Here is a 56,564-nt window from a genome sequence, read left to right on the forward strand (position 1 = left end):
CGGGGATGGTACGTCAGCGGCTCCCGGCCGACGGCCTCCCAGAGCCGTTGCCGGAACCGGTTCGGTGGGGGCTCCAACGCGATCAGCAGCAGCTCGCAGTCCCGCCCGGCGCGGATCGACCGGCACCGTTGCTCGACGGCGACGATGTCGGTCTCGTCGAGCAGCGGCTCGGAGAGCAGGATCGCCAGGCCGACGTCGTGCTGACCGATCGGCACCCAGTAGTCGACCCGGCTGTCCGGGCCGGCGTCCAGGAAGTGGTCGGGTACGAAGCTGTCGTACCCGGCGCCGACCAGCACCTGACGGATCTCGGTACGGACCTGGGACGCGCTGCCGGCGTCGTAGACCTCCCGCGCGACCTGACGCACCATCGCCGACGTCACCGGGGTGTGCTGGTCGTTGGCCCGTCGCCAGAGCCGGTGGCACAGCGAGATCACCCCGCGCGGCACCCCGCTGGTCAGGTCGACCACGTGCGCCAGGGTCTCCTCGGTGAACGGGTACAGCCGGCCGCCCTGCCGGGTCAGCACGTACTCCTGGACCTCGGTGGTGGTCAGCGGGGACATCGTGATCCGCTCGGTGATCCGGTCCCGGACGTCCCGGCGCAGCGAGGTGAGCAGATCCGGCAGGCCGGCGAGGATCAGGAAGGTGTTGGAGGCGGCGAAGACCCGCAACATCTCCTTGAACGCGTCGATCGCCTCGTCGGCACGCCGGCCGGCGGCGGTGAGGAGTTGGTCCAGCTCGTCGATCACCACCACGAACGGATGGGTGCCGTGCCCGATGAGCAGCGCGAACACCCCCATCGCCTGGAGCGCGGTGGCCTCGCTGCTGGTGATCGCCTTGGTGATGCCCCGCTCGCGCAGCACCTCGGCCGGGGGACGGCCACTGAACCACTCCCAGACCGCGTCCTCGAAGCCACCCCGCAGCAGCAGGGTGAGCGCCTGGCTGAACTCGGCGTTGTCGGTGACCTCCCGGAGCCGGTCGCGTAGTTGCCGCAGGAACTCGCTCTCCATCAGCCCGAACTGTTCCACCAGCCGGACCGGGTCGATCCGGCCGGACAGCAACCGGTCGGCGACCGGGGCGGTGGCCTCCGAGGTACGCAGCTCGTCGGCGAGGATGCTGGCGTAGAGGCTGCGGACCCGTTCGAGGACGATCTCCCGGCGTTCGACGAGCTTGTCGGCGAAGGCCCGGTAGAGCGAGACGAACGTGTCCGGCGGGGCGTTGAGGTGCACCGACTGCACCGCGCCGGCCAGGCTGGTGCCGGCGTGCCGGATCAGGTACGAGGCCAGGTGGGTCTTGCCGGTGCCGTAGTCCCCGACGATCGCGAGCACCTGACCGGACGGTGTTTCCGAGCGGGCCCGGACGGCGGCGAGGTAGGCGTCCATCGCGTTGACCGCCCGCCGGACGGCGACCGTGGGGATGGTGACCGAGGTGGACCCGGCGTCCGCGATCTGGGCGACCGCGCTCGACGGGTACGGATTCACCGCACCGATCGGGTCCAGGTGGTCGAAGGCGTCCATCAGGGCTGCTCCAGCAGGATCGCGATACGGATAAAGTATTCAAGGATGTGCTGGTAGGTCACCTCGTCCGGTCGGTCACTTTTAACCCGGAGTTCCTCGTACATTCCGTAGAGTAACCGCTGAACCTCACCGATAGACACACGTTGACGGGTGGCGGTGAACTGGTCCAGCGCGGCCGGCGCCACCCGGGGCAGCACCCCCTCGGGCACCGTGCGCAGGCGTTCCTCGGCGAACCTGGAGGCGTCGTGCGTCCCGAGCCGGCTCACCGCCAGGTGCACCGCCCCGGCCTCGCCGGCCTGGTCGACGCGTTGGCGACGTTCTTCCGACAGACCGTCCGAGGTCTCGCCGACGAAGACGATCCGGCGGCGGGCGTAGTTGGCGTAGTCGACCAGTTCCTCGGTCAGGTCCGCCGACGGGGGGAGCAGCACGATCGGCACCAGCCCCGCCACCAGGCAGCCGGCCAGGTTGCGGTACACGTCATCGGGTTCCGACCGCATCTCCCGGACCAGCTCCGAGACGAGCAACCGCCGCTCGTACAGCTGGTCGACCAGCGCCGCGCAGACCCGGGCCCGGCGCTCGGCCATCGTCTGGTTGTCCCGGGCCTCCCGGGTCAGGTCGATGACCTCGCCGTGCAGCCCGACCGGGACCAGCCGCTCGCGCAGCCAGTGCGCGCACCGGTTGATCAGCGCCGTCTTGCCGCAGCTCTTGTCCCCGGTGACCACCACCAGCCGCCCGGTGTCGGCCAGGTACGACGGTTCCCCGAACTCGGCCTTGAACTGCTGGAAGGCCGTCTCGGTGTTGTCCACCGGCACGTAGAACGCGACGTGCCGGTCGTTGCGGACCGGGTTGAGCGGGGCCACTGGCCGCATCAGGCCCGGCACCGCGAACGGATTGGTGGGGATCCGCTCGGCCGGTTCGTGGGTGGAGTTCAGTACCCCGGTCACCGCGTGCCCCCCGGCGTCCGTCTCCGGAACAGCCCCGGATCCTGTACCGCCCCTGCCACCTGCTCCACCTCCGCATCCAGCCGACCCAGGGCCACCCGGGTCGTCATCGTCCAGGCGGGCCGCTGCGCCGCGGGCTCGACCGTCCACCGGGCCGCCATCGGCGACCCGAAAGGTTCCTGGTCCAGGCGCTCGCTCAGCTCGCGCGGCAGCAGCCAGCGTGGCTGCTCGGCCGCCACCGCGTTCAGCCGGGCCGCCAGCTCCAACCTCCGGTCCTGTGCCTCGTCGTCGCGGGGAACGATCCCCGGTCGGGGCTGCTCCAGGTCACGCAACAGCCGGTCCACCGCGAGCCGGTAGGCGCGGGCCGCGGTCCGCAGCTCGTCCGCCGTGGTCCGGCGGATGCCCGCGGTGGCCGACCGGCGGCCGAACCAGGCGGCCAGCGCCGCGCCGGCCACCGCCAGGACCAGCGAGGGCAGGAAGGAGGCCCAGGGGGACGAGCTGCCGCCGCCGGCCGGCAACTGCCCGGCCCGGACCAGCACCCGGCAGGTCCGGGCGAAGTCGGCCTGGCGGCTGGTGCGCCACTGCTCGGCACCGCCCCCGCCACCCGGCCAGGTCAACCGGTCGGTGGTCGACTCCGGCCCGACGACCCGCAGCACCCGGGCGGCCTGCACCAACTCGGCCCGACGGGTATCGGCCAGACACCAGACGGCGGTGGCGTCGTCGTCCACCGACCCGGACCGGTTCTGGCGGTACGCCAACCCGCCGGCCACCAGGAGAATCAGCACCAGGCCCACGGCCCCGGCGAGGGCCCGTCGCCCGATGACGGATGGCAGCCGCATAGCAGCTGACTGTAGTGAAAGTTGTCCACGCCCGGGTACCGCCGGCCGGGGCGGACCTGAGGCCGAACCGGGGGTGCCGGGTCGGCCTCAGGTCCATCGGGGACGGTGGTCCGGGGCGGGTCAGGCCGGGGTGTCGTCCCGCTGGGCCGCGCGCGGCGGCTGCGACCAGGGTGACTCGCCCGCGGTCCGCCGGGGCAGCGGCTCGGTCGGGGTGTCGTCCGGGTAGCCGAGGCTCAGCGGGGCCGTGTCCCGGTCACCCGGGCCGCCCGACGGGAAGTCGGTCAACGCGTAGGTGGGCTCCTCCGGAGCCGGTTCCGGGGCCGGGGGCACCGGCCTCGGCCAGCGCCGCCACCGCTGCCCGCTGAACACCGCCATCAGCAGCGCGACGCCGATCAGGAACAGCGTGCCGTTGCGCACCGGCAGCATCAGGGGCAGCGGGTCGCCGAACACCTTCCAGCCCTCCGGCACCCGGTCGCGCACCTCGAACGGCACGACGAACATGGCGACGTACGGGGTGACCAGCAGCAGACCGGCCACCAGTGGGCCGAGGGGCGAGACGCGCAGCATGCCGACCAGCCCGAGCAGCAGGCCGGCGACACCGAGGTAGACCGCAGGCTCGATCAGGTTGGCCGTGTTGAACGTACCCAGCTCCACCCAGCGGTCGATGGTGCGGCCCGATCCGTCCTGACCGAGGGTGACCAGCACCCACGTGACCGGCGCCACCACCAGCCCGGCGAGGAAGCTCCAGAGATGTCGCATCCGCGCACCGTACCGTTTCCGCCATGACCGAGCACCCCTCCACCGCGCCGGCCGGCAAGCCGACCTCCTACTCCCGGGTCACCCTGAGCCGGATCATGACCGCCGTCGACGTCAACCTGTACGGGACCGTGCACGGAGGGGTACTGATGAAGTTCGTCGACGACGTCGCCGGGGCGGCGGCGGCCCGGCACAGCGGCGGCACCGCCGTCACCGCTGCCATCGACGAGATCGTCTTCTCCGAGCCGGTCCGGGTGGGTGATCTCGTACACGCCCACGCCCAGGTCAACTGGACCGGCCACAGCTCGATGGAGGTGGGCGTACGGGTGGTCGCCGAACGCTGGGACCAGGCGGGGGCCGAACCGGTGCCGGTCGCCACCGCGTACCTGGTCTTCGTCGCGGTCGACGCCGACGGCGGGCCGCGTGCGGTGCGCCCGGTGCTGCCGGCCACCCCGGAGGACCAGCGCCGGTTCCGGGAGGCCGAGATCCGCCGCGCCCACCGGCTGGCCCGCCGCCGCGCCATCCAGGCCCACCGGGAGAGCTGACGCGCCCTTGCCGGCCCGCCGCAGGAGCCCACGCGCCACCCGGGCCCGCCGCGGGAGCCGACCGGCACACCCTGGCCGCCGGTTTGTGTGGGCCGGGCACACGTCGGTGCGGGCGACGGGTGGTCAGAATGACGGATCGGGGTACGGCAAGATGGCGTCACGGCCCATGCACAGCGTCGTGGCGGGCCGCAGGGGAGGGATGGAACCGTGGGTGACGTGCTCTGGACGCCGCCGGTGGACGTGCTCCAGCGGTCCCGGATCGGGGAGTACCTGCGCTGGTTGCGGGTCCGCCGGGGGTTGGAGTTCCGTAACTACGACGAGCTGTGGCGCTGGTCGGTGACCGACCTGCCCGCCTTCTGGGGCTCGGTCTGGGACTTCTTCGAGGTGGTCGCGCACACCCCGCCCACCGGGGTGCTGGCCGACGCCACCATGCCGGGGGCGCGCTGGTTCCCCGGGGCCACCCTCAACTACGCCGAGAACGTGCTGCGGATGCCCGGCCTCGCCGACGACGACCCGGTGGTGCTCGCGTACGGGCAGACCCGTGCGCCGCAGACGCTGACCGCCGCCCAGTTGCGCGAGCAGGTCCGTCGGGTGGCGGCCGGGCTGCGCCGGCTCGGCGTCGGCAGCGGCGACCGGGTGGCCGCGTACGCGCCGAACATCCCCGAGACGTTCGTGCTGCTGCTCGCCACCACCAGCCTCGGCGCGATCTTCTCCTCCTGCGCCCCGGAGTTCGGCACCCGCAGCGTCACCGACCGCTGGCAGCAGATCGAGCCGACCGTGCTGGTCGCCGTGGACGGCTACCGGTACGGCGACAAGGCGGTGGACCGGCGCGCCGAGGTGGCCGCGATCCGGGCCGCCCTGCCGTCGCTGCGGCACACCGTGACGATCCCGTACCTCGACCCGGCCGGCGGCCTTCCGGACGGGGCGCCGGCCGCGTCCGAGGGGACGATCGGCTGGGCCGACCTGGCCGCCGACACCGACGAGCCGCTGACCTTCACCCCGGTGCCGTTCGACCACCCGCTGTACGTGCTCTACTCCTCCGGCACCACCGGCCTGCCCAAGCCGATCGTGCACGGGCACGGCGGCATCCTGCTCGAACACCTGAAGATGCTCGCCCTGCACCACGACCTCGGCCCCGGCGACCGGTTCTTCTGGTTCACCACCACCGGCTGGATGATGTGGAACTTCCTGGTCTCCGGGCCGGCGGTCGGTGCGGCGATCGTGCTGTTCGACGGCAACCCGGGCCATCCCGACCTGGGCGCGCTGTGGCGGCTGGCGCAGGACAGCGGCACCACCTACTTCGGCACGTCCGCGCCGTTCCTGCTGGCCTGCCGCAAGGCCGGCCTGGTGCCGAAGGACGTCGCCGACCTGTCCGCGCTGCGCGGGCTCGGCTCGACCGGTGCGCCGCTGCCCGCCGAGGGCTTCACCTGGGTGTACGGGAACGTCAGCGACACCCTCCAGCTCCAGTCGCTGTCCGGCGGTACGGACGTGTGCACCGGTTTCGTCGGCGGCGTGCCCACCCTGCCGGTGTACGCCGGGGAGATCGCCTGCCGGGCGCTGGGCGCGAAGGTGGAGGCCCGCTCGGCCGACGGCAGCCCGGTCGTCGGTGAACTGGGCGAACTGGTGATCACCGCGCCGATGCCGAGCATGCCGGTGGGCTTCTGGAACGACCCGGACGGCAGCCGCTACCGGGAGGCGTACTTCGACCTGTACCCGGGCGTGTGGCGGCACGGCGACTGGATCACGATCAACGAGCGCGGTGGTTGCGTGATCACCGGCCGTTCCGACGCCACCCTCAACCGGGGCGGGGTCCGGCTCGGCACCGCCGAGTTCTACTCGGTGGTCGAGGGCATGGACGAGGTCGTCGACTCGGTGGTGGTGCACCTGGAGGACGACGAGGGCGGCGCGGGTGAGCTGCTGCTGTTCGTGGTGCTCGCCGAGGGCCTGGAGCTGGACGACGACCTGCGGAAGAAGATCGCCCGGGAGTTGCGGACCGCGCTGTCGCCCCGGCACGTGCCCGACGAGATCCACCAGGTGCGCGCGGTGCCGCGTACCCTCTCGGCGAAGAAGCTGGAGGTGCCGGTGAAGAAGATCCTCACCGGGGTGCCGGTGGAGTCGGCGGCGGCGACCGGCGCGCTGGCCAACCCGGAGTCGTTGACCGCCTTCACCACCTACGCCCAACGCCGCGCCACGGCCGGGGACAGCACCGTCGACTGACCCGGTGCCCCGCCCACCGGGCCGCCGGCTGTCGGCGCGGTGGGCGGTTCCGCCGGTACCGTGCTGTCCCGGTCGGCGCGATCCCGCGATCTCGCCGAACCGGCGGCACGGGCCGGGGCCCGACCCGGCCGCGCCGTGACGTCAGGTCAGGGCGCGGGTGGCCTTCTCGGCCGCCAGGCGGGACTCGACCCGGGCCGGGTCCAGGTTGCCGCAGAGCACGATGCTCGCGCCCACGCTCAGCGGGGCGAGCAGCCAGTCCACCGGGTCCGGGTGGCGGGCCGCGTCGACCAGCACGCGGTCGCCGCCGGCCAGGCCGAGTTCCCGGGCGCGCCCGGCCGCGTGCGGCACCAGCTCGGCACCCCCACCGGCGTACGGGCTGAAGTGGTCGCCGTGCCCGCGTACCTCGATCACGTAGTCGGCCCAGCCGGCGGGCAGCTCGCGCAGCGGGGCGGCGAACGGGGCGAGTGCCAGCGCGTAGCGTTCCCCGGCGGCCCAGGCGTCCGCCTCGCCCACCCGGTCGGCGGCGGCGAACAGCGCGTCCACCGGCCCCGGCGTGCCGGCCAGCGCCTCCACCGGCCCCGGCGCGCCGGCCACGGTCACTCCGGCCGACCAGCAGCCGAGCAGCACGGCGGCGGTCTGCCAGTGCGGCGGGAGCAACACGCCGACGGTACCGCCCGGACCGGTCGCGACGTCGTCGACGAGCAGGTTGGCGGTCTTCGCCACCCAGTTCGCCAGGGTCGCCCCGGACAGCTCCGTCCGCTCGCCGGTGGCGTCGTCGTACCAGGTCAGCAGGGGTCGGGTCGGGTCGGGCGCGATCGCGGCGGCGAACACCCGGGCAACGTCGTCGGCCATCGGGCGAACGATACGCCTTCGTCGTGCGTGCTCGATGACGGCTCGAAGACGGCGTACCGTCGGGTCGCAGTCACCGCGGGGCCCGGCTCTCGGCGTAGGCTTGCACCGAGTGTTGTTCCCCACATTCCGCCAGGCTTGAGGAGTTGCCCCGTGACCGCCGGTCGCCCGCCCCGCGTGCTCATCGACGCCACCAGCGTCCCCGCCGACCGTGGGGGCGTCGGTAGATATGTCGATGGCCTGCTCGGCGCGCTGGGCAAGGTCACCGGCTCGGGAGTGGACCTCGCCGTGGTGAGCCTCCGCACCGACCAGGAGCGGTACGCCCGGATGCTGCCCGGCGCCGAGGTGATCCCGGCCCCGGCCGCGGTGGCCCACCGGCCGGCCCGGCTGGCCTGGGAGCAGACCGGCCTGCCGCTGCTGGCCCAGCAGGTCGGCGCGCAGGTGCTGCACTCGCCCTTCTACACCTGCCCGCTACGGGCCGGCTGCCCGGTCACGGTGACCGTGCACGACGCGACGTTCTTCACCGAGCCGGAGCACTACGACAAGTCCCGCCGCACGTTCTTCCGCAGCGCCATCAAGACCTCGCTGCGCCGGGCCAGCCGGGTCATCGTGCCCAGCAAGGCCACCCGGGACGAGCTGATCCGCCTCCTGGACGCCGACCCGACCCGGATCGACGTGGCGTACCACGGCGTCGACCACTCGGCCTTCCACGCCCCCGGCGACGAGGAGAAGGCCCGGGTCCGGGCCCGGTTGGGGCTGGCCGACAGCAGCTACATCGCCTTCCTCGGGGCCAAGGAGCCGCGCAAGAACGTACCCAACCTGATCCGGGGCTGGGCGCGGGCGGTGGCCGACCGGCCCAACCCGCCGGCCCTGGTGGTGGCCGGTGGCCAGGGCCACGACGACGACATCGACCGCGCCGTCGCCGACGTCCCGTCCCACCTGCGGCTGCTGCGCCCCGGGTATCTGCGCTACGCCGACCTGCCCGGCTTCCTCGGTGGCGCGCTGGTCGCCGCCTACCCGTCGTACGGCGAGGGGTTCGGCCTGCCGATCCTGGAGGCGATGGCCTGCGCGGCCCCGGTGCTCACCACGCCCCGGCTGTCCCTGCCCGAGGTGGGCGGCGACGCGGTCGCCTACACCAGCGAGGACCCGGACCAGATCGCCACCGACCTGGCCGCCCTGCTGGACGACGAGTCCCGCCGGCTGGCGCTGGCCAAGGCCGGCTTCGACCGGGCCAAGGAGTTCACCTGGGAGTCCAGCGCCGAGGTGCACATCGCGGCCTGGACCCGGGCCCGCGCCTGACCGCTGTCCGTGTCCGGGTCGCGGTCCGGTGCGGCCCGGTCGCGGTCCCGGTGCGGCAAAGCGTACCGACCGTGGTGGTTCGGGCATGATGTGCTGATGCTGTACGCCGTCATTCCGGCAGGTGGCAGCGGCACAAGGTTGTGGCCGCTGTCCCGCGCCGGGCACCCCAAGTTCCTCCATCCGCTCACCGGTTCCACCCGGTCGCTGTTGCAGGCCACCGTGGACCGGCTCGCGCCGCTGACCACCCCCGAGCGGACCCTGGTGGTCACCGGGGCGGCGCACGTCGCGGCGGTGGCCCGGCAACTCGCCGGACTCCCGGAGGAGAACATCCTGGTGGAGCCGTCGCCCCGGGACTCCTGCGCGGCGATCGCCCTCGCCGCCGCGGTGATCGCCGAGCGCGACCCGGAGGCGGTGATGGGGTCGTTCGCGGCCGACCACCTGATCGGTGCGCCGGACCGCTGGGCGGAGACGGTCCGTGAGGCGGTCCGGGGCGCGGAGCGCGGCCTGCTGATGACGGTCGGCATCACCCCCACCCGGGCCGAGACCGGCTACGGCTACCTGGAGACCGGCGACCCGGTCGACGGCGGTCCGCTGCGCCCGGTCGCCGAGTTCAAGGAGAAGCCGGAGGCCCCGGTCGCCGAGGCGTACCTGCGCTCCGGCCGGCACCTCTGGAACGCCAGCATGTTCGTCTGGCGGGTGGACGTCTTCCTCGCCGAACTGGCCCGGCAGCAGCCGGCCCTGCACGCCGGGGTCACCGCCATCGCCGCGGCCTGGGGCACCCCGGAACAGGACGACGTGCTCGGCACGGTCTGGCCGACCCTGCCGAAGATCTCCGTCGACTACGCGGTGATGGAGGGCGCGGCCACCGCCGGCCGGGTCGCCACCGTGCCCGGCGACTTCGGCTGGAACGACGTCGGTGACTTCCACACCCTCGGCGAGGTGCTCCCCGCCGACGAGCGGGGCAACGTGGTGCTCGGCGGCGACGGCAAGCCCGGCGTGCTGCTGCACGACAGCGCCGACCTGGTGGTGGTCGCCCAGTCCGGCCGGCTCGTCGCCACCCTCGGCGTCCGGGACCTGATCGTGGTGGACACCCCGGACGCGGTGCTGGTCTGCCCCCGTGACCGCGCCCAGGACGTCAAGAAGCTGGTCGACGAACTCAAGGAGCGGGGCGAAGAAGGCCTCGTCTGAGGGTCGCCAGGCCCGGCGCGACGAGCTGGTCCACCCCGCCGAGTCGGGGCGTGGGCAGCCCGTCCGCCGGGAACCAGCCCAGCGCGTCGGACTCGGCGCTGACCCGTTCCACCGCGCCGGCCGGGGCGAGCACCACGAACCGCACGTCGTGGTGGAACGAACCGCCCTGGCAGGGAACCGGGTGGATGTCCAGGTCGATCGGGACCGGGTCGATGCGCAGCCCGGCGATGCCGGACTCCTCGGTCGCCTCGCGCAGCGCCGCCCCGACCAGGCTCCGGTCGGTCAGCTCGCAGTGCCCGCCGAGCTGCACCCACTGCTTGAACTTGCCGTGCAGGCAGAGCAGCAGCCGGTCCCCGTCGGCGTCGACGATCAGCACGCTGGCGGTGAGGTGGCCGGGTCGGTGCTCCCGGGTCATCGCCACCGGGCCGGCGGCGAGCAACGCCAGGGTCCGCTCGCGCGCCGCGGCGGCGGCAGGGCTGGTCGGCGTCCACCCGGTCAGCACGGCCGTCGCGTCGGCGTGCAGGTCAACGAGGGTCTCGGTGATCGGAACGGTGTCGGGCACCCGCACACTCTACGAGCATCCGGTCTCTACCCTGGCCCCCGTGACCCTACGCCCGCTGGAGTTCGTCGTCGGCTGCAACGAGGCCAGCGACCTGCTGCCCGTACGCTCCACCGCGCTGCTGCGCCACCACCGGGCCCGCCGGGGCTTCTGGACCGTACTGGACGAGGGGCCGGTGGAGCAGTGCCTGGCGCTGCTGCTGGAACGCGAGGACGGCGAGTGGATCGCCGAGCACGTCGACGCGGACGCCGGCGTGGAGAACGGCCGGACCGAGGACGGCGAGGCCCTCGCGTACCACGACGGCTGGGTGTACGTCCTCGGCTCGCACTTCGGTTCCAAGGGTGGCCCGCTGCGCCCGCGTCGCGCGTTCGTCGCCCGGTTCCGGGAGGACGACGCCGCCGGGCCCGGCCCGCTGCCGGTACGGGTGGTCCGCAACTCGTTCCGGCTGCACCGGGTGCTCAACGACGCGCTGGCCGCCGCCACGTTCCCCACCCTGCCGCCGGGAGACCTGGTCCGGGCCCGGTTCATCTCAGAGACGGTGGCCCGGGGCACCTCCCGGGCCAAACGCTGGGTCCGCCGGCTCACCGAGACCGACCTGCCGTTGAACGTCGAGGGGGCCGCGTTCACCCCGTCCGGGTCGCTGCTGCTCGGGCTGCGGTTCCCGGTCACCACCGACGGCGAGCCGATCCTGGTGGAGGTGACCGGGGTGCCGGAGATGTTCGCCGAACCACCGGCCTGGCCCCGGGCGGTACGGACGTACGCGCTGACCGGGGTGACCCCGCCCGGCACGCTCACCGGGTTCCGTGCGGTCGCCGCCACCGACGACGGCGGCTTCACCGCGATCATCGGCTCCATCGACGCGCTCGGCAAGGGTTCGGTACTGCTCGACGAGTATCCGCACGGCGGCGAGGTGACGTCCCGGCACGTCCGGTTCCGCCTGCCGGCCGGGCCGGAGGAGCAGTTGGTCCCCGGTGAGCTGGTCGCCGACCTGGCGCCGTTCCACCACGTCGAGGGGGTGGCCGAGGTGGACGGTCGGCGGTTCTACGTCACCGACGAGGACCACCGGGTCGTGCTCTGGCTGGACGACTGACGAACGTCCCACGCTCGGCTGGACGACTGAGGAGCGGGTCGTTGTCCGGCCGGACGACCGGGAAGCGAGCGCGCGCTGGCTGGACGACTGATGGGCCGGCTCCACAGCGGTGGGCCGGCCGGGCGACAATCCCCTGCGGACGTGGCCGGCCGCAGACCCTCGTGCTGTCGCCCGGCCGATGTGACCAGCATGCCGAACGACCCATCCGGCGTCGATGCTTTTCAGCTCAGCCTTAAAGGTGGAGATAACTGCCGGTACAGTGCAAGCGGTTGCCGGGTACCGCTGTCCCACGTCACGGGAGCGCTCTCCATGTTGACAATCCACTTCTCCCGCGAGGACGTCCTGCGGACCCGGGTGGCACCCGCGCCGGACCCGCTCTGGGAACTGGTCCTCAGCCTGCACCTGTTGCAGGAACGCGGTCCGGACCCGCTGATCGGCGGCTGGCGGCGTACCGTCGCCGGTCGACTGCGCCGGGAACGGGAATCCGACCGGCTGCGGCTGCTGCTCACCCTGATCCCGCCGCGCGGCTACTTCCCCGACTTCCTCACCCCGTACCAGAGCGTGGACGGGTTCGAGGCCGGGCTGGACGCCGTCCGGGCCACCCCCCGTACCGTGCTCCAACGGGACCTGACCACGCTGGCCGGCGGTCGGGAACTGCCCGCGCCGGCCGCCGCGCTGGCCCGGGGCGAACCCGAGGCGCTGCACCACCTCACCGACTCGCTCGAGCGGTACCGGTCGCTGGCGTTGGGGCCGTACTGGCGTCGGATCCAGGCCGCGGTGGAGGCGGACCGGACCCGCCGGGCCCGGGCCATGCTGGACGGCGGCGCGGAGGGACTGCTGGAGAGCCTGCGCCCGGCGATGCGCTGGGGGTCCGGCGTGCTGGAGATCCCCGACTATCCGACCAGCCGGGAGCTGCACCTCGACGGGCGCGGGCTGTTGCTGGTGCCGTCGTTCTTCTGTGCCCGTACGCCGGTCGCCCTGTTCGACCCGACGCTGCCACCGGTGCTGGTCTACCCGGTGGACCGGCTCGGCGCGCTGGTCCCGGCCGGTGCCCCGGCGGCGGACGAGGACAGCCGCAAAGCCGTCGCCGCGCTGCTCGGTCGGACCCGGGCGGCGGTGCTGGCGGCCAGCGACGACGGCCTGACCACCGGCGAGGTGGCCCGCCGCCTGGAGATCTCGGCGGCGGCGGTCAGCCAGCACACCTCGGTCCTGCGCAACGCCGGGCTGCTGGTCAGCCACCGGGACCGCAACACCGTGCTGCACACCCTGACCCCGCTCGGTCGGGCCGTCCTCGACGGCTGAACCGCTACCCTCCGCCCCGGCCCGGACCACCCTGTGCCGTCCCGGCCCGGATCGCGCCGGCCCGGCCCGCCGGGGCGGGAACCTGCCGGGGCGGTTGACCGGTCAGACCGCCAGGGCGGCGCTGGCGGTGCTGCCTGCCGGGGGCGGCAGCAGCACCGAGGCGACCCCGTGGGCGGCCAGCGCGCTCCGCAGCCGCTGCATGTCCGCCCCGAAGCGCACCAGGTCGGGCGGGCTGACCGGGGTGGGTGCCCCGCCGAGGATCAGCCCGGTCGCGGTCGGCGGCCAGTCCGGCACCACGGCGACCATCGTCGCGCGGGCCTCCTCGTCGGTGACCAGCGTGAAGACCGTGCCGGGCGCGACCGCACCGGCCACCGCGTCGATCGCCCGGCGAACCACCGCCGGGTCGGCCGGCTCCGGGCCGGGCCCGTCGGCCAGGGTGGCGGCGGCGAGCATCCCGGCGGCCCTCGCCTCGGCGGTACCCAGCGAGAAGAGATCCTGGGCGGCGTCCCGGACCAGCACCGCCGCGCCCGGCCCGTCATCCGCGCCCGCCCCGGTCAGGTAGCCCCGGACCACGGCCACCGGCACCTGGTCGCACTTGCCCTTGATCAGTTCACCCGCGCCGGCCAGCTCGTCGACCACCGCCATCTGGGTGAGGTGCAGCTCGTTGCCGTACGGGTCGATCTCGCCCCGGTGGTCGCGGATCGCCGGCAGCCCGGCCACGCCGAGCGCCACGTCGGTCAGGCCGTTGCGCCACGGCCGGCCCATGGTGTCGCTGACGATCACCGCGACGTCCACGTCGTACCGGTCGCGCAGGGCGGCGCGCAACGCCCGCGCCGAGGCGTCCGGGTCCACGGGGAGCAGCACCAGCCGGGTCTTCTCCACGTTGGAGGCGTCGATGCCGGCGGCGGCCATCACGAACCCGTGGTGGGTCTGCACGATCCGGGTCGCGCCCCGGGTGGCGACCACCCGGGCCGTCTCGGCGGCCAGCACCTCGTCCCGGGCGGCGATCCGTTCCGGCCCGTCCGCCGGCACGTCGACCAGCCGGCCCTCCGCCTTCGACACGATCTTGCTGGTCACCACCAGCACGTCGCCGTCGCGCAGCCACGGTGCGGCGGTCGCGATCAGCGCCGCCAGGTCGTCGCCGGCGGCCACGTCACCGATACCGAGTACCGGCAGGATCTCCAACCTCATGCCAACTCCGCCAGCTCCACGGCGGCGCGGACCATACCGGCCGTCGCCACCTCGTCGGTCATCCACAACGGCACCGCCCGGACCGACACGTCCGGCACGGTCACCCCCTCGTCCTCCGGCGCGACCAGCCAGCCGTCCAGCAGGCCGCCGGAGCGCCGCCCGCCGTAGAGGCGCCCCACCCCCTCGGCGCTGCACGCCACCCCGAGCACCGCCAGGCACCGGTCGGCCATGCCGCGTACCGGGGCCCCGCCGATGATCGGGGAGACCCCGACCACCCGGGCCGGGGAGCCGGCCACCGCCTCGCGCAGACCGGGCACGGCCAGCACCGGCGCGATGCTCACCACCGGGTTGCTCGGCGCGACCAGCACCAGGTCGGCCGTGCCGAGCGCCTCGACCACGCCGGGAGCCGGCTTCGCGGCGTCCGCGCCGACGAAGACGAAGCGGTCGGTGGGCACGTCGGCCCGGTACCGGATCCACCACTCCTGGAAGTGGATCGCCCGCTGGCCGCCGTCCAGGTCGACCACCGCGTGCGTCTCGAGCCGGTCGTCGGTCGCCGGCAGCAGCCGTACGCCGGGCTGCCAGCGGGTCGCCAGCGCCTCGGTGACCGCGGAGAGCGGGTACCCGCCGGTGATCATGCTGGTCCGGACCAGGTGGGTGGCGACGTCCCGGTCGCCGAGACCGAACCAGGTCGGCTCCGCCCCGTACGCGGCGAGTTCGGTCTTCACCGTCCAGGTCTCGTCGAACCGCCCCCAGCCGCGTTCCGGATCAGCGCCACCACCGAGCGTGTACATGACGCTGTCCAGATCCGGGCAGATCTTCAGCCCGTGCAGGTAGAGATCGTCGCCGACGTTCACCACGGCGGTCACCTCGGCACCCACCTCCCGGGCGTACGCCCGGACGCCGAGCAGGAACCGGGCGCCCCCGATGCCGCCGGCCAGAACCACGATCCGCATGCCGACCATCCTCGCCTACGCGGCGTCAACGTTCCGGCGTGGCCCGGGGAGACTAGGCTCACGTCGCACCTGTCCGACATCGCCCGAAGAGAGGGAGCCCCTTGACCAGCCCCGCCGAGCCCGCGTCGCCCCCCGACGCACCGCAGGCCACCCAGCACACCAAGCCGCTCCGGGAACTCGTCGCCCTCGTGCTCCTCGGCGCGACCGCGGTACTGCTCTTCGTGAGCCTGATCCGGTTCCTGGTGCCGATGTCGGACTACAGCACCTTCACCACCCGGGCGCTGAACGCGGCCGGTGGGTTCGTCAGCGTCGAGACGATCGTTCTGCCCCTGCTGGCGTTCCTGCTCGCCACGCACGTCCAGCCGGTGCTGCCGAAGGCCAAGCTGATCACCCAGGTCGCCCTGGTCGAGTACGCGGTGAGCCTGGCCCTCGGGGTGCTCGCGTTCCTGGTCGGCCTGGTCGGCATGCTCGCCGAGGGCAACATCGGCGACGCCTTCCTCTTCCTGCTCGCCTCGGTCGCCTGGCTGGCGGTGCTCGGGGTGGCCGCGTTGGTCGTGTACAAGGTCTGGAAGGCCATGTACCACGTCCCCAAGCCCAAGCCGCAGCCCGGCGTCTACGGCCAGCCCCAGCAGCCCGGTTGGCCCCAGCAGCAGCCTTACCCCGGGTACCCGGGGCAGCCCGGTCAGCCGCAGTCCGGCCCGTACGGCCAGCAGCCCGGCTACCCGGCCGCCCCGTACGGCCAGCCGACTCCGCAGTCCGCCCCGCCGTACGGCCAGCCGGCTGCCCCGTCCGCCCCGCCGTTCGGGAGCGCGCCCCAGTCCGCGCCGCCGTTCGGGACCGCCCCGCAGTCCGCGCCGCCGTTCGGTCAGTCGGCTCCGCAGTCCGCGCCGCCGTTCGGCGCCGCGCCGTCGAGCCCGTACGGCCAGCCGGGAACCGGGTCGACGCCGTCGTTCGGCGCGCCGACGCCGCCCGCCCCGCCGTTCGGTGGCATTCCGTCCGCCCCGCCGTTCGGTCAGCCGCCCTCGGCCGACCCGACCCAGGCGATCCCGCGTCAGTCCACCGACTCCACCCCGGCGGCCGCCGCCGGTGACGAGGGGGACCGCACCCAGGTCGTCGCCGGTGGCGATGGCGACCGCACCCAGGTCGTCCCGCGCGACGACGACGAAGGCCGGACCCAGCACATCAACCCGTCCGACCCGCGCTGACCAGCCCCTCCCGCCCCCACCCGGTCGCTGCGGATCCGTCACACCGGAAGCGAGCGGAGTGGGGGTGGGAGGCGGGGCGGCATAGGGTTGCGGGATGCGGGAGAGCACTGAGGCGGCGGCGGGCGCACCGGACGCCGGGACGGACACGCCACCGACCGCCGTGGGCGGCGCACCGACCGACCCGCCACCGACCGTCGCAGGCCAGTCAGCGGTCGACGTACCGACCGGCCCGCCACCGGCCACCGCAGCCGACGTAGCGGTCGGGGTGCCGGCCGACCCGCCACCGGCCACCGCAGCCGACCCGGCCGTCGGCGCGGCAGCCGACCCGGCCGTCGGGGCGGCGGTGACCGCCGCAGCCGTGCGGAGGGCGCTGCATCGGGCCGCCACCGGCCGTGCCCTGGACGCCGACGAGGCGACGGCGCTGCTCACCGCCCGAGGCGAGGCGCTGGACGAACTGTGCCGGGTCGCCGGTGGCATCCGGGACGCCGGGCTCCGCGACGCGGGCCGCCCCGGCATCGTCACCTTCTCGAAGAAGGTCTTCATCCCGCTGACCCGGCTCTGCCGGGACCGCTGCCACTACTGCACCTTCGCCACCGTCCCGCACCGGCTGCCGGCCGCCTTCCTGGACCGGGACGAGGTGCTGGCGATCGCCCGGGAGGGCGCGGCGCTGGGCTGCAAGGAAGCCCTGTTCACCCTGGGTGACCGGCCGGAGGAACGCTGGCCGGCGGCCCGGCAGTGGCTGGACGAGCGGGGCTACGACTCCACCCTGGACTACCTGCGCGCCAGCGCGGTGGCGGTGCTGGAGGAGACCGGCCTGCTGCCGCACCTCAACCCGGGGGTGCTCTCCTGGTCCGAGCTGTACCGGCTCAAGCCGGTCGCGCCGAGCATGGGGATGATGCTGGAGACCACGGCGACCCGGCTCTGGTCGGAGCCGGGCGGCCCGCACTTCGGCTCGCCGGACAAGGAACCGGCGGTCCGGCTGCGGGTGCTCGACGACGCCGGCCGGGTGGGTGTCCCGTTCACCACCGGCATCCTGATCGGCATCGGCGAGACCCTCGCCGAGCGGGTGGACGCGATCTTCGCGATGCGCCGGGCGCAGCGGGAGTACGGCCACCTCCAGGAGATCATCGTCCAGAACTTCCGCGCCAAACCGGACACCGCGATGCGTGGCATGCCCGACGCGGAGTTGCACGACCTGGCCGCCACGGTGGCGGTGACCCGGATCCTGCTCGGCCCGAAGGCCCGCGTCCAGGCCCCGCCGAACCTCATCGCCGGCGAGTACGAGCTGCTGCTGCGGGCCGGCATCGACGACTGGGGCGGGGTGTCCCCGCTGACCCCCGACCACGTCAACCCGGAACGCCCCTGGCCGCAGCTCGACGAGCTGGCCAAGCACACCGCCGCCGCCGGGTTCACCCTGCGCGAGCGGCTGACGATCTACCCGGAGTACGTCCGGGCCGGTGACCCGTGGCTCGATCCGCGGCTGCTGCCGCACGTCACCGCGCTGGCCGACCCGGCGACCGGGCTCGCCGTGGAGTCGGCCCGCCCGGTGGGGTTGCCCTGGCAGGAGCCGGAGGAGACCCACGGCGGGCGCACCGACCTGCACGCCAGCATCGACACCACCGGCCGGACCGGGGACCGGCGCGGCGACTTCGACAGCGTGTACGGCGACTGGTCCGAGGTGGCCGGGCGGGTCGGGACGCCGACCACCGGGGGAGAAGCGGGGGCCGGGCGGGTCGGGGCGGGAGCCGCCGCAGGCGGGGGAGACGCGGAACTGCGTACCGGACTCCGGCTGGCGGCCGACGACCCGGCCGCGCTGCTCGACCCACGTCACCGCGACGCGGCGCTGGCGCTGTTCGGCGCGGACGGCGCGGCGCTGGACGCGCTGTGCCGGCTCGCCGACGACGTACGCCGCGACACCGTCGGCGACGACGTCACCTACGTGGTCAACCGCAACATCAACTTCTCGAACGTCTGCTACGTGGGTTGCCGGTTCTGCGCGTTCGCGCAGCGGGAGCGGGACGCCGACGCCTTCCGGCTCTCGGTGGAGCAGGTGGCGGACCGGGCCGAGGAGGCGTGGGCGGCCGGCGCGACCGAGGTCTGCATGCAGGGCGGTATCGACCCGAAGCTGCCGGTCACCGCGTACGCCGACCTGGTCCGGGCGATCAAGACCCGGGTGCCGGGCATGCACGTGCACGCGTTCTCGCCGATGGAGGTGGTGACGGCGGCGGCGAAGGCCGGGGTGAGCATCCGGGACTGGCTGACGCAGTTGCGCGAGGCCGGCCTGGACACCATCCCGGGCACCGCCGCCGAGATCCTCGACGACGAGGTGCGCTGGGTACTGACCAAGGGCAAACTGCCCACCTCCGCCTGGGTCGAGGTGGTCACCACGGCGCACGAGCTGGGCATCCGGTCCAGCTCCACGATGATGTACGGGCACGTGGACCATCCCGCGCACTGGCTGGCGCATTTCCGGGTACTGGCCGGCGTGCAGGACCGCACCGGCGGGTTCACCGAGTTCGTGGCCCTGCCGTTCGTGCACACGAACGCGCCGATCTACCTGGCCGGTATCGCCCGCCCCGGGCCGACCTGGCGGGAGAACCGGGTGGTGCACGCGATGGCCCGGTTGCTGCTGCACGGCCGGATCGACAACATTCAGTGTTCCTGGGTGAAACTGGGTGACGAGGGCACGGTGGCGATGTTGCGGGGCGGCTGCAACGATCTGGGCGGCACCCTGATGGAGGAGACGATCTCCCGGATGGCGGGTTCCGGAAACGGTTCGGCGCGTACCGAGGAGCAGTTGCGGGCGATCGCCACCGCAGCCGGTCGGCCGGCCCGGCGACGCACCACCGCCTACGGCCGCCCGCGCTGATCCGTCTGTCCGTCCGGGCCGGCCCGGACGGCACCGCTGTGTTCCGGCCCGGCCCCGAAGGTGGCTGGTCTTCTCCGGATCGCCCCGAGGGGCCCGGTCTTCTTCCGACCGGCCCGGAGGTGGCCGATCCTTTCCGGACCGGCCCGGGACGCGGCTGATCTTCTCCGACCCGGCTCGGAGGTGGCCGATCCTTTCCGGACCGGCCGGGAGGCGGTCGATCCTTTCCGGGCCGGTCCGGAACCGCCGGTACCGGGATGCCGGCGTTCCCCCGGCCTCCCGTGTTCCGCAATTCCCGCCGTCGGGACGGCGGCCGGGTTGGCATCGACCATTCCGATCTGCCGGATAGGATTTATACCGTCTGGTGGGACAAGGGCTGCGAGCCGGCCGGTCTCGTCGCAGAGCACCGCGCTGGCCGGTTGATCCGCCTCCGATCAGTGTCGTTTCTCGCCCGGACGGAGCCTCTCGGGCCCGTTCCGTGCCCAGTTTCGTCCACATAGTGGGCGATGCTTCCGTGCCGCCCGGGGCCCGACGGGCGGTCCTGCGGAAGTCGCGTTAACCTGTGCCCCACCAAGATCGTTTGATCTTGGGTGCGGGCTCTCCGGCCGTCCTCCCGGTGGTGCGCTCCGGGTCGGACGGTGGAGCGCCACGGGAGAAATCTCGGACAACTCGCCGGAGAGGGCGTTACTCCTCAGGGGTCTGAATCGATAGGGCAGGTTGCGAGGGCCGGGTGGCCCGGATGGCGGCCCGGTGGCGTGTCGGGAGGGCGACTCCAATATCAAGTTCGGCTTGACGGCGCACGCATTACACGCGTGTAATTTGAATGGGGTTGTCTACACGGAACGCAGCAAATCGGTACCGGAGGGACAAACGCGCCTTTCCGCGTGGGGGTTGCAGCGGCGATGACGCCGGTGCGCGACAAGGAGGCATCTGATGGACGGCCAGCTTGAGGTGGCCGACCTGCTCGGAAACGCGCCGGAGTGGCAGGAGCGGGCGCTGTGCTCGCAGACCGATCCGGAGGCGTTCTTCCCCGAGAAGGGCGGCTCGACCCGCGAGGCGAAGCGAATCTGTTCCCGCTGCGAGGTGAAGACGGAGTGCCTGGAGTACGCGCTCGGCCATGACGAGCGGTTCGGGATCTGGGGCGGCCTCTCCGAGCGGGAGCGCCGCAAGCTCAAGCGGCGGGTGGCCTGACGTTCACCGTGCCGGGCGGAGGGGGCCGCCCGGTGCGGGCCCCGCGCCGTTGGTCCGTCCCAGCCGGCGGCCTGTCCGAGCCGGCGGATCTGACTTCGCCGGTGGCCTGTCCCCGCCCGGTGGACCGGGACCAGACCCGGCCCGGATCGTCCAACCTTCAGGCCAACTCGTCCGGATCGACCCCGAGCAGATTCGCGACCTGCTCGATGATGACATCGTGGACCAGGTCGGCGAGATCCTCCCGGTCCATCGCGCGGAACTCCAGCGGACGCCGGTAGAGCACGATCCGCGGCGGAACCTCCTGCCGGCCGGGACGCCCCGGCAGCAGCCGGGCGAGCGGCACCTCCCCGTCCTCGAGCACGTCGGAGTCGTAGACGTTCAGGTCCGGCGGTACGTCCTCGACGGCGAACTCGACCCCGGCCAGCTCCTTGGCGAACCGGCGTTCCAGGGTCTCGACGGTGTCCAGTACGAGATCGTCGAACACCTCCGCCTTGGTCCGCGCCAACGGGACGGTCGCCGGCACCAGCCGCCCGCGCAGGCCGCGGCCGTGCCGGTCGCGGCGCACCCGCCGACCGGAGCCGGGGCGGCGGTGTTCCGGACTGGTCATGAGGACAGGTTAGACCCCATCCCCGCTGGCCTGCCGTTCCGACGTTCCCGGGCGCGCCGATCGGGCACGTCATGCCCCTTTCCGGCCGATCCGGTCCCGACGGACCACGGGCCCGACGGTCGAATTGTGATCTCGGTGACGGGCGTGTCGTAGCGTGAACCGGTGCGGCGGACCCGGTAATGGAGATACCCTGCCGCCGTGAGGTCAACTCGGCGCTGCTCCCGAAACGGCTGCCCCCGGCAAGCGGTCGCCACATTGACCTATGTCTACAACGAGTCGACGGCTGTCATCGGGCCGCTGGCGGCCTTCGCCGAGCCGCACACGTACGACCTGTGCGAGCCGCACGCCCGGAACCTCACCGCGCCGCGCGGCTGGGACGTGGTCCGGCACGAGGGCGAGTTCGAGCCCCCGCCGCCCACCACCGACGACCTGGTGGCCTTGGCCGAGGCGGTCCGCGAAGCCGCCCGCCCGGCTCCCCGTCCCCCGCAGGACGCCCGCCAGCCGGACCACTCCCCGCAGTCCCAGCCCACCGGCCGCCGCGGCCACCTCCGCGTAATCCCCCCCACCCACTAGCTCCCCCTCCCCCCGGCCCGCCCGGCCCGCCTCCGGGCCGCCCCGCCCCGCCCCGTTGATCATGAAGTTGTTGTCACCGTGCCCGGCGTGTCGTGGCACTAACTTCATGGTCAACAGGGAGAAACCGGGGTGCGTGGGGCGGGGGGAGAGCGCGGCAGGGGGTTAGAGGAGGGACCAGGCTTTGGTGAGGACGGTGCGGAGGATCTGCTCCATCTCGTCGAAGTGTTGCTGGTCGGCGACCAGGGGTGGGGAGAGCTGGATCACCGGGTCGCCCCGGTCGTCGGCGCGGCAGTAGAGGCCGGCGTCGAAGAGGGCGTGGGACAGGAAGCCACGCAGCAGCCGCTCCGACTCGGCGTCGGTGAACATCGGTCGGGTCGTCTTGTCCTTGACCAGTTCGATGCCGTAGAAGTACCCGTCACCCCGGACGTCCCCGACGATCGGCAGGTCGAGCAGCTTCTCCAGGGTGGCGCGGAACGCCGCCTCGTTGGCGCGTACGTGGCCGTTGAGGTCCTCGCGGGCGAACACGTCCAGGTTGGCCAGGGCCACCGCGCAGGACACCGGGTGCCCGCCGAAGGTCACCCCGTGGGCGAACATGCCGGTCTCGGTGAGGAACGGCTCCATCAGCCGGTCGCTGGCGATCATCGCGCCGAGTGGTGAGTACCCGGAGGTGAGGCCCTTGGCGGTGGTGATGATGTCGGGCTGGTAACCGTACCGGGTGGCCCCGAAGTACTCGCCGAGCCGGCCCCACGAGCAGATCACCTCGTCCGAGACGAGCAGCACGTCGTACGCGTCGCAGATCTCCCGGACCCGCTGGAAGTATCCGGGCGGCGGCGGGAAGCAGCCGCCGGCGTTCTGCACCGGCTCCAGGAAGACCGCCGCGACGGTGTCCGGCCCCTCCCGTTCGATGGCGCGCTGGATCTCGTCGGCCGCCCACCGGCCGAACGCCTCGGGGGAGTCGCCGTGTTCGGGGGCCCGGTAGAAGTTGGTGTTCGGCACCTTGATGCCGCCGGGCACCAGTGGCTCGAAGTCCACCTTCAACCCGGGCAGGCCGGTGATCGACAGGGCGCCCATGGAGGTGCCGTGGTAGGCCAGGTACCGGCTGACCACCTTGTGCTTCATCGGCTTGCCGACCCGCTTGAAGTAGGCGCGGGCCAGCTTCCAGGCCGACTCCACCGCCTCGGAGCCGCCGCTGGTGAAGAAGACCCGGTTCAGGTCGCCCGGGGTGAGCGAGGCGATCCGTTCGGCCAGCTCGATCGCCCGGGGGTGGGCGTACGACCAGAGCGGGAAGTAGCCCAGCTCCGCGCCCTGCTTCGCGGCGGCCTCGGCCAGTTCGGTCCGGCCGTGGCCGGCGTTGACCACGAACAGCCCGGCCAGCCCGTCCAGGTAGCGGCGGCCGTGGGCGTCCCAGATGTACGCCCCGTCACCCCGCACGATGGTCGGCACCTCCCCGTCGGGGTAGCTGGCCATGCGGGTGAAGTGCATCCAGAGGTGGTCGGTGGCGTTCGCCATGGCAGGGCCCCATCGAGTCATGGGCCGGCGAGGGGTGAGCCGGCCGCACTGCCCCGGTTATCGCATACCAGGGGCCGGAAGTGCAAGGAATCAGAAGGGCAGGATGAGAAAGGCAACGAATTCCGTAGCAGGTGGGGCCCTGGGGCGGGGGGACGTCCGGTGCGTCCCGGGGGACATCTGTGGTGGTGGCGGGGGTGCGGTCGCGGATCACCCAAGGTGATGTCTAGGGTGCGGTGCGTGAGAGTGAAGCGGCCTGCGGGCAACGAGGCGTTGCGGGTGGCGATGGCGAGAGCCGGTGAGACCGCCGAGTCGCTCGCCGGGCGGGTCGAGGTCGATCCGAAGACGGCGGGGCGGTGGGTGGTCGAGGGGCGGGTCCCGCACACGCGTACCCGGGTCGCGGTGGCGGCCGTGCTGCGCTGTGATCCGGCCGACCTGTGGCCCGAGCCGTACCGTCGCCGTGATCTGGCCTGGTTCCGGCCGTGGGTGGAGCTGGAGCAGGAGGCGACCTGTCTCCGGACCTTCGAACCATTGCTGGTGCCGGGACTGCTCCAGACCGAGGGGTACGCCCGCGCGCTGCTGCGCACCGGCAACCTGCTGCCACCGGCCGAGATCGAGGAGTTGGTGGCGGGCCGACTGGCCCGGCAGGAGGTGCTGTGCCGGGACGCGCCCCCGCAGGTGGTGGCGGTGATCGAGGAGGCGGTGCTGCGGCGGCGGGTCGGTGATCCGGCGGTGATGCGCGAGCAGCTCCACCATCTGGCTGACGTGGCCGGGGAGCCGCACGTCCAGGTGCGGCTGATCCCGGCGGACGGCCCGTGGCACACCGGCCTGGCCGGGCCGTTCGTGCTGGCCCGGATGCCCGATTCGCGGGAAGTGGCCTATCTGGACAATCAGCTTCGCGGTGAGCTGGTGACGGATCCGGACGACGTGGCTACGCTGGGCCGAAGGTGGGAGAGCATCACCGGTGAGGCGTTCCCGCGTCGCCGGTCGGTCGAGCTGATCAGGGAAGTGGCGCAGGCATGGACGTGACGACCTCTGCCCGGTGGCGGACCGCGACCCGCAGCAGCAACAACGGCGGCAACTGTGTCGAGGTGGCGGACAATCTGCCGGGTCGGGTGCTGGTGCGGGACAGCAAGGACCGTACGGGTGGCACGTTGACCTTCTCCCCGGCGGCCTGGCGCGTCTTCGTCGCCGCCACCCGGGCTCTCTGAAGCGCGACGCCACCCGGGCTCTCTGAAGCGCGACGCCACCTGATCATGGCGGCAAAGTGCCCCCTCGTGGGCCGTTTCCCACCACGATCGATCAAGCAGGATCAGGCCGTACCCCAGGTGTAGGTCTGTTTGCGGAGTTTGAGGTAGACGAAGGCTTCGGTCGAGACGACGCCGGGCACGGCGCGCAGCCGTTGCAGGATCTCCAGCAGGTGGTCGTCGTTGCGGCAGACCACCTCGGTGAGCAGGTCGAACGATCCGGCCGTGATCACCACGTAGTCGACCTCCTCCAGTTCGGCGAGGCGGTCGGCGACCCGTTCCAGGTCCCCGTCGGTACGCAGGCCGATCATGGCCTGGCGGGGGAAACCGAGCTGGAGCGGATCGGTGACCGCGACGATCTGCATCACCCCGGCGTCGAGCAGCCGCTGCACCCGCTGCCGGACCGCCGCCTCGGAGAGCCCGACCGCCTTGCCGATGGTGGCGTACGGTCGCCGGCCGTCCTCCTGGAGCTGCTCGATGATCCGCTTCGCCACGTCATCGAGCAGAGCGTGATGGGATCCCTCACGCACGGTGACCCGGCGGATCGGGCCGTGGCTCTCCGGGTGGCGTTGGGTCATCGTGGATTTCCTTCACGTTAAGCGGCGGTCACTGTTGCGCGGCGATCACCTGGGAGTCTGGCGTAATCCGTGGTCCAGGACCAATGTCGCGACGGAATCCCTTGTACGCAAGGTTTCCGCATGCCAGTATCGGTCGCACCCATCGCACTGGCCCTCCGCCGGCGGACCGTACCCCCTCGCCGACGACGACCCCGAAGGAGCCGTCACATGCGTCGTCACCCCCGGGCGGTCTCCCGGCGTGGCCTGCTCTCCGGCGCGCTCGGCTCGGCGGCGCTGCTCGCCGCCGGTGGCAGCCTGGCCGGCTGTGGCACCGAGGCGGCCACCCAGACCGAGCAGGGGTGCGTCAGCGAGGACCTGTCCGGCAGCGAGAAGAAGCTGATCTTCTCGAACTGGCCGCAGTACATGGACGTCGACGAGGCGGACGAGTCGAAGCGGCCCACCCTGGACGCGTTCCAGACGCAGACCGGCATCCAGGTGACCTACACCGAGGACGTCAACGACAACAACGAGTTCTTCGGCAAGGTGCAGAACCAGCTCGCCGCCTGCCAGGCCACCGAGCGGGACCTGTTCGTGCTCACCGACTGGATGGCCGCCCGGATGATCCGGCTCGGCTGGATCCAGAAGCTGGACGCGGCCAAGCTGCCGAACGTCCAGGCCAACCTGCTGTCCTCGCTGAAGGGCCGGTCCTTCGACCCGGAGAACCGGATCGCCATCCCCTGGCAGTCCGGCCTCGCCGGCCTCGCCTACAACGGCAGCGTCACCAAGGAGATCCGCAGCGTCGACGAGCTGCTGACCCGCCCCGACCTCAAGGGCAAGGTCACCGCGCTCAGCGAGATGCGCGACACCATGGGCCTGCTGCTCCAGGCCAACGGGCACGACCCGGCGAACTTCACCGAGGCCCAGTTCGACGACGCGCTCGCCAAGCTCAAGCGGGCGGTGGACAGCGGCCAGATCCGCCGGTTCACCGGCAACGACTACGCCCCCGAGCTGGCCAAGGGCGACATCGCCGCCTGTGTCGGCTGGTCCGGCGACATCGTGCAGCTCGGCTTCGAGAACGACAAGGTCAAGTTCGTGGTGCCGGACTCCGGCGTGATGCTCTTCTCGGACAACCTGCTGGTGCCGAACAAGGCCACCCACCGGGCCAACGCCGAAGCGCTGATCGACTACTACTACCAGCCGGCGGTCGCCGCGAAGCTCGCCGCGTACGTCAACTACATCTGCCCGGTGCAGGGCGCGCAGGCCGAGATGGAGAAGATCGACCCGGAGCTGGCGGCCAACCCGCTGATCTTCCCCGACGAGTCGATGCTGGCGAAGTCGAAGGTCTTCATGGCGCTCAACGAGCAGCAGGAGAAGACGTACGAGACGAAGTACCAGCAGGTCATCGGGGCGTGAGCGGCAATGGCGACCGAGACACCCGCCGGTGACCTGCGACTCGTCGGCCTGACCCGACGGTTCGGGGTCTTCACCGCCGTCGACGACCTGACCCTCACCATCGCGCAGGGCTCGTTCTTCGCCCTGCTCGGTGCCTCCGGCTCCGGCAAGACCACCACCCTGCGCATGATCGCCGGGCTGGAGGAGCCCACCGCCGGGCAGGTGTGCCTCGGCGACCGGGACATCACCGGGCTGCGGCCGTACCGGCGGCCGGTCAACACCGTCTTCCAGAGCTACGCCCTCTTCCCGCACCTGGACGTCGCCGAGAACGTCGCGTTCGGCCTGCGCCGACGCGGCATCCGCTCGGTCGGGAAGCAGGTCGCGGAGATGCTCGCCCTGGTGCAGCTCGACGGGTACGGCCGGCGTCGCCCCGCCCAGCTCTCCGGCGGGCAGCAGCAGCGGGTGGCACTGGCCCGTGCCCTGATCAACCACCCCCAGGTGCTGCTGCTCGACGAACCCCTCGGCGCGCTCGACCTGAAACTGCGCCGCCAGATGCAGCTCGAACTGAAGCGCATCCAGACCGAGGTCGGCATCACCTTCGTGCACGTCACCCACGACCAGGAGGAGGCCATGACGATGGCCGACACGGTCGCGGTGATGAACGCCGGGAAGATCGAGCAACTCGGCAACCCGGTCGACCTGTACGAGTTCCCGGCCACCGCCTTCGTGGCGAACTTCCTCGGCCAGTGCAACCTGCTCGCCGCCGACGCCGCCGGCCCGACCGGCGACGACGTCACCGTCACCGCGCACGGCACGCGCCACTCGGTGCCCGTCGGCCGCGCCCGCGCCGACCGGGGTCCGGTCCACCTCGGCGTACGCCCGGAGAAACTCCGACTCGCCGGCTCCGCCGACGAGGTGCCCCCCGGACACCAGCACGTCACCGGGGTGGTCAGCGACGCCGCCTACGTGGGGGTGAGCACCCAGTACCTGGTCCGTACCGGCTGGGGCAGCGAGCTGACCGTGTTCGCGGCCAACACCGGCACCGAGGGCCGGTACCCGGTCGGTACCCCGGTGGTGGCGTACTGGCTGCCGGAGCACGCGTTCCTGCTGCCCCGCGCCCCCGGCGAGGCGGACCGCACCACCCCGGTCCTCGACGAACCGGTGGCGGTGCTCCCGTGACGAAGGCACCGTCCGGCCATACCGGCACCCCTCGGGGTCACTACCGCCCGCACCGGGCTGCCGGGCCCGTGCCCGGGGAGTCGGCCGGGTCCGCGTCCGGGAAATCGGCCGCGCCCGGCGAGTCGGCCGGGCCCGCGGCCGGGGAATCGGCCGCGCCCGGGGGGCTGGCGTGAGCGCGCTCGCCCACCTGCCCGGCAGCACCGGCCCGGCCACCGGGCCGGGGTCGCCCCCGCCGGCCCGCCCCGGGCGGCGCCGGCTGCTGCCGTATCTGCTCCTGCTGCCCGGGGCGGCCTGGCTGACCGTCTTCTTCGTGGTCCCGCTGTTCCAGCTCGCCGCCACCAGCCTGTACGACCCGACCGGCTCGCTCGCCACCGGGTACGCGATGAGCTGGGCGTTCGGCAACTACCCGGACGCGGTGCAGGCGTACTGGCCGCAGTTCGGGCGGTCGTTCCTGTACGCCGGGGCGGCCCTGCTGGTGGCCCTGCTGCTCGGCTACCCGCTGGCGTACGCGATCGCGTTGAAGGCGGGCCGCTGGAAGAACCTGCTGCTGATCTGCGTGGTCGCGCCGATGTTCACCAGCTTCCTGGTGCGCACCCTGGCCTGGAAGACCATCCTGTCCGACAACGGGTGGCTGGTCGGGCTGCTGCGGGACGTACACCTGCTCGGGGCCGACGGGCGGCTGCTCGCCACCCCGTTCGCGGTGGTGCTCGGGCTGACGTACAACTTCCTGCCGTTCCTGGTGCTGCCGCTGTACGCGAGCCTGGAGCGGTTGGACACCCGGCTGCTGGAGGCGGCCAGCGACCTGTACGCGGGCCCGGTGCAGACGTTCCGCCGGGTGGTGCTGCCGCTGTCGATGCCCGGCCTGGTCGCCGGGACGCTGCTGTTCTTCATCCCGGCCAGCGGCGACTACATCAACGCCGAGCTGCTCGGCACACCCAACGAGTACATGATCGGCAACGTCATCGACTCGGCGTTCCTGGTCCGGCTGGACTACCCGCAGGGCGCGGCGCTGTCGTTCCTGCTGATGGCGGCGGTCCTCGCGGTGGTCTTCGGCTACCTGCGGCGCAGCGGCACCGAGGAGGTCCTGTGAGCGCGAGGAGTGCAGCGCAGCGGAGCCCCGCAGTCGCGAGCGGTGGGGTCCTGTGATGTCCCGCGCGGGCCGGTGGCTGGCCGACCGGTGGGCGGTCGGGGTGGCGCTGCTCGTCCTCGGCTACCTGCTGCTGCCGGTGGCCGTGGTGGCCGGGCTGTCGCTGAACCGTCCGGCCAGCCGGCTGTCGTACGACTTCCACGAGTTCACCCTGGACAACTGGCGTAACCCGTGCGCCAGCGCCGACATGTGCGACGCGGTGGTCCGCAGCGTGCAGATCGGTTTCCTCGCCACGGTCGCCTCGACCGTACTGGGCACGCTGATGGCGTTCGCCCTGGCCCGGCACCGGTTCCGTGGCCGGTCCACGGTCAACGTGCTGATCTTCCTGCCGATGGCCACCCCGGAGCTGGTGATGGGGACGTCCCTGCTCGCCCTCTTCGTCTCCGCCGGGGTGCCACAGGGCTTCTGGACCGTCGTCATCGCGCACGTCATGTTCTGCGTGTCGTTCGTGGTGGTGACGGTGAAGGCCCGGCTGGCCGGTATGGACCGGCGGCTGGAGGAAGCGGCGATGGACCTCTACGCCAGCGAGTGGCAGACGTTCCGGCGGATCACCCTGCCGCTGGCGCTGCCCGGCATCGTCGCCGCCGCGCTGCTGGCCTTCTCCCTCTCCTTCGACGATTTCATCATCACCAACTTCAACGCCGGCACCACGGTCACCTTCCCGATGTACGTCTGGGGCGCCGCGCAGCGGGGAATCCCGCCGCAGGTCAACGTCATCGGTACTGCCATGTTCGCGATCGCCCTGCTGCTCGTCCTGTTCACCACCATCCGTACGTCCCGTTCCGTTCGGCGCTCACTGTCGGGTTAGGTGTTCGCAGGGTGGCCCGGTCGTCGCTGTCGGCGAGGGCACCCGCCACCGTCGCCTGCCGGAAGCGCACTGCCCTGTACATACCCGAGATGCCCGTTATGGGAGTGATACCCGATGAGGATCCTCATCGTTGGAGCCGGTGGGGTCGGCTCAGCTGCTGTCGCCGTCGCCGCACGGCGTACCTTCTTCGACACGGTGGTCGTCGCCGACCGGGAACCGGAGCGGGCCGCCAACGCGGTCGCCGGCCACGGTGACCGGTTCACCGCGGCCACCGTCGACGCCTCCTCGGCCGCCGCCGTGGCCGCGCTCTGCCGGGAACACCGGATCACCCACGTCCTCAACGCCGTCGACCCGCGCTTCGTCATGCCGATCTTCGACGGGGCGTTCGCCGCCGGCGCCGACTACCTCGACATGGCGATGTCGCTGTCCCGCCCGCACCCCGACCAGCCGTACGAGCTGCCCGGGGTCAAACTCGGCGACGACCAGTTCGCCGCCGCGAACCAGTGGGCCGACGCCGGCCGGCTCGCCCTGGTCGGCATCGGCGTCGAACCCGGCCTGGCCGACGTGTTCGCCCGGTACGCCGCCGACGAACTGTTCAGCGAGATCGACGAGGTCGGTATCCGGGACGGCTCCAACCTGATCGTCGAGGGGTACGACTTCGCCCCGTCCTTCTCCATCTGGACCACCATCGAGGAGTGCCTCAACCCGCCGGTCATCTGGGAACGCGGGCGCGGCTGGTTCACCACCGAACCGTTCAGCGAACCGGAGGTCTTCGACTTCCCCGGCGGCATCGGCCCCGTCGAGTGCGTCAACGTCGAGCACGAGGAGGTGCTGCTCGTCCCGCGCTGGGTGCCGGCGAAACGGGTCACCTTCAAGTACGGCCTCGGCGCGGAGTTCATCGAGGTGCTCAAGACCCTGCACAAGCTCGGCCTCGACTCGACGTCCCCGGTGCCGGTACGCGGCCAGAACGTCTCGCCCCGGGACGTGGTCGCCGCCTGCCTGCCCGACCCGGCCACCCTCGGCCGCCGGATGAGCGGCAAGACCTGCGCCGGCACGTACGTCACCGGCACCGGCAAGGACGGCAACCCGCGCCGGGTGTACCTGCACCACGTGGTCGACAACGAGTGGTCGATGAACGAGTACGGCCACCAGGCTGTCGTTTGGCAGACCGCCATCAACCCGATCGTCGCGCTGGAACTGCTCGCCACCGGCGCGTGGGGCGGGGTGGGGGTGCTCGGCCCGGAGGCGCTGCCGCCGAAGCCGTTCCTCGACCTGCTCACCGCGTACGGCTCACCGTGGGGGATCCAGGAGAAGTGAGCCGCTACGGAAGCATGTACGGACCCGAGGTGACCTTCCTCGGCGTACCACCCTGCACCCTCGCCGAGCCGGCGTCGTACTTCGACGCCGACGTGGTGATCGTCGGCGCGCCGTTCGACGGCGGCACCTCGCACCGTCCCGGTACCCGGTTCGGCCCGTCCGCCATCCGGCAGGCCTGCTACCTGCCGCACGACGGCTCCCGGCCGTCCCTGGCCCTCGGCGTCGACGCGCTGCGCGACCTGTGCGTCTACGACGCCGGGGACGTGGAGATGTTCGCCGGGGACATCGAACGCTCGCTGGCCGCCCTGGAGACGGCGGTGCATGCGGTCGCCGCCGCCGGGGCGATCCCGGTGGTGCTCGGCGGCGACCACTCCATCGCGCTGCCCGACGCCACCGGGGTGGCCCGGCACCACGGAATCGGCCGGGTGTCGCTGGTGCACTTCGACGCGCACGCCGACACCGGGGACGTCGAGTTCGGGTCCCTGTACGGGCACGGGCAGCCGATGCGCCGGCTCATCGAGTCCGGGGCGGTCCGCGGCGACCGGTTCCTCCAGATCGGGCTGCGCGGCTACTGGCCCGGCCCGCAGACCCTGGCCTGGATGGCCGACCAGCGGATGCGCTCGTACGAGATGACCGAGCTGGTGGCGCGCGGCCTGGACGAATGTCTCACCGAGGCGTACGCGCTCGCCGTCGACGACTGCGACGGGGTGTTCCTGTCGGTGGACGTGGACGTGGTCGACCCGGGGATGGCCCCGGGCACCGGCACCCCGGAACCGGGCGGCCTGACCAGCCGGCAACTGCTCGACGCGGTCCGCCGCTGCTGCTACGAGCTGCCCGTGGTCGGGGTGGACGTGGTCGAGGTCGCCCCGCCGTACGACCACGCCGACATCACCGCGTACCTGGGCAACCGGGTGGTCCTGGAGGCGCTGTCGGCGATCGCCCGGCGTCGTCGGGACGCCGCCGGTGGTTCCCCGCCGTGGGATCCGCGCCGCCCGCTGCTCGGCTGAGGTCCGGTACGGGCACCTTCCGGTCGGCTTCGGGTGCCCCGGGTGGAGATCACCCATTGCCACCGGGCGGGCGGCGGCCGAAACTTCTGTCATGGCGTCGCGTCGGTCGTCTCATGCTGCGGATAGCCCGTCCCGTCCCACCGGCGGTGGGAGCGGCCGGACCACGCTGGCGCTACTCGCCGGGGTGATCACCTTCGTGCTGGCCTGCGGTGCGGAGCTGACCGTGGTCGGGGCGCTGCTCGGCATCCGACCCGGTGCGTCACCGGCGGTCGACGGACAGCCGGAGTGGGCCGGTCCGGCCGCCGCGCCCGCCGGGCCGTCCTCCCCACCGCCGGCCGGCGGGAGTCCGTCCCCGGGCCCGTCCGGCGAGGTCGAGACGAAGCGGGTCCGGGAGACCGCCCGGATCCCGTTCCCGGTGCAGACCGTGGAGGACGCCACGGTCCCCGACGGGCAGCAGGTGATCCGGACCCGGGGCGTGACCGGACAGAAGACCCTCACCTACGAGGTCACCTACGTCGACGGGGAACCCACCGGGAAGCGGCTGGTCGACTCGGTGGTGACCCGGGTGCCGGTGACCCAGATCGTCGCGGTGGGCACCTCCCGGACGGCCGAGTGCGACCCGAACTACAGCGGCTGCGTACCGGTCGCCGAGGACGTCGACTGCGCCGGGCGCGGGGACGGCCCGACCTGGATCACCGGCACGGTCAAGGTGACCGGCGAGGACGTCTACAACCTCGACCGCAACGACAACGGCATCGCCTGCGACGAAAAGAACTGACGCCTTGTATCACCTGTGCCGGGTCGGATGAACCGCGTACAAGGTTTAGCTCAGGCTATAGTTCCTGGGTGGGGACGACGGGTAACCGACGGTGGTCGGTACGGGTCACCGGAGAGGTCCGGCAATGGTTACGGGATCTACGGCAGGCGGACCCGTCCACCTACCACTCGGTGAGCGTGGCGATCGACATGCTGGCGGAGGTCGGCCCAGCCCTGGGACGACCGTTGGTGGACACGCTCCGGGGCTCCCAGGTCAGTAACCTCAAAGAACTGCGACCGAGGTCCGGACGGGATGTGGCGGTGCGTGTGCTGTTCGTCTTCGATCCGTGGTCGCAGGCCGTCCTGCTGGTGACGGGAAACAAGGCGGGCAACTGGACCCGGTGGTACGACGAACACGTTCCGCTGGCGGAGAAGGTCTACAAGACCTGGCTCGACCAGGAGCGGGAGCGGAGGGGGAAAGGGTGACCGAGTTCTACGACTGGGAAGACGTCCGCGCGGAACTGGCGGACGAGGATGCCGCCGCACAACAGGCGGAACGCGCACGTACCGAGGCGTGGGTGAGCGCGTTCCACCTCGCCGAGGAACGGAAGCGACTGGGCCTCACCCAGCGTCAGGTGGCGGAGCTGATGGGTGTGACGCCGGGCCGGGTCAGCCAGATCGAGAACGGCGACCTGGACGTCAACGAGGTGGCGACGTTGAGCCGGTACGCCGCGGCGCTGGGCGCCCGACTCCGCATCATCTTCGACTACGGCAACGATCTGCGCCAGATCGCCTGACCAGACCCTTAGAGGGGGCCGGTTAGCCGCCGAAACCCGCCGTGCTGCCCGCTGCCCTGGGTGTCATTCGGCCGTCCAGGGGCCTCAGGCGGCGGCGAACTCCAGCACTGCGAGCACGTCCTCGCGATCCAGGTACGGGTAATCGTCAAGCAGCTCTTCGATGCTGCGTCCGGCGGCGAGTTGCCCCAACACGGCTGTCGCGGTGACCCTGGTGTCGCGGACACACGGCAGCCCGCCCATCCGCCCGGTCGACGGTGATGCGGTCGATAGCCATGGCATCAATTCCAGGCCGGCCAGCGGGCCGTCCGGTCGGACAACGGGTACGTCCCTCCGGCGGGCCGACACGACCGTGACGGCACCTGTGCGGCGAGGTGCCGTCACGTCACCCCGGTTCAGTCGGCCAGTCGGGAGCGGATGAGGAAGCGGACACCCTCCGGGGCCTCCAGGGAGAATCCGCTGCCCCGCCCCGGCACCACGTCCACGGTCAACGTGGTGTGCTTCCACAGTTCCCACTGGCTGGCCGACATCCAGAACTCGACCGGCTCCGGAACCCCCTCGATCTCCAGAGCCGCGAGCCGCACGTCCGACCCGCCGGTCCGGAACTCGCCGACCGGGAAACACATCGGCGCGCTGCCGTCGCAGCAGCCCCCGGACTGGTGGAACATCAGCGGGCCGTGCCGCTCCCGCAGCGACCGGATCAGCCCGGCCGCCGCGGGGGTCACCGACACCACCGGCATCAGAAGAAGCCGAGCTTCTTGGTGGAGTAGCTGACCAGCAGGTTCTTGGTCTGCTGGTAGTGCTCCAGCATCATCTTGTGGTTCTCCCGGCCGATGCCGGACTGCTTGTACCCGCCGAACGCGGCGTGCGCCGGGTACGCGTGGTAGCAGTTGGTCCAGACCCGGCCGGCCTGGATGGCCCGCCCGGCCCGGTACGCGGTGTTCATGTCCCGGGTCCAGACGCCGGCCCCCAGCCCGTACAGGGTGTCGTTGGCGATCTTCACGGCGTCGTCCAGGTCGGCGAAGCCGGTCACCGACACCACCGGGCCGAAGATCTCCTCCTGGAAGATCCGCATCGCGTTGTCGCCCTCGAAGATGGTCGGCTGCACGTAGTAACCGCCGGACAGCTCCCCACCCAGGTCGGCCCGCTCCCCGCCGGCCAGCACCTTCGCGCCCTCCTGCCGGCCGATGTCCAGGTACGACAGGATCTTCTCCAACTGGTCGTTGGACGCCTGCGCGCCGATCATCGTGTCGGTGTCCAGCGGGTGCCCCTGGCGTACCGCCTTCGTCCGGTCGACGGCGGCGGCCAGGAAGTCGGCGTAGTGGCCCTGCTGGATCAGCGCCCGGGACGGGCAGGTGCACACCTCGCCCTGGTTGAGGGCGAACATGGTGAACCCCTCGAGCGCCTTGTCGAAGAAGTCGTCCCGCTCCCGGCTCACGTCGTCGAAGAAGACGTTCGGGCTCTTGCCGCCCAGCTCCAGGGTGACCGGTTTGATGTTCTCGCTGGCGTACTGCATGATCAGCCGCCCGGTGGTGGTCTCCCCGGTGAACGCCACCTTCGCCACCCGGGGCGACGACGCCAGCGGCTTGCCGGCCTCCACCCCGAAGCCGTTGACGATGTTCAGCACGCCCGGCGGGAGCAGGTCGGCGACCAGCGACAGCCAGTAGTGGATGGACGCCGGGGTCTGCTCGGCCGGCTTCAGCACCACCGCGTTGCCGGCGGCCAGCGCCGGGGCGAGCTTCCAGGTCGCCATCAGCAGCGGAAAGTTCCACGGGATGATCTGCCCGACCACACCCAGCGGCTCGTGGAAGTGGTACGCCACGGTGTCGTCGTCCAGTTCACCGAGCGAACCCTCCTGGGCCCGGACCGCCCCGGCGAAGTACCGGAAGTGGTCGATCGCGAGCGGGATGTCGGCGGCCAGGGTCTCCCGGACCGGCTTGCCGTTCTCCCAGGTCTCGGCGACCGCCAGGTCCACCAGGTGCTCCTGCATTCGGTCGGCGATCCGGTTCAGCAGCAGCGCCCGCTCGGCCACCGGGGTCCGCCCCCAGGCGTCGGCCGCGCCGTGCGCCGCGTCGAGCGCCCGCTCCACGTCCTCGGCGGTGCCCCGGGCCACCTCGCAGAAGGTCTGCCCGGTCACCGGGGTCGGGTTCTCGAAGTACCGTCCGCCGTGCGGCTTCACGTACTCGCCGCCGATGAAATGGTCGTACCGGGACTGCCAGTGCGTCGGCGCGTCGTAGCGCGTCATCGGGTACCTCCGCCGTCGTCTGGTGGTGTGACGGCGGCCACGCTAGTTACCCGGACGTTGCAACGACGTTGCGCCGGTGAGTCCGTACTCCTCGGCGAGCTGGCGGGCGCGGGCCGCCGCGAGCGGCCGGCGCGGCGCACCCGGCGGCAACGCCCGCGCCAGGGCCTGCCAGGCGGCCAGGTCGTCGGCCCCGGCCGGCGTCGCCGTCCAGGCCGCGAGCAGCGCCGGATCACCGCCGGCCAGCACCGCCGCCCGCACCTGCCCGTCGACCAGCCGGCGCAGCCGGACCACTCCCGGCGCGTCCGACGCCGGCAGCAGACTTCCCCGGTACGCGTCGAGCGCCCCCGCCACCTGGCCGCGTTCCAGCAGTTCGGTGACGGTACGGAAGTCCGCCCGGACGGTCGGCCGCAGCCGGTACGGGCGGGAGTCGAGCAGCTCCGGACCGAGGATGCGGCGCAGCCGGGACATCTCGGCGCGCAGGGTGACCGGGTGCAGCCGGTCGTCGCCGTACAGGTCCAGGCCGAGTTGCTCGCCGGTCCGCCCGTCCGGATGCTGCACCAGCAGGACCAGCAGCTCACTGTGCCGCCGGCCGAGCCGGACCCGCCGACCGGCGTACCGCAGCTCCACCTCGTCCCGACCGAGCGCGGTCACCGCGACCACGTCCGGCTGGTCCGCTACCGCCGGCCCGGCCGTCCCCTTCGGTACCGCCAGCCCGGACGGTCCGGCCAGCCACGCCTCGGCGGCCCGCGCGGTGGCCCGGACCAGGGCCAGGCTCTGCGGGTTGGCCAGGTGGTCGCCGCCGGTGATGTCGACCGCGCCGAGCAGCCGCCCGGTCAGCGGATCGTGGATCGGCGCGGCGGCGCAGGTCCAGCGTTGCACCGGCCGGCTGAAATGCTCGGTGGCGAAGATCTGCACGCTGTGGTCGACCGCGAGGGCGGTACCCGGCGCGTTGGTGCCGGCGTGTGTCTCGTCCCAGCGGGCCCCGGGCACGAAGTTCATGCCCTCGGCCCTGCGGAGCACCCCCGGATGACCCTCCACCCAGAGCAGCCGCCCGTACGCGTCACAGACCGCCATCAGGTGCGCCCCGTCGGTGGCGATCCCGCCGAGCAGGTCCCGGAACAGCGGCAGCACCCGGGCCAGCGGGTGCCCGGCCCGGTAGTCCTCCAGGTCGGCCCCGGTCAGCTCGACCGGTGGGGTGGCCTCCGGGTCGAGCAGCGCCCCGACCGACCGCCGCCACGAGTTCGCCACCACGTCGCGTACCCGTCCGGGGTCGGCCGCCTCGGTCAGGAACGCCTCGTGGGCGGCACCGACCTGGGCGATCCGTTCGCGCGGATCGGCACCGAACTCCAGGGCGAGCCACGGGTCGGCCACGGCCACCTCCTCGGCCCCCATGGTGACCCAGCTCACCCGTGATCGCCAAGGGCGGTGAGCCTATGGAGATGGGCTCAAGAACAGAGGTTGTCGTTCTTGAGCCCCTGCACGAATGCCGTCCAGCGGGCCGGTGGGAACATCAGGACGGGGCCGGATGGATCTTTGCTGTCGCGTAGACCGACCAGGCCGTCAAGGTCTGCTGCCATCTCGACGCATTCGCCGGAGCCGTTGCTGCGGCTGCTCTTACGCCACGTCGCGGTGGTGCGCCTGGCCGTGCTGGCCGCCTCGCCCTGGTCCACCGGCCCGTCCTCTCACAACCTGTCGATCGCCTTCTGGATCAGGTCGCGTGACTCGCGGGCGCTGGCGGCGTTGGCGACCAGGTGCTCGAAGACGCGGCTGTACTCCCTGACCTGTTGGCCTTCGAGGTAGAGACTACCCGCGCGGTTCTCCAGGTAGACGATCCCGGGATCGGCGGGCTCCGGGAACGCGAGAACGATGAAGGCGCTACCCATCGAGCCGTACTCGCCGGCACCGAAGGTGAGGATCTGCACGGTGGTGCCGGGCTGCTCAGCGGCATCGAGCAGGTGGCGGAGTTGAGCCTTGAAGGTTCCCGATCCGCCGACCGGTCGGTGCAGCACGGACTCGTCCAGCACCGCCCACAGCTTGGGTGAGGTCTCGGACTCCTGGCGACGAAGGCGCAGCTCCACGCGTCGGTTCACCTCCTCCGTCGGCGCGTCCGGGTGTTCGGCGCGGACGATCGCGCGGGCGTAGTCGGGCGTCTGGAGCAGGCCGGGAACGAGTTGCGGTTGGAACACGCGGATCTCGGAGGCTTCGGCTTCGAGTCCTACGTAGACCTCGAACCACTCGGGCAGGACGTCGTCGTACGCCTGCCACCAGCCGCGCTTGCGGGCGTCCCGGGCGACCTGGACGAGCGCGTCGACCTCCTCGCCCTCCACCCCGTACAGCTCGAGGAGCCCACGGGCGACGGGCGGGAGGACGGAGACCTGGGCGTTCTCGATCCGGCTCAGCGCCGACTTGGAGATGCCGATCTCCTTGGCCGCCTGGTCGGCGGTCATGCCGGTCTGCTCGCGGAGGCGACGCAGGGCGGTGGCGAGTCGCCTTCTGCGCACTGTGGGGCTTCCTGTCATGACGGAGAGTGTTCCATTCTCTGGACGCGACACGCAATGGCTCGGTTGAGAATCGGGAGTTGCGTATCGGGCTAGTTCTGGTCAACTATGAGTGAGCGTGCTGCTACTGGTTGAGCTTGGCGGCTGACCGTCCACAGCGGCGCGTGCGGGTGACCCTGGTGCCGTACTTGCTGGTGGTAGCTGCGGTGGCAGGTCTGGGGAGGGGTTCCGTCCGCTCGCGGAGGGCGGACGGGACCGTTCCCTGTTGACGGCGTGCGAGAGGCAGAGAGGCGGGTGGCCGTGATGCGGCTGTTCTTCCGGCGGCGTACCGAGAACCCTGGCCGGCACCACCGGCCGCCCCGGCAGCGACCGGCGCGGGGTGGGTTGTACCGGTCGGCGGTGTGCGCGCCGTTGCGGCCTACGCAGGTGCGCGGGCGGTCGTTCGGCACCACCGGGTTCGGGCGGCGTGGCCTGGACCCGGGCGAGGTGACCGACTTCCTGGATCGGGTGGCCGGTGACCTGGCGGGCCTGTACGCGGCGTTGGAGCAGGCTCGGGAGGAGAACGCGCGGATCAAGGACGCGCTGCGGCAGTGGCAGACCCGTCAGGCGCGGCGGGAACAACGTAACGCGGGGTGGTTCTGAGTGTCCGGGCGGTTCGTGGTGCACCTGCCGGTGGTCGTCGCCGACCTGGACGCGGCGGGTCGGCTGGCCCGGATGGTGGCCCGGTCGTTGAGTTACCTGCCGATGGTGGACCCGGGCGAGACGACCGTGTCGTACGAGGACGAGCAGGGCGTACGCCACCGGGTGTTCTGTGATCGACGGGTGTCAACCGGCCGACGGTGCCTGCTCGCGGCCGGCCACGACGGCGACTGTGCCCGCCGGCTACCCCGCTGACCGGGCCGCGTCGGCTGTCCGGAGAGCGGCCGTTCGGGCGGTGCACCGGTACCGACCGGTGGTCGACGGTTGGGCCGGACGCCGTACCTGGTCATAGGTCTTGTGTTCCGCCACAGTGGACGACCGGACGGCCGGAGCCGGCAGCGGGACGGCGGTGGGACGGTTTCCGGTGTGCCGGCCGGACCGAGCCGCCACCGGGAACGCCTGATCGATGGCGATGACCAGCGGCACGGTGGTTATCGATCGAGTCGGCGCTGACCACACTCGTCGCTGTGACAGATCAGCACCCGCACCAGCCGCCGCAGCCGCCCACCCACAGTTTCCCGCCCGGGATGCTGCCGCCGTCCGCCGAAGGCCCGGTGTGGCAGGGCGGCCCCGGCACCGGGCCGACCTGGTCCGGTGGTAGCGGCGGCGGGCCGGGCTGGTTCGGGCGGCTCACCGCCCGGCAGCGCACCGGACTGCTGCTCGGCGGTGGGGCGCTGACCCTGATGCTGCTCTGCTGCGGTGGCCTCGCCGTCGTCGGCGCGACCGCCGAGCCCTCGCCGGAGTCCCGGCCGGCGGCCGCCGGTGCCCGTGACCAGGGCGTCCCGGAGCCGACCGTGGCGTCGCCGTCGCCCAGCACGGCCCCGACCCCGTCCGACACGCCGTCGCTGACCCCGACACCGACGCCGTCCCCCACGCCGGTGGTGGAGACCCGGACGGTCACCGCGACGGAGAAGGTCCCGCACGGTACCCGGACCGTCAAGGACTCCTCCCTCGCCGAGGGGAAGCGGGTGGTGCGGACCCGGGGCATCGACGGGGTGCGGACGCTGACCTACCAGGTCACCGTCACCGACGGCGTGCAGACCGGCAGGAAACTGGTGCGTACGGCGGTGACCAGGAAGCCGGTCACCGAGGTGGTGGCGGTGGGCACCAGGCCGGCCCGGCGGTGCGACCCCAACTACAGCGGCTGCGTACCGATCGCCAGCGACGTGGACTGCGCGGGCGGCAGCGGCAACGGTCCGGCGTACCTGAGCGGGGTGGTGGAGGTCATCGGTGACGACATCTACGACCTGGACCGGGACAACGACGGTCTGGCCTGCGAACGGGACTGAGCCGGAGTGGCGCAGGGCCCCTTCCCGCCGGGGTAGCGGGAAGGGGCCCTGTCCTCACCCCTTAGAGGGTGAGGGTCCAGCTGTTGATGTACCCGGTGTCACCGCCGGCGGCGTCCTGGACGCGCAGGGTCCAGGTGCCGTTGCGGGTCTCCGAGGAGAGGTTGACGGTGTAGGTCGTGTTGATGTTGTCGGTGCTTCCGCCGCTGCGGTTGTGCAGGGTGTAGGCGCTGCCGTCCGGCGCGACCAGGCTGACCACCAGGTCACCGATGTAGGTGTGCACGATGTTCACCGCGACCGTGCTGGTGGCCGAGGCGGTGCCGGTGCAGCCGCTGATCGCGATGGTGCTGGTGACCGTGGTGTAGTCGCGGATGGAGACGTCGGTGCCGTTGGTGCCGGTGCAGCCCGACGGCGGCGGGGTGGTGCCGCCGTCACCGACGTAGAGGAGCTTGTTCGGCGAGCCGGTGCCGGGGCTGGTCACCACGCCGCTGGTGGCGTCGTTGACCAGCTTGTCGCGGACCTGCTGCGGGGTGAAGGTCGGGTTGGCGGCGAGCACGAGCGCGGCCGCGCCGACCACGTGCGGGGTCGCCATCGAGGTGCCGCTGATGGTGTTGGTGGCGGTGTTGCTGGTGTGCCAGGCCGAGGTGATCGACGAGCCCGGGGCGAAGATGTCCAGGCAGGAGCCGATGTTGGAGTAGCTGGCCCGGGCGTCGTTCGACTGGGTCGCGCCGACGGTGATGCCGGCCGGGGTGCTGGCCGGCGAGCTGTTGCAGGCGTTCGCGCCGTAGTCGTTGCCGGCGGCCAGGCCGTAGGTGACGCCGTCGGCGATCGAACGGTTCACCGCGTCGTTGAGAGCCTGGTAGAAGCCGCCGCCGAGGCTCATGTTGGCGACCGCCTTCTCACCGGCGGCGTGGTTGCCGGTGACCCAGTCGACGCCCGCGATGACCCCGGCGTTGGTGCCGCTGCCGGCACAGTCGAGGACCCGTACGCCGACCAGGGTGACGCCCTTGGCGACGCCGTACGCGGTGCCACCGACGGTGCCGGCGACGTGCGTGCCGTGGCCGTTGCAGTCGTCGGCGGTGCCGCCGTCGACCGCGTCGTACCCGGAGATGGCCCGGCCGCCGAAGTCACTGTGCGTGGTCCGGACGCCGGTGTCGATGATGTACGCCTTCACGCCCGCGCCGTTGTTCGCGTACGTGTAGGAGTTGTTCAGGGGAAGGGCACGCTGGTCGATCCGGTCCAGTCCCCAGGAGGGGGTGGGGGACTGGGTGGCGGCGATCCGTACGGTGTGGTTCTGCTCGACGTACTTGACCGACGGGTCGGCGGCGAGCCGCTTGGCGGCGGCCTCCGTCATCCGGGCCTCGAAGCCGCGCAGCGCGTGGGAGTAGGTCCGGCCGACCGCGCCGCCGTGCTTGCCGGCGAGGCCCTTGGCCCGGGTGCCGACCTGCGGGCTGCCGACGGCGGTGTCCTTGAAGACCACGATGTACGAGTTCTCGACGGCGGTCGCGCCACCGGCGAGGAGGATCTGGCCCTCGGCGGGAGCGGCGGTCGCCGGGCTGCCGAACGCCACGGCGGCGGTGACGGCGGCGGTGGCCACAGCCAGACGCCAGCGGCGTCCTGTGGCGGGGGAGTCTGTCATCCCTCGGGGTGTCCCTTCCCTTGAGCAGCGCGCTTGTGGCGCGCCCATCGATCGAGGCTGATCGAGTGATCGGGATCGTAGGGCACGGACAGCGAAATACAGAGATGTGTTGATCTATTCGTGATCAAGGAGCTGGAGCGGACGGTGCGATCCCGCCGATATGGGACGCCACCCGGCCGATCCCCTGCCGGTCCGGGACGCCGCAGCGCCGGTGCCGGGAGGCCGTCGCGTCGGGGGTCGGGACGCGGTTGCGCCGAGGGTCGGGACGCCGCTGCACCGGTGCCGGGATGCCGTCGTGCCGAAGGTCGGGACGCCGCAGCGTCCGGGTCGGACGCCGGTGCCGGGAGGTGGCTGGTGGCAGCGTCGGGCCCCTGCCGCGCGGGGTGCGCGACAGGGGCCCGGGCAGAGCAGAGAGCGGGTTACAGGCCCAGGGTCCAGCTGTTCAGGTAGCCGACGTCACCGGCGGCGGCGTCCTGTACGCGCAGGGTCCAGGTGCCGTTGCGGGCCTCCGAGGACAGGTTGACCGGGTAGGTCGTGTTGATGTTGTCGGCCGAGCCGCCGGCCCGGTTGTGCAGGACGTACGTGCTGCCGTCCGGGGCGACCAGGGTGACGACGAGGTCACCGATGTACGTGTGCACGATGTTCACCGCGACGGTGCTGGTGGCCGAGGCGTTGCCGGTGCAGCCACTGACCACGATGGTGCTGCTGACCGTGGTGTTGTCACCGATGGTCACGTCGGTGCCGTTGGTGCCGCCGCAGGTGGGCGCCGGAGCACCGTCCAGCTTCAGCGTCCAGGAGTCGAGGTAGCCGACGTCACCCGAGGCGGCGTCCTGCACCCGCAGCTTCCAGGTGCCGTTGGCGGTCTCCGACGACAGGTTCACCGGGTAGGTCTGGTTGATGTTGTCGGTGCCGCTGCCGGTCCGGTTGTGCAGGACGTAGGCGCTGCCGTCCGGGGCGAGCAGGGTGACGACGAGGTCACCGATGTACGTGTGCACGATGTTCACCGCGACGGTGCTCGACGCCGAGGCGGCGCCGGCGCAGCCCGAGATGGTGATCGAGCTTTCCACGGTGCTGTTGTCGCTGATCGTGGCGTCGGTGTTGTTGGTCTGGACGCACCCGGGCGGCCCGTTGACGGTCAGCGCGTACGAGGTGCTCTGGGTGGTGACCGGCCCGGTCGCGGTGATGGTCACGGTGTACGTGCCCGGCCCGGTGCTGGCGCTGGCGGCGATGGTGAGGGTCGCGGACGCGCCGGTGCTGATCGACGCCGGGCTGAAGCTGGCGGTCGCCCCGGCCGGCAGACCGCTGGCGGTGAGGGCGACCGTCTGCGGGCTACCGACGGTGGTCGTGGTGGCGACCGTGGCGGTCAGCGAGCCGCCCGGGTTGACCGAACCGGCCGCCGGGGTCACCGCCACGCTGAAGTCCTGGGTCGGCGGCACGATGTTGCCGACGTAGAGGAGCTTGTTCGGCGAGCCGGTACCCGGGTTGGTGACCACGTTGCTGGTGGCGTCGTTGACCAGCTTGTCGCGGACCTGCTGCGGGGTGTACGACGGGTTGGCCGCCAGCGCCAGCGCCGCCGCGCCGGCCACGTGCGGGCTCGCCATCGACGTGCCGCTGATGGTGTTGGTGGCGGTGTCACCGGTGTACCAGGCCGAGGTGATCGACGAGCCCGGGGCGAAGATGTCCAGGCAGGTGCCGATGTTGGAGTAGCTGGCGCGGGCGTCGGTGGACTCGGTGGCCCCGACGGTGATGGCGGCCGGCGTGCTGGCCGGCGAGACGTTGCAGGCGTTCGCGCCGGACTCGTTGCCGGCCGCGACCGCGTAGCTGACGCCGTCGGCGATCGAGGCGGCCACCGCGTCGTTGGTGGCCTGGTCGAAGCCGCCGCCGAGGCTCATGTTCGCCACCGCGCGCTCGCCCGGGTCGTGGTCGCCGGTGACCCAGTCGATCCCGGCGATGACCTGCGCGTAGGTGCCGCTGCCGGCACAGTTGAGCACCCGTACGCCGACCAGGGTGACGCCCTTGGCGACGCCGTACGCGGTGCCACCGACGGTGCCGGCGACGTGCGTGCCGTGGCCGTTGCAGTCGTCGGCGCTGCCGCCGTCGATGGCGTCGAAGCCGGTGACCGCCCGGGTGCCGAAGTCACCGTGGCTGAACCGGATGCCGGTGTCGATGATGTACGCCGTCACGCCCGAGCCGTTGTTCGGGTAGGTGTACGACGAGTTCAGCGGCAGGTTGCGCTGGTCGACCCGGTCCAGCCCCCAGGACGGGGTGGGCGTCTGGGTGGCCGCGATGCTGACCTCGTGGTTCTGCTGGACGTACTTCACCGAGGGGTGGGCGGCGAGCCGGCGGGCCGCCGTCTCGGAGAGCCGGGCCTCGAATCCGCGCAGCGCGTTGGAGTAGGTGCGGGCGACCGTGCCGCCGTGTTCCCGGGCGAGCGACCGGGCCGAGGCGTCGACCCCGGTACGGGCCACGGCGGTCTCCTTGAGGACCACGACGTACGAGTCGGCGACGGCGGTGTCGCCACCGGCCTGGAGGATCGCCCCCTCGGCGGGTGCGGCGGTTGCGGGGGCGGCGAAGGCCACCGCGGCGGCCACGGCGGCGGTGGTGACGCCGAGGCGCCAGCGGTGCCTGGCGGCGGGATCGAGAGCCATCTGACATGTCCCTTCGTGAGCGACACGCTCATGCCAAGTGATCGACCGGCGTCGATCTGGTGAGGAGATGTTAGACGGCAGACATTCAAAAGCAGATACGTTTCGATTAACTGGCGGGAATCCGACCGTGCCGGAACCCGGCTGGGCGGGTCCGCTCGTGCCGATTGCGCCCCGTTGGCGCGTTCTGCCGCTTCGTGCACAAGCCGGATCGGCAGGTCGTCGGCGGGCTGGGGCGCTGGGCTGGGGCGCGCTGGTTCCGGGCTAGTTCCGGGGTTGCGCCGGGCTGGGGCCGGGGCTGGTTGATCAACTCCAGGTTGCCGATATCGGGGTATCCGGGTCGGGCTGACACCCCGATATCGGCGAAACGGAGTCGATCATGCCCAGCCCGGTCGGCCCGGTCGGCCCGGTCGGTCCGGGACTTGCGGGCCGGTCGGGGTTGTAGGGGCTGGGGCGGGTCGGGGGCTTGCGGCCTGGACGGGCCCGGGGACGTGCGGGCAGGGTGGGCCGGGCCGTACAGGCTGGAGCGGGTCGGGGCGGGCGGGGGTGGGTGGGGTGGGGCTCAGGTGGTGGAGGTGGTGGCGAAGGCGGCGTCCAGGATGTCCAGGGCCCGGGACAACTCACCGTCGGAGATCACCAACGGGGGCAGGAACCGCAGCACGTTGCCGTAGGTGCCGCAGGTCAGGGTGAGCAGGCCGGCGGCGTGACAGGCCGCCGACACCGCCGCCGCGGCGGCCGGATCGGGGGTCAGGGTGCCCGGTCGGACCAGCTCCACCGCCAGCATCGCGCCCCGGCCGCGTACCTCGGCCACCCGGGCGTCCCCGGCGGCGACCGCGTGCAGCCGGGGCCACATGGTCGCCCAGATCCGCCGGGCCGCGGCGGCCAGGTCCTGCTCCCGCATGATCTCGATGCTGGCCAGCGCCGCCGCGCAGGCGACCGGGTTGCCGCCGTACGTGCCGCCCAGGCCGCCGACGTGCACCGCGTCCATCAGCTCCGCCCGGCCGGTCACCGCGGCCAACGGCAACCCACCGGCGATGCCCTTCGCCGTGGTGACCAGGTCCGGCTGCACGCCCTCGTGCTCGCAGGCGAACCAGTCCCCGGTCCGGCAGAAGCCCGTCTGGATCTCGTCGGCCACGAACACCACCCCGGCCGCCGTCGCCCACTCCCGCAACGCGGGCAGGAAACCCCCGGCCGGTACGACGAAGCCGCCCTCGCCCTGGATCGGCTCGATCAGCAGCGCGGCCACGTTCTCCGCGCCGACCTGCTTCTCCACCAGCTCGATCGCCCGCGCCGCCGCGTCCGGGCCGGACAGGCCACCGTCGCGCAACGGGTACGACATCGGCACCCGGTACACCTCACCGGCGAACGGCCCGAACCGGTGCTTGTACGGCATGTTCTTCGCGGTCAACGCCATGGTCAGGTTGGTCCGGCCGTGGTACGCGTGCTCGAAGACCACCACCGCCGGTCGCCCGGTCGCGTGCCGGGCGATCTTGACGGCGTTCTCCACCGCCTCCGCGCCCGAGTTCAGCAGGATCGAGCGCTTCTCGAAGCGGCCCGGGGTGAGCGCGTTCAGCTCCTCGCAGACCGTCACGTACGACTCGTACGGGGCCACCATGAAGCAGGTGTGGGTGAAGCGTTCCACCTGCTCGCGGACCGCCGCCACCACCCGGGGCGCGGCGTGCCCGACGTTGGTCACCGCGATGCCGGCGGCGAAGTCCAGCCACTGCCGACCGTCCACGTCGGTGATCGTCGCCCCGGACGCACGGTCCACGTACGACGGCACCACGCTCCCCACACCCCGCGCCACCGCCGCGGTACGGCGCTTGTGCAGCTCCGTCGAGTCGGCCACGGCTCAGCCCTCGATGTTGTGCATGACGTGCTTGATCCGGGTGTAGTCCTCCAGGCTGTACGCCGACAGGTCCTTGCCGTGCCCGGAATGCTTGAAGCCGCCGTGCGGCATCTCGGCCACCAGCGGGATGTGCGTGTTCACCCAGACGCAGCCGAAATCCAGCCGGCGGGTCATCCGCATCGCCCGGCCGTGGTCCCGGGTCCACACCGAGGCGGACAGGCCGTACTCGACGCCGTTCGCCCAGCGCACCGCCGCGTCCTCGTCGTCGAAGCGCTGCACCGTGATCACCGGCCCGAACACCTCGTCCTGGATGATCTCGTCGGCCTGCCGGACGCCGGACACCACCGTCGGGGCGTAGAAGAAACCCCGGTCACCGACCTGCCCGCCACCCGTCTGCACGGTCGCGTGGTCGGGCAGCCGGTCCACGAACCCGCGTACCCGGGCCAACTGGTTCACGTTGTTCAGCGGGCCGTACAGCACGTCCGCCTCGTCCGGGCCACCCGTCCGGGTTCCCCGCGCCTGCTCGGTCAACGCGGCCACGAAGTCGTCGTGCACCCGTGGCCCGGCCAGCACCCGGGTCGCCGCCGTGCAGTCCTGCCCGGCGTTGAAGTACCCGCCCAGCGCGATCGCCTCGGCAGCCGCCGCCACGTCCGCGTCGTCGAACACCACCACCGGGGCCTTGCCGCCCAGCTCCAGGTGGGTGCGCTTCAGGTCCGGCGCGGCAGCCGCCGCCACCTCCATGCCGGCCCGGGTCGACCCGGTGATCGACACGAGCTGCGGCGTCGGATGCGCGACCAGGGCCCGGCCGGTGTCCCGGTCCCCGCAGACCACGTTCAACACCCCGGGCGGGAGGAACTCGGCGGCGATCTCGGCCAGCAGCAGCGTCGAGACCGGAGTGGTGTCCGACGGCTTGAGCACCACCGTGTTGCCGGCCGCCAACGCCGGGGCGATCTTCCAGACCGCCATCATCAGCGGATAGTTCCACGGGGTGACCTGGGCACACACCCCGATCGGCTCGCGCCGCACGTACGAGGTGTGCCCGGCCAGGTACTCGCCGGCCGACCGGCCCTCCAACAGCCGGGCCGCCCCGGCGAAGAACCGGAGCTGGTCCACCGCCGGCGGCAGTTCCTCGTCGGCGGTCAACTGGCGCGGCTTGCCGGTGTTGCGGACCTCCGCGTCGACCAGCTCCGCCGCCCGCGACTCCACCGCGTCGGCCAGCTTCAGCAGGGCCCGCTGCCGCTCCGCCGGGGTGGTGTCCCGCCAGCTCTCGAAGGCGGTCGCGGCGGCGGACATCGCCCGGTCCACGTCCGCCGCGCCCGAGACCGGGGCCTGCGCGAACACCTCACCCGTACACGGGTCGAACAGGTCGGCGTACCCGCCGTCGACCGGGTCGACGTACGCGCCGTCGACGAAGTTGCGCAGCCTCTGCTGATCACTCATGGGAAGTCTCCGAGGGTGCTGGTGAGGGGAACGTCCGCTGGCTGGTCGGATGGGATCAGGGCTGCGGCGGTAATCGCAACCTTCCTGCCATCTTCGCCACCGAATCCGAGGCAGACAAGGGATGCGGCGACTGTTTCCGTGAAGGTAACCGTCCTCTAGGCTCGCCGTGTGCAGCCAACTGCCTTCTTTGTCGCCGGTCGTCCCGTCCACGGCGACGGTGAGCTGACCGTGCACCACCCGTACGACGGCCGGACGGTGGGGCGTACCACTCACGCCACGCCCGAGCAGGTCGAAGCGGCCGTCGCGGCAGCCGCCGGGGTGGCCGCGGAGGCCGCGGCCCTGCCCGCGCACGTCCGGGCGGCGGCCCTGGACCATGTCTCCCGCCGGCTCGCCGAGCGGGCCGAGGAGATCGCCCGGCTGATCACCGCCGAGAACGGCAAACCGGTCAAATGGGCGCGAGCCGAGGTCGGTCGGGCCGTCTCCACCTTCCGCTGGGCCGCCGAGGAGGCCCGCCGGTTCACCGGCGACCTGCAACGCCTCGACACCGACCCCACCGCCACCGGCCGGATCGCCCTGGTCCGCCGGGTGCCGCGCGGCCCGGTGCTCGGCATCACCCCGTTCAACTTCCCGCTCAACCTGGTCGCCCACAAGGTCGCCCCGGCGCTGGCCGTGGGAACGCCGATCATCGTCAAGCCGGCCCCGGCCACCCCGCTGACGGCGCTGCTACTCGGCGAGATCCTCGCCGAGACCGGGCTGCCCGACGGGATGTTCTCGGTGCTGCCGATCCCCAACGAACGCGCCGCCGACCTGGTCGCCGACCCCCGGCTGCCGGTGGTGTCGTTCACCGGTTCCGGCCCGGTCGGCGCGGCCATCCGCCGGGCGGTACCGGACAAGCACGTCACCCTGGAACTCGGCGGCAACGCGGCGGCGGTCGTCTGCGAGGACTGGAACACCGACGAGGACCTCACCTTCGCCGCGCACCGCATCGCCACCTTCGCCAACTACCAGGCCGGCCAGTCCTGCATCGCCGTGCAGCGGGTCTACGTGCACGAATGGCTCTACGACGCGTTCCTGCCGAGGCTCGTCGCCGCCGTCGAGGAACTCCGTACCGGTGACCCGTCCGACGAGCTGACCGACGTCGGCCCGCTGATCTCCGCAGAGGCCGCCGAACGGGTCGAGGCGTGGGTCGACGAGGCGGTCGTCGCCGGGGCCACCATCGAGGTCGGTGGCCGCCGCGACGGCACCAGCTACCCGCCGACCGTACTGACCGGGGTGCCCGCCGACGCGAAGGTCAACGCCGAAGAGGTGTTCGGGCCGGTGCTGGTCCTCACCCGGGTCGAGCACGACCGGGCCGCGTTCACCGCCGTCAACGACTCCGCGTACGGACTCCAGGCCGGTGTCTTCACCCACCGCGTCGACGTCGCCTTCGCCGCCGCCCGGACCCTGGAGGTCGGTGGGGTGATCGTCGGGGACGTGCCGTCGTACCGGGCCGACCAGATGCCGTACGGCGGGGTCAAGGGGAGCGGAGTGGGCCGTGAGGGCGTCCGCAGCGCCATGGACGACTACACCGAGCCGAGGGTCCTGGTCCTCACCGGCGTCCAGCTGTAGCCGGGCCCGTTCCCCGGACGGTCACCAGGTGCCGTCGTCGCGTACCCGGGCGGGTGCCCGTCCGAGCAGGAGGGTGGTGAGGGCGGTGTCGATGTCCGGCCCGAGGAACCATTCGCCGGCCTGGTCGAGGGCGAAGATGCGGCCGTGTTCGTCGACGGCGAGGATGCTGTCCTGCCGTTCGGTGCCGATCGGGAACAGCCGTACGCCCAGCACCGCCCCGAAGTCGGCGAGACTGGCGGCAGTGTGCGCCGCCAGCAACGGATCTACTTGGAAACGTGACACCCAGGTTCTCTCACCCGGACCGCGTCGCCCGCTGGACAGGCCCGGAAAGGCGGTCAGCGCCTGAAGCGCGGCCGGAAAGCGTAGATGCTCGTCGCCACCTGCCACTGCACCGCAGGTCTCGTCAATAGCAGCCTCTGCCAGTAACTCGTCACCGGGCTCTGGACGCCAGCCGGCTGCTACGAGGGAGTGGGCCACCTCTGGTGGGAATCGGTCGGGGTGCGGGGCGGGCTGGGGGCCGGGCCGCCATTCCTCGACGTAGGCGAGGTCGGCCCAGGGGAGTAGGCGGAGACGGACCAGCGCGGTGACACAGGAGTCGCAGGGACGGTCGGCGGGTCCGCCCGCCGGATCACCTGGCTCACGTACCCGGAAAGTCTCCAGCCGGGCGGTCTCCAGTAGTGCCAGGTACTCCTGGAAGTCCAGTGGTGGCTGGCCGGCCGAAGCCCGCTGGAAATCCTGGTCGTGCAGGGCGTCGGAGACGACGATCAGTTCGGCGTGGCGTTCTCCGCCGCGGACGAGGCGGCCCGGGGGGAGGTTATCCAGGTAGCTCTGGACGAGGGGGTGGTGATGGAGTTCTGTCTCGCCCTTCGCGCCCTGGGCCACGTACGTCCGGCCCTGGAGGGTGAGGTGCGCGGCGGTGCCGGGCGTCGGCAGCCGGTGGATCTCACGGAGCAGGTGGGTGGCCGGGTCGACGGTACGGGGCGCCCGTTGCTGTGGGCGGCGTTGCCGGTACGTCTGGGCGATGATCTCGGCGGGGAGTCGTGGCCAGTGGGTGATGTCGCCGGTCTCGCGGTCGACCACGGTGTTGGGTAGGTCCCCGGGAGTGGTCGTGACGTCGCCGGCCACCCCGGACCAGATCACGTATCCGAGGTCGAACTCCTCGACCATCGGGACGCATTCACGACCCAGGCGCTGTGCGTCGCGCCGTGCCCAGACGGTGGCGAGTTGCTCGGCCTGCTGACGGTCGATCACGGCCTGACGTTACCGAACCCCCACGGAGTCACGGTGTCCCGGTATGGTCTGGCCTACCGACGGTGACGGGGAGGCGGCGTTGGCGGAAAGCGTGGACCGGACGGCCAACCGCGCGCTGCGGGCGCGGTTCGACGAGGTGTACGGCCAGTACCAGCAGCTGCGGTCCGGACTGGACGAACTCCAGACCCGGCTGGCTGAACTCCGGGTCACCGAGCGTTCCGACGACGGCCAGGTGACGGCGACCGTCGGTGCCCGGGGCCAACTGATCTCCGTGGAGCTGCAACCGTCGGTGTACCAGAACCGGGACGCGCAGGCACTGAGCCGCAAGATCACCAAGACGGTCCAGAAGGCCACCGAGGCGGCGATGGCCGCCACGCAGAAGCTCGTCGCCGGCTACCTGCCCGCCAACTCGGGCTCGATGGACTTCGTCCGGACCGGTGACTTCGGTGCCCTGCTCCGTCGGGCCGACGCCGTCATGGGACACGGAGGTGCACGACGTGACTGACGGTCAGCTCTGGCTCGACCCGGAGCGGGCCCGGCGGGGCGGCACGGACCTGTCGCTCGCCGGCCGCGCCGTGAAGGCGAAGCGGGACGGCCTCGGTGCGGAGATCGCGGCGGCGAGCGCGCAGAAGCCGTGGGGCAAGGACGATATCGGTGCCGCGTTCGAGAAGACGTACCGGGGTTTCGAGGCGACGCTGCTGCGCGCCTGGGACGGCCTCGGTCGCCACATCGAGGGGCTCGGCGCGGACGTGGTCCAGTCGGTGAAGGCCAACGTGGAGACCGACGCCGCCAATGCCGGTCGCCTCAACCGGGTGAGCAACCAGCGTCGGCACGATGTGCCCTGACCGGTCAGGGGAGCCGGTGTGACCGTACTGCCCAGCCCGATCCCCCACCCCCTCGACTTCTGTCCCTGGCAGTTGCCGGGTTGGGTGTACGAGGCGCTCGACTGGGTGGTGGGCGTCGAGTGGCCGGAGGGTAACGAGAAAGCCGTCTGGGATCTGGCCGACCAGTGGTACAGCGTGGCCGCGACCCTGGCCGGTCCGCGCGCCGACGCCGTCGCCGCCGCCGGTCAGGTGCGCAGCGGGTACGGAGCGGTCGGGGCTGTCGCGGAGGCGTTCGACACCGCCTGGAAGAAGGTCGCCGAGGGGGACGAGGCTCCGTTGCCGCTGTTGCTCGCGGTCAGTACCGACCTCGGCCAGCTGGTCGAGGAGTGCGGTTGCGACATCGAGGGCGCCAAACTCGAGGTCTGGATCGAGCTGGGCATCCTGGTGGTCGAGCTGCTGGCGATGACGGTGGCGGTGGTGCTCACCGCCGGGGCGGCGTCCCCGGCGGCGGCTGCCGCGATCACCGCGACAAGGCTCATCGTCCAGCAGATCTTCCGGAAGCTCGTCGCCCAGCTCGCCCGCAAGTCCCTCAAGGCGGGAATGAAGGAGGCCACCGAACGGGCGGCAAAGCAGGTCACCAGGGACGGGCTGCGGGGTCTGGGTCGTAACGCGCTGCGCGGCGGGCTGCTCGAAGCGGCCGAGGAGGGCGGGGTGAACCTCGCTGTCCAGGGCTACCAGAACACCACCGGCCGGCGTGACGGTCTCGATCTCGCCGAGATGAGCACGTCCACGGTCGGTGGCTTCGCCGGTGGCGCTGCGGCCCCACTCGCCGGCCTCGGCATGAACGCCACCAGCCGGGGCGGGCGGATCGCCGAGCACTTCGGCCGGGGGATGGGCGGGGAGGTGATCGCCGAGCAGGCGGCCAGTCTGGCGACCGGAGGCGGGTTCATCGGACTGGAGGACGCTGCCCGGGCTGCCGCTTCGGGCACCACCGGCTCGGCGGTCACCCAGGCCGACGCGGCGCTACAGGCCCGGCTCGACGGTCGACTGAGCACCCTGGCCGGTACGCCCCTGCCCCCGCCACCGGCCCCACCCGTCGACACCGGACCACCACCGACGCCGGTGGCCGACCCGTTGACCCCCGCCGTCGCTCAACAGCGGACCGTGTCCGACCTCGGTGGCACCGGCGGCGACCACGGTGCATCGGTGGCGAGAACCTCGGGTGTGGACACCTCCTCGGGCCTGCCAGCGGTCGAGTCGCGGACGTACGGCACCGTCGAGTCCTCCGATCCGATGCAACGACGGGTGGAGGAGGTTCTGACAGGTCCGGTTTCGCCCGAACCGGTCGCGGTCACCGCCCGGACCCCCGACGTGGTGTCACCTCCGTCGGTAGTCACACCGGTGACGCCGGCACCAACCCTGTCGGCAATCACCGTGGACCCGGCGCTGGCCGCGACGCCGGTAACCCCGGCACCCGTGGACGTGACTCAGGCCACCGGCACGTCATCGACCGCTCCGGCGGTCGCCACCACGGCCCCGCAGACCGTGACGAGTGCTGCCGCGCCGAGCGTCGGACCGGGACCCGCTCCGAGCGTCACTCCCGGCCCGGGACCGTCGGCGTCGCCCGGACCCGCACCGACGGTCGCCACGACGCCAACCCTGACCACCACCCCCGGACCGACGGTCACCCCCAACACGGCCGCGACAGCCGGTACGACCTCGACCCCCGCTACGCCGTCACCTCAGCCAGTTCAGCAGGTCGGGACCGGCGGGGCGGCCCGGACGACGATGCCGGCTCGGCCCGACACCTCGCCGACCGACGACCGAGCCACTCCCCGGCTCGTCAACGACCTGTCGCTGCTGGAGGTGCTGGCACCGAAGACCCGGTCGAAGTCCGATGCCACGCCGCCCCCGCCCCCCGGAGCCGCAGCCGTCGGACGAGCCGGTTGTCAGGAGCAAGGAGTGGTACGACCGTGAGTGGGCCAAGGATCGGGAAGCCCTGGAACGACGCCGCTACCAGGGCTACTACACCGCCCAGCGCGCCTGGTTCGAAGAGAACACAAGAACCGACGAAGCAACTCGGCTCAGGCAACGGGCGCAGAATCACGAGGCGCGGGCACGCCGATGGGCGATCAAGGCACACGAATTCAAGCGAGCGGGTAACCGCGATATGGCCGAGTGGTGCCAGCGGATCTCTAATCGTGAGCTGCGTGATTCCTTCCGCGAGCAGGATCACGCGGAGGCGATCCTGGATGGACGGATCAAGCCTGCACTTGTCGAGGTCACCTCTGAGGCTGCCTTCGAGCGGATCAACGATGACGTGGCGGACCTGGCGGTCGGGGGTGTCGGTACCGGTGACCGGTCGGCTCTGACCGGGAACGATGATCCGCCCGCGTGTGACCGGAGTCGTCCGTACGGGCAGCGGGGTGGATTGCGTCCTCCGTTGGCGTTGCATCAGACGGACCTGGAACAGCAGATGCCCCGTGAGGCCGACGGCACGGTCACCCGGACCGCGGACCCTCGCCGGGGACGCTGGTTCTCCCTGGTCAACGATGGTGGGCCGAGTGCTGACGCGACGCGTTCCATCAACTGTCTGGACTGCACGCTGTCGTTGTACGAGACGTGGACGCACGGCCGGCCGAGGGTGTCGGCGCCCCGGACGTTCGACGGCTACCTCCACGGCGACGTCAACCGGCCCGTCAACGGTGAGACCGGTGGCCCGGGACGCGTCGAACGGGTCACCGGCGGCACCTACCAGCGGCTGGCCGCCGCGACCGGTACCCCGGCCGCCGCGCGTGCGCAGGTGATGGCCGGTTACGGAGATCTGCACCGGCATCTGCTGTCCGCCGGTCACGGTAGTTTCGCGTTCATCGTCAACACCTGGGAGGGCGGTGGCGCGCACGCCTGGGTCGCCGTCAACCAGAACGGCACCGTCCTCTACCTCGACCCGCAACTGACGATCGTGTCGGACCGGCCCCCGTACGCCCACCGTGGGGTACCCCACCCGGGCAACGTCACCGGCCTGGAAGCCCTCATCGTCGGCCCCGACGGCACACCCATGCCCCTGCCCGACCGCGAACCCGGCGACTTCAGCGAACGCCCACCACACCCGAACCCGGCCCAGCCGGAGGCCGGGAACGGCGATCCCCACCGCAGGCCGGTGGGCCTACCCGACGCTCCCGGTCAGACCCCGGACAGCCCACCCGAGCCGGCTGCTGAACCCGAAGAACCGAAACCGGACGACGTGCGCGCCGCACGGGACCGGGCCCACCAGGAACGCGTCACCACCGGAACCGACCTCCCGATGGTCATCCGGGCGGCGTCCGATATCGACGGGTTGTTCACCGCCGGTGTCACCCCTATCGAAGCCGCCACCGCACTGGACCCGACGGACCTGCGTCGTCTCGTCCCGCAGCTTGACGAACCAGCGGCACACGACCTGACCCGCCTGCTCGCCGAGCCCCGTGTCCGGCAGATGCTCCACCACACCTGGCACACCCCACCCCGCGACGAGCCCATGCTCGCCGAAACCCTCATCCGGCAACTCACCCAGCGACCCGACCTGGTCCGCATGATCCTGGCGACCCCGGAACTCCTGACCTCACTCACCGCCCGCCCCCTCACCCTGCACCACCTCGCCACACACCAACAGGCCATCGACGTCCTCGGCTCCGTCCTCGACGACATCACCCAACGCGGCCCCGACACCGTCGCCGCCGAACCGGTACCACCACCGGCACCCACCCCATTGACGGCAGACCAGGTGGCGATCAGCGCCGCCATCACGACTTCGAGAACACCCGCCCGCCAGCCCGGCTTCGACATGCGGCGACGCGACGACCCGGATTACCGGCGGAGGTATCTGGATGATCTGTATGCGGCAGCGGCACAGGCTCAGCAGGAACTGAACGCACTGACTCTCCGACTCGCCGGCGACGGACCCCAACGCACCGGCAAACCCGACTGGCGTAAACAGCCCAAGGACCGGCAACGCGCGGAAGACAAGGTCACCAAGTACGGTGGCGACGTCTCCCGACTACGGGACCTCGCCGGCGCCAAGATCGAGTTCCAGACGATCGACGACATCTACCGCGCTCTGGCCCGGCTGCACAACGAGGAAGGCATTCAGATCGTCGAGTTCGACGACCGTTTTCGGTCGCCGCAGGACAGCGGCTACCGGGACATCCAACTCCAGTTGCGGATGCCCGACGGACATATCGCGGAGTTTCGGCTCCACCTCGCCGCGCTCGACGAGGTCGCCCACTGGGAACATTCGTTGTTCGAGGTGCGGCGGGATCTCGATGCTCTCGTTCGGGAGCAGCGCCGCGTGTTGTCCCCCATGGAGAAGGCGATCCGGGACAGTATCCTCCGACGTGAGCAAGGATTCTTCTGGCAGGCATTGTCAGGCACGCTGAAGGGAAGCCAGCAATGAACCCCACCCCAGGTTTGGTGCTGCCCGGCTACTACCGCTATTACGGGACACCCGTCAAGTTGGTGGAAACGCCGGAGGGCGGGATCCGGGGATGGAAGGTCTCCATGGATCACGGAGGCTGGGAGAAAGCCAACGGCATCATCGACGAGATCCTCTTCGCGAGAGGCGGCGAGATTTACTCGCATTCCCCCGAGGAATTCGTGCAGGTGGTCGAGGGCTACCGGGCGCACTACCTCACCGGCGAAGGGCCGATCTTCGCCCTGTACGAGACGGTCAACGCGATCGCCGCTGCGGAGGAACGGGAGCGCCGGTACCTGACCGCGAAGGAGATCGCGCTGTTGGACGGTATCCGGCGGAAGACGTTCGTCATGTTCGAGGAGCAGCTTCAGCGGCAGGGCGACCCGGGCGCGGATCCGTCGGTAGGTCAGGCTCAGGGGTGACCGGCCCCGTACCGGACGGGTCCTGGCCCGGTGGTCGATCAGATGATCTTGTGGGTGTACTCCTCGGCGAGTGGGGCGAGGTCAGGTTCGCCGTACCGCTCCAGTAGGGCGGTGAAAGCGGCCACCTTGTCGGCGCCGAAGCGCCGTACGCCGGACAGATAGGTGTCGGCCGACACGAACACCGGCGGTGTCGTCTTGCTGTGGAACTTGTCGGCGTACATCACCAGCCGTTCCTCCTCGGTCTCGGCCAGGTAGTCGCCGGGCGGCAACGGAAGCCGCTGGCGGACGATGTCGTCGCGGGTCAGACCCATGC

General features: G+C 71.9%; 53 protein-coding genes (2 of these 53 cut by a window edge). 30 read left to right on the plus strand and 23 right to left on the minus strand.

Annotated features, from left to right (window positions below; all coding sequences use genetic code 11):
* The 4 genes from PVK37_RS11275 to PVK37_RS11290 all read right to left on the minus strand — a co-directional run.
* Nucleotides 1-1,514: the 5' portion of a BREX system ATP-binding domain-containing protein gene (locus PVK37_RS11275; RefSeq protein WP_275033803.1), read on the minus strand. Its footprint begins 766 nt before the window's first position; 1,514 of the gene's 2,280 nt are visible here — the first part of the coding sequence; its start codon is at nt 1,512-1,514; the stop codon falls past the left edge of the window.
* Complete coding sequence (locus PVK37_RS11280; RefSeq protein WP_275033804.1) at nt 1,514-2,458, minus strand: hypothetical protein; 945 nt, start codon at nt 2,456-2,458, stop codon at nt 1,514-1,516. The genes PVK37_RS11275 and PVK37_RS11280 overlap by 1 nt, the downstream gene beginning before the upstream one ends.
* Nucleotides 2,455-3,294 carry a hypothetical protein gene (locus tag PVK37_RS11285; protein ID WP_275033805.1) on the minus strand — a complete coding sequence of 280 codons (840 nt, stop codon included), beginning with the start codon at nt 3,292-3,294 and terminating at the stop codon, nt 2,455-2,457. The genes PVK37_RS11280 and PVK37_RS11285 overlap by 4 nt, the downstream gene beginning before the upstream one ends.
* Nucleotides 3,295-3,414: 120 nt before the next feature.
* A complete protein-coding gene (locus PVK37_RS11290) occupies nt 3,415-4,053 on the minus strand; it encodes a hypothetical protein (protein ID WP_275033806.1) in 639 nt (212 codons plus the stop codon).
* Nucleotides 4,054-4,076: 23 nt separating this feature from the next.
* Between PVK37_RS11290 and PVK37_RS11295 the strand changes: the two genes are divergently transcribed.
* Both PVK37_RS11295 and PVK37_RS11300 read left to right on the plus strand, forming a co-directional pair.
* A complete protein-coding gene (locus tag PVK37_RS11295) occupies nt 4,077-4,595 on the plus strand; it encodes an acyl-CoA thioesterase (RefSeq protein WP_275033807.1) in 519 nt (172 codons plus the stop codon).
* A gap of 207 nt (nt 4,596-4,802) precedes the next feature.
* Nucleotides 4,803-6,812, plus strand: coding sequence for an acetoacetate--CoA ligase (locus PVK37_RS11300; RefSeq protein WP_275033808.1), 2,010 nt, complete (start codon nt 4,803-4,805; stop codon nt 6,810-6,812).
* 141 nt (nt 6,813-6,953) lie between these two features.
* On the opposite strand, the gene PVK37_RS11305 is transcribed toward PVK37_RS11300, so the two are convergent.
* Nucleotides 6,954-7,664, minus strand: coding sequence for a TIGR03089 family protein (locus PVK37_RS11305; RefSeq protein WP_275033809.1), 711 nt, complete (start codon nt 7,662-7,664; stop codon nt 6,954-6,956).
* Nucleotides 7,665-7,814: 150 nt separating this feature from the next.
* On the opposite strand from PVK37_RS11305, the gene PVK37_RS11310 reads away from it, so the two are divergent.
* Both PVK37_RS11310 and PVK37_RS11315 read left to right on the plus strand, forming a co-directional pair.
* Complete coding sequence (locus PVK37_RS11310; protein ID WP_275033810.1) at nt 7,815-8,960, plus strand: glycosyltransferase family 4 protein; 1,146 nt, start codon at nt 7,815-7,817, stop codon at nt 8,958-8,960.
* A 96-nt stretch (nt 8,961-9,056) separates the two neighbouring features.
* Nucleotides 9,057-10,148 carry a mannose-1-phosphate guanylyltransferase gene (locus PVK37_RS11315; RefSeq protein WP_275033811.1) on the plus strand — a complete coding sequence of 364 codons (1,092 nt, stop codon included), beginning with the start codon at nt 9,057-9,059 and terminating at the stop codon, nt 10,146-10,148.
* On the opposite strand, the gene PVK37_RS11320 is transcribed toward PVK37_RS11315, so the two are convergent.
* Complete coding sequence (locus PVK37_RS11320) at nt 10,117-10,710, minus strand: NUDIX hydrolase (RefSeq protein WP_275033812.1); 594 nt, start codon at nt 10,708-10,710, stop codon at nt 10,117-10,119. The two genes, PVK37_RS11315 and PVK37_RS11320, sit on opposite strands and share 32 nt — an antisense overlap.
* A gap of 40 nt (nt 10,711-10,750) precedes the next feature.
* On the opposite strand from PVK37_RS11320, the gene PVK37_RS11325 reads away from it, so the two are divergent.
* Both PVK37_RS11325 and PVK37_RS11330 read left to right on the plus strand, forming a co-directional pair.
* A complete protein-coding gene (locus PVK37_RS11325) occupies nt 10,751-11,797 on the plus strand; it encodes a hypothetical protein (protein ID WP_275033813.1) in 1,047 nt (348 codons plus the stop codon).
* Nucleotides 11,798-12,106: 309 nt separating this feature from the next.
* Nucleotides 12,107-13,099, plus strand: a complete 993-nt coding sequence (locus PVK37_RS11330; RefSeq protein ID WP_275033814.1) for a helix-turn-helix domain-containing protein — start codon at nt 12,107-12,109, stop codon at nt 13,097-13,099.
* Between the two features lie 102 nt (nt 13,100-13,201).
* Here the strand turns inward: PVK37_RS11330 and PVK37_RS11335 are convergent, their stop codons facing one another.
* Together PVK37_RS11335 and cofD are read right to left on the minus strand one after the other, a co-directional pair.
* The gene (locus PVK37_RS11335; protein WP_275033815.1) at nt 13,202-14,290 is read right to left on the minus strand and encodes a coenzyme F420-0:L-glutamate ligase; all 1,089 of its coding nucleotides are present in this window, start codon (nt 14,288-14,290) and stop codon (nt 13,202-13,204) included.
* On the minus strand, nt 14,287-15,243 hold the full coding sequence (gene cofD, locus PVK37_RS11340; protein WP_275033816.1) for a 2-phospho-L-lactate transferase: 957 nt from the start codon (nt 15,241-15,243) through the stop codon (nt 14,287-14,289). The genes PVK37_RS11335 and cofD overlap by 4 nt, the downstream gene beginning before the upstream one ends.
* 101 nt (nt 15,244-15,344) lie before the next feature.
* Here cofD and PVK37_RS11345 point away from each other — a divergent pair, with 101 nt between their 5' ends.
* From PVK37_RS11345 to PVK37_RS11355, 3 genes are all read left to right on the plus strand, one after another.
* The gene (locus PVK37_RS11345; protein WP_275033817.1) at nt 15,345-16,448 is read left to right on the plus strand and encodes a hypothetical protein; all 1,104 of its coding nucleotides are present in this window, start codon (nt 15,345-15,347) and stop codon (nt 16,446-16,448) included.
* Between the two features lie 94 nt (nt 16,449-16,542).
* Complete coding sequence (locus PVK37_RS11350; RefSeq protein WP_275033818.1) at nt 16,543-19,317, plus strand: bifunctional FO biosynthesis protein CofGH; 2,775 nt, start codon at nt 16,543-16,545, stop codon at nt 19,315-19,317.
* A 930-nt stretch (nt 19,318-20,247) separates the two neighbouring features.
* Nucleotides 20,248-20,505, plus strand: coding sequence for a WhiB family transcriptional regulator (locus PVK37_RS11355; protein WP_088980572.1), 258 nt, complete (start codon nt 20,248-20,250; stop codon nt 20,503-20,505).
* A 157-nt stretch (nt 20,506-20,662) separates the two neighbouring features.
* On the opposite strand, the gene PVK37_RS11360 is transcribed toward PVK37_RS11355, so the two are convergent.
* Nucleotides 20,663-21,112: a metallopeptidase family protein gene (locus PVK37_RS11360; RefSeq protein ID WP_275033819.1), complete on the minus strand. Its 450-nt coding sequence runs from the start codon at nt 21,110-21,112 to the stop codon at nt 20,663-20,665.
* A 198-nt stretch (nt 21,113-21,310) separates the two neighbouring features.
* Between PVK37_RS11360 and PVK37_RS11365 the strand changes: the two genes are divergently transcribed.
* Nucleotides 21,311-21,685 (plus strand): DUF3499 domain-containing protein, encoded by a 375-nt coding sequence (locus PVK37_RS11365; protein ID WP_275033820.1) that lies wholly within the window; start codon nt 21,311-21,313, stop codon nt 21,683-21,685.
* Nucleotides 21,686-21,847: 162 nt separating this feature from the next.
* Here the strand turns inward: PVK37_RS11365 and PVK37_RS11370 are convergent, their stop codons facing one another.
* Nucleotides 21,848-23,194, minus strand: coding sequence for an aspartate aminotransferase family protein (locus tag PVK37_RS11370; protein ID WP_275033821.1), 1,347 nt, complete (start codon nt 23,192-23,194; stop codon nt 21,848-21,850).
* A 282-nt stretch (nt 23,195-23,476) separates the two neighbouring features.
* Here PVK37_RS11370 and PVK37_RS11375 point away from each other — a divergent pair, with 282 nt between their 5' ends.
* Together PVK37_RS11375 and PVK37_RS11380 are read left to right on the plus strand one after the other, a co-directional pair.
* On the plus strand, nt 23,477-24,220 hold the full coding sequence (locus tag PVK37_RS11375) for a DUF5753 domain-containing protein (protein ID WP_275035084.1): 744 nt from the start codon (nt 23,477-23,479) through the stop codon (nt 24,218-24,220).
* Complete coding sequence (locus PVK37_RS11380; protein WP_275033822.1) at nt 24,211-24,402, plus strand: DUF397 domain-containing protein; 192 nt, start codon at nt 24,211-24,213, stop codon at nt 24,400-24,402. Before PVK37_RS11375 ends, PVK37_RS11380 begins: the two co-directional genes overlap by 10 nt.
* Nucleotides 24,403-24,503: 101 nt before the next feature.
* Here the strand turns inward: PVK37_RS11380 and PVK37_RS11385 are convergent, their stop codons facing one another.
* On the minus strand, nt 24,504-25,016 hold the full coding sequence (locus PVK37_RS11385) for an Lrp/AsnC family transcriptional regulator (RefSeq protein ID WP_275033823.1): 513 nt from the start codon (nt 25,014-25,016) through the stop codon (nt 24,504-24,506).
* Nucleotides 25,017-25,223: 207 nt separating this feature from the next.
* Between PVK37_RS11385 and PVK37_RS11390 the strand changes: the two genes are divergently transcribed.
* The 9 genes from PVK37_RS11390 to PVK37_RS11430 all read left to right on the plus strand — a co-directional run bounded on the left by PVK37_RS11390 (nt 25,224) and on the right by PVK37_RS11430 (nt 33,398).
* A complete protein-coding gene (locus PVK37_RS11390; protein WP_275033824.1) occupies nt 25,224-26,408 on the plus strand; it encodes a polyamine ABC transporter substrate-binding protein in 1,185 nt (394 codons plus the stop codon).
* A 6-nt stretch (nt 26,409-26,414) separates the two neighbouring features.
* Complete coding sequence (locus PVK37_RS11395) at nt 26,415-27,566, plus strand: ABC transporter ATP-binding protein (RefSeq protein ID WP_275033825.1); 1,152 nt, start codon at nt 26,415-26,417, stop codon at nt 27,564-27,566.
* Nucleotides 27,567-27,735: 169 nt separating this feature from the next.
* Nucleotides 27,736-28,656 (plus strand): ABC transporter permease, encoded by a 921-nt coding sequence (locus PVK37_RS11400; RefSeq protein WP_275033826.1) that lies wholly within the window; start codon nt 27,736-27,738, stop codon nt 28,654-28,656.
* Between the two features lie 55 nt (nt 28,657-28,711).
* On the plus strand, nt 28,712-29,521 hold the full coding sequence (locus tag PVK37_RS11405; protein ID WP_275033827.1) for an ABC transporter permease: 810 nt from the start codon (nt 28,712-28,714) through the stop codon (nt 29,519-29,521).
* A 114-nt stretch (nt 29,522-29,635) separates the two neighbouring features.
* Complete coding sequence (locus PVK37_RS11410; RefSeq protein ID WP_275033828.1) at nt 29,636-30,838, plus strand: saccharopine dehydrogenase family protein; 1,203 nt, start codon at nt 29,636-29,638, stop codon at nt 30,836-30,838.
* A complete protein-coding gene (gene speB, locus PVK37_RS11415; protein ID WP_275033829.1) occupies nt 30,835-31,845 on the plus strand; it encodes an agmatinase in 1,011 nt (336 codons plus the stop codon). The genes PVK37_RS11410 and speB overlap by 4 nt, the downstream gene beginning before the upstream one ends.
* 91 nt (nt 31,846-31,936) lie before the next feature.
* Complete coding sequence (locus PVK37_RS11420; protein ID WP_275033830.1) at nt 31,937-32,623, plus strand: G5 domain-containing protein; 687 nt, start codon at nt 31,937-31,939, stop codon at nt 32,621-32,623.
* A gap of 68 nt (nt 32,624-32,691) precedes the next feature.
* Nucleotides 32,692-33,087: a type II toxin-antitoxin system RelE/ParE family toxin gene (locus tag PVK37_RS11425; RefSeq protein ID WP_275033831.1), complete on the plus strand. Its 396-nt coding sequence runs from the start codon at nt 32,692-32,694 to the stop codon at nt 33,085-33,087.
* Nucleotides 33,084-33,398 carry a helix-turn-helix domain-containing protein gene (locus PVK37_RS11430; RefSeq protein WP_275033832.1) on the plus strand — a complete coding sequence of 105 codons (315 nt, stop codon included), beginning with the start codon at nt 33,084-33,086 and terminating at the stop codon, nt 33,396-33,398. The genes PVK37_RS11425 and PVK37_RS11430 overlap by 4 nt, the downstream gene beginning before the upstream one ends.
* An 84-nt stretch (nt 33,399-33,482) precedes the next feature.
* Here PVK37_RS11430 and PVK37_RS11435 read toward each other — a convergent pair whose 3' ends face one another.
* The 6 genes from PVK37_RS11435 to PVK37_RS11460 form a co-directional block, all read right to left on the minus strand.
* Nucleotides 33,483-33,638, minus strand: a complete 156-nt coding sequence (locus PVK37_RS11435; protein ID WP_275033834.1) for a DUF433 domain-containing protein — start codon at nt 33,636-33,638, stop codon at nt 33,483-33,485.
* A 152-nt stretch (nt 33,639-33,790) separates the two neighbouring features.
* On the minus strand, nt 33,791-34,135 hold the full coding sequence (locus PVK37_RS11440) for a DUF779 domain-containing protein (RefSeq protein WP_423791028.1): 345 nt from the start codon (nt 34,133-34,135) through the stop codon (nt 33,791-33,793).
* Nucleotides 34,135-35,640, minus strand: a complete 1,506-nt coding sequence (gene adh, locus PVK37_RS11445; RefSeq protein ID WP_275033835.1) for an aldehyde dehydrogenase — start codon at nt 35,638-35,640, stop codon at nt 34,135-34,137. Before adh ends, PVK37_RS11440 begins: the two co-directional genes overlap by 1 nt.
* A gap of 42 nt (nt 35,641-35,682) precedes the next feature.
* The gene (locus PVK37_RS11450; protein WP_275035086.1) at nt 35,683-37,011 is read right to left on the minus strand and encodes a sigma-54-dependent transcriptional regulator family protein; all 1,329 of its coding nucleotides are present in this window, start codon (nt 37,009-37,011) and stop codon (nt 35,683-35,685) included.
* 74 nt (nt 37,012-37,085) lie between these two features.
* Nucleotides 37,086-37,310 carry a DUF397 domain-containing protein gene (locus PVK37_RS11455; protein WP_275033836.1) on the minus strand — a complete coding sequence of 75 codons (225 nt, stop codon included), beginning with the start codon at nt 37,308-37,310 and terminating at the stop codon, nt 37,086-37,088.
* A gap of 12 nt (nt 37,311-37,322) precedes the next feature.
* Nucleotides 37,323-38,159, minus strand: coding sequence for a helix-turn-helix domain-containing protein (locus tag PVK37_RS11460; RefSeq protein ID WP_275033837.1), 837 nt, complete (start codon nt 38,157-38,159; stop codon nt 37,323-37,325).
* Nucleotides 38,160-38,441: 282 nt separating this feature from the next.
* On the opposite strand from PVK37_RS11460, the gene PVK37_RS11465 reads away from it, so the two are divergent.
* From PVK37_RS11465 to PVK37_RS11475, 3 genes are all read left to right on the plus strand, one after another.
* On the plus strand, nt 38,442-38,780 hold the full coding sequence (locus PVK37_RS11465; RefSeq protein ID WP_275033838.1) for a DivIVA domain-containing protein: 339 nt from the start codon (nt 38,442-38,444) through the stop codon (nt 38,778-38,780).
* Nucleotides 38,781-39,032, plus strand: coding sequence for a hypothetical protein (locus PVK37_RS11470; RefSeq protein WP_275033839.1), 252 nt, complete (start codon nt 38,781-38,783; stop codon nt 39,030-39,032).
* A 272-nt stretch (nt 39,033-39,304) separates the two neighbouring features.
* Nucleotides 39,305-40,126, plus strand: a complete 822-nt coding sequence (locus tag PVK37_RS11475; RefSeq protein ID WP_275033840.1) for a G5 domain-containing protein — start codon at nt 39,305-39,307, stop codon at nt 40,124-40,126.
* A 61-nt stretch (nt 40,127-40,187) separates the two neighbouring features.
* On the opposite strand, the gene PVK37_RS11480 is transcribed toward PVK37_RS11475, so the two are convergent.
* The 4 genes from PVK37_RS11480 to PVK37_RS11495 all read right to left on the minus strand — a co-directional run bounded on the left by PVK37_RS11480 (nt 40,188) and on the right by PVK37_RS11495 (nt 47,696).
* Nucleotides 40,188-41,762 (minus strand): S8 family peptidase, encoded by a 1,575-nt coding sequence (locus PVK37_RS11480; protein ID WP_275033841.1) that lies wholly within the window; start codon nt 41,760-41,762, stop codon nt 40,188-40,190.
* A gap of 419 nt (nt 41,763-42,181) precedes the next feature.
* Nucleotides 42,182-44,410 carry a S8 family peptidase gene (locus PVK37_RS11485; RefSeq protein WP_275033842.1) on the minus strand — a complete coding sequence of 743 codons (2,229 nt, stop codon included), beginning with the start codon at nt 44,408-44,410 and terminating at the stop codon, nt 42,182-42,184.
* 559 nt (nt 44,411-44,969) lie between these two features.
* Nucleotides 44,970-46,256 carry a 4-aminobutyrate--2-oxoglutarate transaminase gene (gabT, locus tag PVK37_RS11490; RefSeq protein WP_275033843.1) on the minus strand — a complete coding sequence of 429 codons (1,287 nt, stop codon included), beginning with the start codon at nt 46,254-46,256 and terminating at the stop codon, nt 44,970-44,972.
* A 3-nt stretch (nt 46,257-46,259) separates the two neighbouring features.
* Entirely contained in the window at nt 46,260-47,696 is a 1,437-nt protein-coding gene (locus PVK37_RS11495; protein WP_275033844.1) for a gamma-aminobutyraldehyde dehydrogenase, read from the minus strand.
* A gap of 168 nt (nt 47,697-47,864) precedes the next feature.
* Here PVK37_RS11495 and PVK37_RS11500 point away from each other — a divergent pair, with 168 nt between their 5' ends.
* On the plus strand, nt 47,865-49,304 hold the full coding sequence (locus tag PVK37_RS11500; RefSeq protein ID WP_275033845.1) for an aldehyde dehydrogenase family protein: 1,440 nt from the start codon (nt 47,865-47,867) through the stop codon (nt 49,302-49,304).
* Between the two features lie 21 nt (nt 49,305-49,325).
* Here PVK37_RS11500 and PVK37_RS11505 read toward each other — a convergent pair whose 3' ends face one another.
* Nucleotides 49,326-50,555 carry an SUKH-3 domain-containing protein gene (locus tag PVK37_RS11505; RefSeq protein ID WP_275033846.1) on the minus strand — a complete coding sequence of 410 codons (1,230 nt, stop codon included), beginning with the start codon at nt 50,553-50,555 and terminating at the stop codon, nt 49,326-49,328.
* Between the two features lie 43 nt (nt 50,556-50,598).
* Here PVK37_RS11505 and PVK37_RS11510 point away from each other — a divergent pair, with 43 nt between their 5' ends.
* Genes PVK37_RS11510 through PVK37_RS11530 form a run of 5 tightly spaced genes read left to right on the plus strand, consistent with a single transcriptional unit; the run spans nt 50,599 to nt 56,251 of the window.
* Nucleotides 50,599-51,060: a YbaB/EbfC family nucleoid-associated protein gene (locus PVK37_RS11510; protein WP_275033847.1), complete on the plus strand. Its 462-nt coding sequence runs from the start codon at nt 50,599-50,601 to the stop codon at nt 51,058-51,060.
* Nucleotides 51,053-51,400 (plus strand): hypothetical protein, encoded by a 348-nt coding sequence (locus tag PVK37_RS11515; RefSeq protein ID WP_275033848.1) that lies wholly within the window; start codon nt 51,053-51,055, stop codon nt 51,398-51,400. The genes PVK37_RS11510 and PVK37_RS11515 overlap by 8 nt, the downstream gene beginning before the upstream one ends.
* An 18-nt stretch (nt 51,401-51,418) precedes the next feature.
* Nucleotides 51,419-53,356, plus strand: coding sequence for a WXG100-like domain-containing protein (locus PVK37_RS11520; RefSeq protein ID WP_275033849.1), 1,938 nt, complete (start codon nt 51,419-51,421; stop codon nt 53,354-53,356).
* Entirely contained in the window at nt 53,277-55,811 is a 2,535-nt protein-coding gene (locus tag PVK37_RS11525) for a toxin glutamine deamidase domain-containing protein (protein ID WP_275033850.1), read from the plus strand. The genes PVK37_RS11520 and PVK37_RS11525 overlap by 80 nt, the downstream gene beginning before the upstream one ends.
* Nucleotides 55,808-56,251 (plus strand): hypothetical protein, encoded by a 444-nt coding sequence (locus tag PVK37_RS11530; protein WP_275033851.1) that lies wholly within the window; start codon nt 55,808-55,810, stop codon nt 56,249-56,251. Before PVK37_RS11525 ends, PVK37_RS11530 begins: the two co-directional genes overlap by 4 nt.
* Nucleotides 56,252-56,289: 38 nt before the next feature.
* Here PVK37_RS11530 and PVK37_RS11535 read toward each other — a convergent pair whose 3' ends face one another.
* Nucleotides 56,290-56,564, minus strand: partial view of an HDIG domain-containing metalloprotein gene (locus tag PVK37_RS11535; RefSeq protein ID WP_275033852.1) — the final stretch only. 331 nt of this gene lie beyond the right edge of the window; the window shows 275 of its 606 coding nt (coding positions 332-606); the start codon falls outside the window, past its right edge; the stop codon is at nt 56,290-56,292.

Origin of the sequence: Micromonospora cathayae (genome assembly GCF_028993575.1) — a bacterium.
GTDB lineage: Bacteria > Actinomycetota > Actinomycetes > Mycobacteriales > Micromonosporaceae > Micromonospora > Micromonospora cathayae.

Bases quoted from the DNA above. Each gene is read 5' to 3' on its own strand.
- PVK37_RS11410 (WP_275033828.1), top strand. From the start codon at position 29,636: ATGAGGATCCTCATCGTTGGAGCCGGTGGGGTCGGCTCAGCTGCTGTC.
- adh (WP_275033835.1), bottom strand. From the start codon at position 35,640: ATGACGCGCTACGACGCGCCGACGCACTGGCAGTCCCGGTACGACCAT.
- PVK37_RS11530 (WP_275033851.1), top strand. From the start codon at position 55,808: ATGAACCCCACCCCAGGTTTGGTGCTGCCCGGCTACTACCGCTATTAC.
- cofD (WP_275033816.1), bottom strand. From the start codon at position 15,243: ATGCGGATCGTGGTTCTGGCCGGCGGCATCGGGGGCGCCCGGTTCCTG.
- PVK37_RS11360 (WP_275033819.1), bottom strand. From the start codon at position 21,112: ATGACCAGTCCGGAACACCGCCGCCCCGGCTCCGGTCGGCGGGTGCGC.
- PVK37_RS11355 (WP_088980572.1), top strand. From the start codon at position 20,248: ATGGACGGCCAGCTTGAGGTGGCCGACCTGCTCGGAAACGCGCCGGAG.
- PVK37_RS11370 (WP_275033821.1), bottom strand. From the start codon at position 23,194: ATGGCGAACGCCACCGACCACCTCTGGATGCACTTCACCCGCATGGCC.
- PVK37_RS11465 (WP_275033838.1), top strand. From the start codon at position 38,442: ATGCGGCTGTTCTTCCGGCGGCGTACCGAGAACCCTGGCCGGCACCAC.
- PVK37_RS11305 (WP_275033809.1), bottom strand. From the start codon at position 7,664: ATGGCCGACGACGTTGCCCGGGTGTTCGCCGCCGCGATCGCGCCCGAC.
- PVK37_RS11285 (WP_275033805.1), bottom strand. From the start codon at position 3,294: ATGCGGCTGCCATCCGTCATCGGGCGACGGGCCCTCGCCGGGGCCGTG.
- PVK37_RS11510 (WP_275033847.1), top strand. From the start codon at position 50,599: ATGGTCTGGCCTACCGACGGTGACGGGGAGGCGGCGTTGGCGGAAAGC.
- PVK37_RS11290 (WP_275033806.1), bottom strand. From the start codon at position 4,053: ATGCGACATCTCTGGAGCTTCCTCGCCGGGCTGGTGGTGGCGCCGGTC.
- PVK37_RS11380 (WP_275033822.1), top strand. From the start codon at position 24,211: ATGGACGTGACGACCTCTGCCCGGTGGCGGACCGCGACCCGCAGCAGC.
- PVK37_RS11405 (WP_275033827.1), top strand. From the start codon at position 28,712: ATGTCCCGCGCGGGCCGGTGGCTGGCCGACCGGTGGGCGGTCGGGGTG.
- PVK37_RS11485 (WP_275033842.1), bottom strand. From the start codon at position 44,410: ATGGCTCTCGATCCCGCCGCCAGGCACCGCTGGCGCCTCGGCGTCACC.
- PVK37_RS11495 (WP_275033844.1), bottom strand. From the start codon at position 47,696: ATGAGTGATCAGCAGAGGCTGCGCAACTTCGTCGACGGCGCGTACGTC.
- PVK37_RS11385 (WP_275033823.1), bottom strand. From the start codon at position 25,016: ATGACCCAACGCCACCCGGAGAGCCACGGCCCGATCCGCCGGGTCACC.
- PVK37_RS11390 (WP_275033824.1), top strand. From the start codon at position 25,224: ATGCGTCGTCACCCCCGGGCGGTCTCCCGGCGTGGCCTGCTCTCCGGC.
- PVK37_RS11335 (WP_275033815.1), bottom strand. From the start codon at position 14,290: ATGAGGTTGGAGATCCTGCCGGTACTCGGTATCGGTGACGTGGCCGCC.
- PVK37_RS11440 (WP_423791028.1), bottom strand. From the start codon at position 34,135: ATGCCGGTGGTGTCGGTGACCCCCGCGGCGGCCGGGCTGATCCGGTCG.
- PVK37_RS11315 (WP_275033811.1), top strand. From the start codon at position 9,057: ATGCTGTACGCCGTCATTCCGGCAGGTGGCAGCGGCACAAGGTTGTGG.
- PVK37_RS11460 (WP_275033837.1), bottom strand. From the start codon at position 38,159: ATGACAGGAAGCCCCACAGTGCGCAGAAGGCGACTCGCCACCGCCCTG.
- PVK37_RS11395 (WP_275033825.1), top strand. From the start codon at position 26,415: ATGGCGACCGAGACACCCGCCGGTGACCTGCGACTCGTCGGCCTGACC.
- PVK37_RS11330 (WP_275033814.1), top strand. From the start codon at position 12,107: ATGTTGACAATCCACTTCTCCCGCGAGGACGTCCTGCGGACCCGGGTG.
- PVK37_RS11350 (WP_275033818.1), top strand. From the start codon at position 16,543: ATGCGGGAGAGCACTGAGGCGGCGGCGGGCGCACCGGACGCCGGGACG.
- PVK37_RS11525 (WP_275033850.1), top strand. From the start codon at position 53,277: ATGCCACGCCGCCCCCGCCCCCCGGAGCCGCAGCCGTCGGACGAGCCG.
- PVK37_RS11420 (WP_275033830.1), top strand. From the start codon at position 31,937: ATGGCGTCGCGTCGGTCGTCTCATGCTGCGGATAGCCCGTCCCGTCCC.
- PVK37_RS11375 (WP_275035084.1), top strand. From the start codon at position 23,477: ATGGCGAGAGCCGGTGAGACCGCCGAGTCGCTCGCCGGGCGGGTCGAG.
- PVK37_RS11295 (WP_275033807.1), top strand. From the start codon at position 4,077: ATGACCGAGCACCCCTCCACCGCGCCGGCCGGCAAGCCGACCTCCTAC.
- PVK37_RS11435 (WP_275033834.1), bottom strand. From the start codon at position 33,638: ATGGGCGGGCTGCCGTGTGTCCGCGACACCAGGGTCACCGCGACAGCC.
- PVK37_RS11480 (WP_275033841.1), bottom strand. From the start codon at position 41,762: ATGACAGACTCCCCCGCCACAGGACGCCGCTGGCGTCTGGCTGTGGCC.